58 protein-coding genes (1 of these 58 running past the window's edge) are annotated in these 57,671 nt (G+C 29.0%); 4 read left to right on the top strand and 54 right to left on the bottom strand.

What is annotated here, in order from left to right:
• From CSBG_RS07570 to CSBG_RS07445, 26 genes are all read right to left on the bottom strand, one after another.
• Nucleotides 1–230, bottom strand: partial view of a polyribonucleotide nucleotidyltransferase gene (locus tag CSBG_RS07570; protein ID WP_008678427.1) — the beginning only. The gene continues 1,885 nt to the left of window position 1, outside the view; only the first 230 of its 2,115 coding nucleotides appear in the window; it begins with the start codon at nucleotides 228–230; its stop codon lies beyond the left edge, outside the window.
• Between the two features lie 80 nt (nucleotides 231–310).
• Nucleotides 311–574 carry a 30S ribosomal protein S15 gene (rpsO, locus tag CSBG_RS07565; protein ID WP_008678426.1) on the bottom strand — a complete coding sequence of 88 codons (264 nt, stop codon included), beginning with the start codon at nucleotides 572–574 and terminating at the stop codon, nucleotides 311–313.
• Between the two features lie 128 nt (nucleotides 575–702).
• Nucleotides 703–1,626, bottom strand: coding sequence for a bifunctional riboflavin kinase/FAD synthetase (locus CSBG_RS07560; RefSeq protein ID WP_008678425.1), 924 nt, complete (start codon nucleotides 1,624–1,626; stop codon nucleotides 703–705).
• Nucleotides 1,627–1,637: 11 nt separating this feature from the next.
• Nucleotides 1,638–2,516, bottom strand: coding sequence for a tRNA pseudouridine(55) synthase TruB (gene truB, locus CSBG_RS07555; RefSeq protein ID WP_008678422.1), 879 nt, complete (start codon nucleotides 2,514–2,516; stop codon nucleotides 1,638–1,640).
• Nucleotides 2,516–3,493: a bifunctional oligoribonuclease/PAP phosphatase NrnA gene (locus CSBG_RS07550; protein WP_008678420.1), complete on the bottom strand. Its 978-nt coding sequence runs from the start codon at nucleotides 3,491–3,493 to the stop codon at nucleotides 2,516–2,518. The genes truB and CSBG_RS07550 overlap by 1 nt, the downstream gene beginning before the upstream one ends.
• Nucleotides 3,493–3,843 (bottom strand): 30S ribosome-binding factor RbfA, encoded by a 351-nt coding sequence (rbfA, locus tag CSBG_RS07545; protein WP_008678419.1) that lies wholly within the window; start codon nucleotides 3,841–3,843, stop codon nucleotides 3,493–3,495. The genes CSBG_RS07550 and rbfA overlap by 1 nt, the downstream gene beginning before the upstream one ends.
• A gap of 18 nt (nucleotides 3,844–3,861) precedes the next feature.
• On the bottom strand, nucleotides 3,862–5,907 hold the full coding sequence (gene infB / locus CSBG_RS07540; RefSeq protein WP_008678416.1) for a translation initiation factor IF-2: 2,046 nt from the start codon (nucleotides 5,905–5,907) through the stop codon (nucleotides 3,862–3,864).
• A 15-nt stretch (nucleotides 5,908–5,922) separates the two neighbouring features.
• Entirely contained in the window at nucleotides 5,923–6,237 is a 315-nt protein-coding gene (locus tag CSBG_RS07535; RefSeq protein WP_008678415.1) for a 50S ribosomal protein L7ae-like protein, read from the bottom strand.
• Entirely contained in the window at nucleotides 6,230–6,496 is a 267-nt protein-coding gene (locus CSBG_RS07530) for a YlxR family protein (protein ID WP_008678413.1), read from the bottom strand. The genes CSBG_RS07535 and CSBG_RS07530 overlap by 8 nt, the downstream gene beginning before the upstream one ends.
• A gap of 12 nt (nucleotides 6,497–6,508) precedes the next feature.
• A complete protein-coding gene (gene nusA / locus CSBG_RS07525) occupies nucleotides 6,509–7,591 on the bottom strand; it encodes a transcription termination factor NusA (protein ID WP_008678411.1) in 1,083 nt (360 codons plus the stop codon).
• Between the two features lie 16 nt (nucleotides 7,592–7,607).
• Entirely contained in the window at nucleotides 7,608–8,066 is a 459-nt protein-coding gene (gene rimP / locus CSBG_RS07520; RefSeq protein ID WP_008678410.1) for a ribosome maturation factor RimP, read from the bottom strand.
• Between the two features lie 265 nt (nucleotides 8,067–8,331).
• The gene (locus CSBG_RS07515) at nucleotides 8,332–12,660 is read right to left on the bottom strand and encodes a PolC-type DNA polymerase III (RefSeq protein ID WP_008678409.1); all 4,329 of its coding nucleotides are present in this window, start codon (nucleotides 12,658–12,660) and stop codon (nucleotides 8,332–8,334) included.
• 197 nt (nucleotides 12,661–12,857) lie between these two features.
• A complete protein-coding gene (gene ispG / locus CSBG_RS07510; protein WP_276508065.1) occupies nucleotides 12,858–13,946 on the bottom strand; it encodes a flavodoxin-dependent (E)-4-hydroxy-3-methylbut-2-enyl-diphosphate synthase in 1,089 nt (362 codons plus the stop codon).
• Nucleotides 13,921–14,940 (bottom strand): M50 family metallopeptidase, encoded by a 1,020-nt coding sequence (locus CSBG_RS07505; protein ID WP_008678406.1) that lies wholly within the window; start codon nucleotides 14,938–14,940, stop codon nucleotides 13,921–13,923. Before CSBG_RS07505 ends, ispG begins: the two co-directional genes overlap by 26 nt.
• Nucleotides 14,941–14,953: 13 nt before the next feature.
• A complete protein-coding gene (dxr, locus tag CSBG_RS07500; protein ID WP_008678404.1) occupies nucleotides 14,954–16,114 on the bottom strand; it encodes a 1-deoxy-D-xylulose-5-phosphate reductoisomerase in 1,161 nt (386 codons plus the stop codon).
• Nucleotides 16,115–16,137: 23 nt separating this feature from the next.
• Entirely contained in the window at nucleotides 16,138–17,094 is a 957-nt protein-coding gene (locus tag CSBG_RS07495; protein WP_008678403.1) for an AI-2E family transporter, read from the bottom strand.
• Between the two features lie 377 nt (nucleotides 17,095–17,471).
• The gene (locus CSBG_RS07490; protein WP_008678402.1) at nucleotides 17,472–18,266 is read right to left on the bottom strand and encodes a phosphatidate cytidylyltransferase; all 795 of its coding nucleotides are present in this window, start codon (nucleotides 18,264–18,266) and stop codon (nucleotides 17,472–17,474) included.
• Nucleotides 18,267–18,283: 17 nt separating this feature from the next.
• Nucleotides 18,284–19,045, bottom strand: coding sequence for an isoprenyl transferase (locus CSBG_RS07485; protein WP_008678401.1), 762 nt, complete (start codon nucleotides 19,043–19,045; stop codon nucleotides 18,284–18,286).
• 55 nt (nucleotides 19,046–19,100) lie between these two features.
• On the bottom strand, nucleotides 19,101–19,658 hold the full coding sequence (gene frr / locus CSBG_RS07480) for a ribosome recycling factor (RefSeq protein ID WP_008678400.1): 558 nt from the start codon (nucleotides 19,656–19,658) through the stop codon (nucleotides 19,101–19,103).
• A gap of 9 nt (nucleotides 19,659–19,667) precedes the next feature.
• Entirely contained in the window at nucleotides 19,668–20,384 is a 717-nt protein-coding gene (gene pyrH / locus CSBG_RS07475) for a UMP kinase (protein ID WP_008678399.1), read from the bottom strand.
• 69 nt (nucleotides 20,385–20,453) lie between these two features.
• Entirely contained in the window at nucleotides 20,454–21,365 is a 912-nt protein-coding gene (gene tsf / locus CSBG_RS07470) for a translation elongation factor Ts (protein ID WP_008678398.1), read from the bottom strand.
• Between the two features lie 84 nt (nucleotides 21,366–21,449).
• Nucleotides 21,450–22,151, bottom strand: a complete 702-nt coding sequence (rpsB, locus tag CSBG_RS07465; RefSeq protein ID WP_008678397.1) for a 30S ribosomal protein S2 — start codon at nucleotides 22,149–22,151, stop codon at nucleotides 21,450–21,452.
• 331 nt (nucleotides 22,152–22,482) lie between these two features.
• Complete coding sequence (gene codY, locus CSBG_RS07460) at nucleotides 22,483–23,259, bottom strand: GTP-sensing pleiotropic transcriptional regulator CodY (protein ID WP_008678396.1); 777 nt, start codon at nucleotides 23,257–23,259, stop codon at nucleotides 22,483–22,485.
• Nucleotides 23,260–23,459: 200 nt separating this feature from the next.
• On the bottom strand, nucleotides 23,460–25,550 hold the full coding sequence (gene topA / locus CSBG_RS07455; protein WP_008678395.1) for a type I DNA topoisomerase: 2,091 nt from the start codon (nucleotides 25,548–25,550) through the stop codon (nucleotides 23,460–23,462).
• Between the two features lie 46 nt (nucleotides 25,551–25,596).
• Nucleotides 25,597–26,634: a DNA-processing protein DprA gene (gene dprA / locus CSBG_RS07450; RefSeq protein ID WP_008678393.1), complete on the bottom strand. Its 1,038-nt coding sequence runs from the start codon at nucleotides 26,632–26,634 to the stop codon at nucleotides 25,597–25,599.
• A 15-nt stretch (nucleotides 26,635–26,649) separates the two neighbouring features.
• A complete protein-coding gene (locus CSBG_RS07445; protein ID WP_008678391.1) occupies nucleotides 26,650–28,173 on the bottom strand; it encodes a YifB family Mg chelatase-like AAA ATPase in 1,524 nt (507 codons plus the stop codon).
• A 148-nt stretch (nucleotides 28,174–28,321) separates the two neighbouring features.
• Between CSBG_RS07445 and CSBG_RS07440 the strand changes: the two genes are divergently transcribed.
• Nucleotides 28,322–28,693: a YraN family protein gene (locus CSBG_RS07440; RefSeq protein ID WP_008678390.1), complete on the top strand. Its 372-nt coding sequence runs from the start codon at nucleotides 28,322–28,324 to the stop codon at nucleotides 28,691–28,693.
• Between the two features lie 347 nt (nucleotides 28,694–29,040).
• Here the strand turns inward: CSBG_RS07440 and CSBG_RS07435 are convergent, their stop codons facing one another.
• The 19 genes from CSBG_RS07435 to pta form a co-directional block, all read right to left on the bottom strand.
• On the bottom strand, nucleotides 29,041–29,853 hold the full coding sequence (locus tag CSBG_RS07435) for a ribonuclease HII (protein WP_008678387.1): 813 nt from the start codon (nucleotides 29,851–29,853) through the stop codon (nucleotides 29,041–29,043).
• 4 nt (nucleotides 29,854–29,857) lie between these two features.
• A complete protein-coding gene (gene ylqF / locus CSBG_RS07430) occupies nucleotides 29,858–30,727 on the bottom strand; it encodes a ribosome biogenesis GTPase YlqF (RefSeq protein ID WP_008678386.1) in 870 nt (289 codons plus the stop codon).
• Nucleotides 30,728–30,874: 147 nt separating this feature from the next.
• Nucleotides 30,875–31,225, bottom strand: coding sequence for a 50S ribosomal protein L19 (gene rplS / locus CSBG_RS07425; protein ID WP_008678384.1), 351 nt, complete (start codon nucleotides 31,223–31,225; stop codon nucleotides 30,875–30,877).
• Between the two features lie 113 nt (nucleotides 31,226–31,338).
• A complete protein-coding gene (gene trmD, locus CSBG_RS07420) occupies nucleotides 31,339–32,052 on the bottom strand; it encodes a tRNA (guanosine(37)-N1)-methyltransferase TrmD (RefSeq protein WP_008678382.1) in 714 nt (237 codons plus the stop codon).
• On the bottom strand, nucleotides 32,042–32,539 hold the full coding sequence (gene rimM, locus CSBG_RS07415; RefSeq protein ID WP_008678380.1) for a ribosome maturation factor RimM: 498 nt from the start codon (nucleotides 32,537–32,539) through the stop codon (nucleotides 32,042–32,044). Before rimM ends, trmD begins: the two co-directional genes overlap by 11 nt.
• A gap of 219 nt (nucleotides 32,540–32,758) precedes the next feature.
• Nucleotides 32,759–32,998 carry a KH domain-containing protein gene (locus tag CSBG_RS07410; RefSeq protein WP_008678378.1) on the bottom strand — a complete coding sequence of 80 codons (240 nt, stop codon included), beginning with the start codon at nucleotides 32,996–32,998 and terminating at the stop codon, nucleotides 32,759–32,761.
• Nucleotides 32,999–33,042: 44 nt separating this feature from the next.
• Nucleotides 33,043–33,288: a 30S ribosomal protein S16 gene (gene rpsP / locus CSBG_RS07405; RefSeq protein WP_008678375.1), complete on the bottom strand. Its 246-nt coding sequence runs from the start codon at nucleotides 33,286–33,288 to the stop codon at nucleotides 33,043–33,045.
• A 33-nt stretch (nucleotides 33,289–33,321) separates the two neighbouring features.
• Nucleotides 33,322–34,674: a signal recognition particle protein gene (gene ffh, locus CSBG_RS07400; RefSeq protein ID WP_008678374.1), complete on the bottom strand. Its 1,353-nt coding sequence runs from the start codon at nucleotides 34,672–34,674 to the stop codon at nucleotides 33,322–33,324.
• A 19-nt stretch (nucleotides 34,675–34,693) separates the two neighbouring features.
• Nucleotides 34,694–35,023, bottom strand: a complete 330-nt coding sequence (locus CSBG_RS07395; protein ID WP_008678372.1) for a putative DNA-binding protein — start codon at nucleotides 35,021–35,023, stop codon at nucleotides 34,694–34,696.
• Nucleotides 35,024–35,246: 223 nt separating this feature from the next.
• Nucleotides 35,247–36,164, bottom strand: coding sequence for a signal recognition particle-docking protein FtsY (ftsY, locus tag CSBG_RS07390; protein ID WP_035285739.1), 918 nt, complete (start codon nucleotides 36,162–36,164; stop codon nucleotides 35,247–35,249).
• A gap of 16 nt (nucleotides 36,165–36,180) precedes the next feature.
• Nucleotides 36,181–39,744 (bottom strand): chromosome segregation protein SMC, encoded by a 3,564-nt coding sequence (smc, locus tag CSBG_RS07385; protein ID WP_008678369.1) that lies wholly within the window; start codon nucleotides 39,742–39,744, stop codon nucleotides 36,181–36,183.
• A 189-nt stretch (nucleotides 39,745–39,933) separates the two neighbouring features.
• Nucleotides 39,934–40,968, bottom strand: a complete 1,035-nt coding sequence (locus CSBG_RS07380) for a radical SAM protein (RefSeq protein WP_008678365.1) — start codon at nucleotides 40,966–40,968, stop codon at nucleotides 39,934–39,936.
• Nucleotides 40,961–41,659, bottom strand: a complete 699-nt coding sequence (gene rnc, locus CSBG_RS07375; protein ID WP_008678363.1) for a ribonuclease III — start codon at nucleotides 41,657–41,659, stop codon at nucleotides 40,961–40,963. The genes CSBG_RS07380 and rnc overlap by 8 nt, the downstream gene beginning before the upstream one ends.
• Nucleotides 41,660–41,791: 132 nt before the next feature.
• Nucleotides 41,792–42,022 (bottom strand): acyl carrier protein, encoded by a 231-nt coding sequence (gene acpP, locus CSBG_RS07370; RefSeq protein ID WP_008678360.1) that lies wholly within the window; start codon nucleotides 42,020–42,022, stop codon nucleotides 41,792–41,794.
• 76 nt (nucleotides 42,023–42,098) lie between these two features.
• The gene (plsX, locus tag CSBG_RS07365) at nucleotides 42,099–43,100 is read right to left on the bottom strand and encodes a phosphate acyltransferase PlsX (RefSeq protein ID WP_008678358.1); all 1,002 of its coding nucleotides are present in this window, start codon (nucleotides 43,098–43,100) and stop codon (nucleotides 42,099–42,101) included.
• 57 nt (nucleotides 43,101–43,157) lie between these two features.
• Nucleotides 43,158–43,343: a 50S ribosomal protein L32 gene (gene rpmF / locus CSBG_RS07360; RefSeq protein WP_008678357.1), complete on the bottom strand. Its 186-nt coding sequence runs from the start codon at nucleotides 43,341–43,343 to the stop codon at nucleotides 43,158–43,160.
• A 2-nt stretch (nucleotides 43,344–43,345) separates the two neighbouring features.
• Nucleotides 43,346–43,855: a DUF177 domain-containing protein gene (locus CSBG_RS07355; protein ID WP_008678355.1), complete on the bottom strand. Its 510-nt coding sequence runs from the start codon at nucleotides 43,853–43,855 to the stop codon at nucleotides 43,346–43,348.
• A 200-nt stretch (nucleotides 43,856–44,055) separates the two neighbouring features.
• On the bottom strand, nucleotides 44,056–45,252 hold the full coding sequence (locus CSBG_RS07350; RefSeq protein ID WP_008678353.1) for an acetate kinase: 1,197 nt from the start codon (nucleotides 45,250–45,252) through the stop codon (nucleotides 44,056–44,058).
• Nucleotides 45,253–45,267: 15 nt separating this feature from the next.
• Nucleotides 45,268–46,281 carry a phosphate acetyltransferase gene (pta, locus tag CSBG_RS07345; RefSeq protein WP_008678352.1) on the bottom strand — a complete coding sequence of 338 codons (1,014 nt, stop codon included), beginning with the start codon at nucleotides 46,279–46,281 and terminating at the stop codon, nucleotides 45,268–45,270.
• 209 nt (nucleotides 46,282–46,490) lie between these two features.
• Here pta and CSBG_RS07340 point away from each other — a divergent pair, with 209 nt between their 5' ends.
• Together CSBG_RS07340 and ylbJ are read left to right on the top strand one after the other, a co-directional pair.
• The gene (locus tag CSBG_RS07340; protein WP_008678350.1) at nucleotides 46,491–47,696 is read left to right on the top strand and encodes a nucleotidyltransferase; all 1,206 of its coding nucleotides are present in this window, start codon (nucleotides 46,491–46,493) and stop codon (nucleotides 47,694–47,696) included.
• A gap of 47 nt (nucleotides 47,697–47,743) precedes the next feature.
• Nucleotides 47,744–48,934: a sporulation integral membrane protein YlbJ gene (gene ylbJ / locus CSBG_RS07335; RefSeq protein ID WP_008678348.1), complete on the top strand. Its 1,191-nt coding sequence runs from the start codon at nucleotides 47,744–47,746 to the stop codon at nucleotides 48,932–48,934.
• Here the strand turns inward: ylbJ and CSBG_RS07330 are convergent.
• From CSBG_RS07330 to CSBG_RS07305, 6 genes are all read right to left on the bottom strand, one after another.
• Nucleotides 48,920–49,456, bottom strand: a complete 537-nt coding sequence (locus tag CSBG_RS07330; RefSeq protein WP_008678346.1) for a hypothetical protein — start codon at nucleotides 49,454–49,456, stop codon at nucleotides 48,920–48,922. The genes ylbJ and CSBG_RS07330 overlap by 15 nt on opposite strands.
• A 25-nt stretch (nucleotides 49,457–49,481) precedes the next feature.
• The gene (gene coaD, locus CSBG_RS07325; RefSeq protein ID WP_035285736.1) at nucleotides 49,482–49,955 is read right to left on the bottom strand and encodes a pantetheine-phosphate adenylyltransferase; all 474 of its coding nucleotides are present in this window, start codon (nucleotides 49,953–49,955) and stop codon (nucleotides 49,482–49,484) included.
• A gap of 17 nt (nucleotides 49,956–49,972) precedes the next feature.
• Nucleotides 49,973–50,527, bottom strand: a complete 555-nt coding sequence (rsmD, locus tag CSBG_RS07320) for a 16S rRNA (guanine(966)-N(2))-methyltransferase RsmD (protein WP_008678342.1) — start codon at nucleotides 50,525–50,527, stop codon at nucleotides 49,973–49,975.
• 63 nt (nucleotides 50,528–50,590) lie between these two features.
• Nucleotides 50,591–52,621 carry an ATP-dependent DNA helicase RecG gene (recG, locus tag CSBG_RS07315; RefSeq protein ID WP_008678341.1) on the bottom strand — a complete coding sequence of 677 codons (2,031 nt, stop codon included), beginning with the start codon at nucleotides 52,619–52,621 and terminating at the stop codon, nucleotides 50,591–50,593.
• Between the two features lie 85 nt (nucleotides 52,622–52,706).
• Entirely contained in the window at nucleotides 52,707–54,377 is a 1,671-nt protein-coding gene (locus tag CSBG_RS07310; RefSeq protein ID WP_008678339.1) for a DAK2 domain-containing protein, read from the bottom strand.
• 11 nt (nucleotides 54,378–54,388) lie between these two features.
• Nucleotides 54,389–54,736, bottom strand: a complete 348-nt coding sequence (locus CSBG_RS07305; RefSeq protein ID WP_008678337.1) for an Asp23/Gls24 family envelope stress response protein — start codon at nucleotides 54,734–54,736, stop codon at nucleotides 54,389–54,391.
• Between the two features lie 237 nt (nucleotides 54,737–54,973).
• On the opposite strand from CSBG_RS07305, the gene rpmB reads away from it, so the two are divergent.
• Nucleotides 54,974–55,165: a 50S ribosomal protein L28 gene (gene rpmB, locus CSBG_RS07300; protein ID WP_008678335.1), complete on the top strand. Its 192-nt coding sequence runs from the start codon at nucleotides 54,974–54,976 to the stop codon at nucleotides 55,163–55,165.
• Nucleotides 55,166–55,428: 263 nt separating this feature from the next.
• Here rpmB and CSBG_RS07295 read toward each other — a convergent pair whose 3' ends face one another.
• From CSBG_RS07295 to rsgA, 3 genes are read right to left on the bottom strand one after another with little or no spacing between them, the layout of a single operon-like run.
• Nucleotides 55,429–56,064 (bottom strand): thiamine diphosphokinase, encoded by a 636-nt coding sequence (locus CSBG_RS07295; protein WP_008678332.1) that lies wholly within the window; start codon nucleotides 56,062–56,064, stop codon nucleotides 55,429–55,431.
• A 1-nt stretch (nucleotide 56,065) separates the two neighbouring features.
• A complete protein-coding gene (rpe, locus tag CSBG_RS07290) occupies nucleotides 56,066–56,713 on the bottom strand; it encodes a ribulose-phosphate 3-epimerase (protein ID WP_008678331.1) in 648 nt (215 codons plus the stop codon).
• Entirely contained in the window at nucleotides 56,707–57,576 is an 870-nt protein-coding gene (gene rsgA / locus CSBG_RS07285; RefSeq protein WP_008678330.1) for a ribosome small subunit-dependent GTPase A, read from the bottom strand. Before rsgA ends, rpe begins: the two co-directional genes overlap by 7 nt.
• Nucleotides 57,577–57,671: the final 95 nt, after the last annotated feature.

The raw sequence follows: 57,671 nt of genomic DNA, 5'->3' as shown, positions 1-57,671 counted from the left end.
TTAATAAATCCACCCGGTATTTTTCCTACTGAGTATAATCTTTCTTCATATTCTACGCTTAGAGGAAAGAAATCTATACCCTCTCTTGGTTTTTCTGAAGCATTAACATTAGTTAAAATTACTGTGTCCCCATAGCTAATAAATGCTGCTAAATTTGATAACATACCAATCTTTCCAAATTCTAACTTAAGTTCTCTACCTGCTATAGTTGTTTTCATTACATTGTTCATTTTGTAACCTCCCTTCAGGCTTATATCTTATCATTCAAAATTGTTAAAATAATAGAGCGGCTTAAAAACCGCTCTAAAAACTATCTTCTTAAGCCTAATTTTTTGATTATAGCTCTGTATCTTTCGATATCTTGATCAGCTAAGTAATTTAAAAGACCTCTTCTTTGTCCAACCATCATTAAAAGACCTCTTCTTGAGTGGTGGTCTTTCTTGTGCATCTTTAAGTGACCAGTTAAAGAATTAATTCTTTCTGTTAATAAAGCGATTTGCACTTCTGGTGAACCAGTATCTCCTTCATGTCTTCCGTGTTCTTTGATTATTTCTTGCTTTCTTATTGCGTCCATTGTTCGCACCTCCGTAAAATTATCCCCTATATCCAGGAAATGAGCTAGCACCCTCATATCTTAGAATTAGGTTCTTCTTTGCTATTATAACAAATGATATAGATATTGTAAATTATAAATTTACATAATTATATTACTATCTCTCTATCTTTAGCAAAATTTTCGTCTTTTTTTATTTGTTTAACAAGCTCATCTAATGAATTAAACTTTATTTCTTCTCTTATTCTTTCAATGAAATAAACTTTAAGCTCTTGTCCATAGATAGTATCATCAAAATCTAGTATATATGTTTCTATAGTTAATTGTTGCCCATTTACTGTAGGATTATACCCAACAGATGTAATTCCTTTATAAGTTTTATTATTATATTCTACATTAGTATAATATACTCCCTTATCCGGAATTATAATTTTACTATCAAACTCTAAATTTGCAGTTGGAAATCCTATAGTTCTTCCTAACTTTTTGCCATGAATAACTTTCCCTTTAATTAAATATGGCTTAGATAACATTTTAGAAGCTTCCTTCACGTCTCCTTCTAAAATACTCTTTCTAATTCTAGTACTACTTATTACATCACCATTATAAGTATATGGCTCCATTACATATAATTTATATCCATATTTACCTTGAAGATCTTCTAATAGTTTTACATCCCCTAAATTTTTATATCCAAATCTAAAGTTAAATCCAACTATAATTCCTTTTACATTATAATCTACACAAAGTAATTTTATAAAATCTTCTGCAGAAACTGACATAAATTCTTTAGTAAAACTTCTAAGTACTACTATATCTACATTTTCTTCTTCTAAATACTTAAGCTTAGTTTCTAAATCCATAATTAATTTAGGTGCACTTTCCGGCTTTACTAATGTTTTAGGATGATTTTTATATGTAAAAACCATACTTTTTCCATTTTTCTCTTTAGCAACTTGGACAGTCTTTTTTACAAGGGATAAGTGGCCAGAATGAAGTCCGTCAAAACTTCCTAATGCTACATAGTTTTCACTGTCCTTATTATCCATAATAATATCATCTATTACTATCATATCCTGCTCCCCTAATTAATTAATAATTTTTCTATTTTAAAGCCTTGATGATCGCTTTTACCAAGTCCTATAAAAATTCCACTATCATCATAAACTCTATATAGTTTTCCTACTTCAATATTTTCTTTAGTAAGCCTCTTATCAAAAACTTTAACACCATTAATTAAAAGTTTTGAAAATCTACTTAAAACTATTAATTTTTCATAGGAATCTAAAGCATCTTCTATACTTATAATGTAATCTTTTATATTTTCAGAATTTATATCTTCTATATTAATAGACTCATCCTCAGTAAATTTAGATGTTTTACTTCTTTTTAGCTTTGTCATAGTAGCTCCAACATTTAAAGCTTCCCCTATATCATAACAAAGGCTTCTTATATATGTCCCCTTTGAACATGTAACTTTCATACTAATATATGGATTATTTATCCTTACATCTTCTATCTTATGTATACTTATAAGTCTACCTTCTCTTTCTACTTCTATGCCTTTTCTTGCTAATTCATAAAGTCTTACACCATTTTGTTTTAAAGCAGAATACATAGGTGGAACTTGAGAATATTCTTTTTCAAAAGAATAAATAGCTTTCAATATATCTTCATTTCCAATATTAGATGGATCTTTTTCTTCTATTATATCTCCCTCTAAATCATATGTAGTAGTTTTTATACCAAGCTTAAACTCTACTTCATAGACCTTGTCACTATTCATTATATAATCAATAATTTTTGTTCCTTTACCTATACATATAGGTAAAACACCACTTGCTTCTGGATCTAGTGTGCCAGTATGTCCAACCTTTCCAGTTCCTGCTGCTTTTTTTATTATTCTTACAGCATCAAAAGAAGTCATACCAGTATTCTTAAAAATATTAATTACGCCGTTCATTATAACAACTCTTTCTCTATTTCCTCTAGAATTTTGTTCTTTGCCTCGTCTAATTTTATCCCCTTTAAAGTTATCCCTGCCGCTTTTACGTGACCACCGCCACCTAGCTTTTCAGCTATATTTCTAACATCAAATTTATCTTTTGATCTTAAACTTGCCTTAGAACCATTTTCTATTTCCTTTATTAATAGTGCAACTTCTACACCTTTTATTTGTAATCCAAAAGCTATTATATCTGATGTGTCCCCTATTTCTATTCCAAGCTCATCCCCATAAGCCATAGGAATTTTAATTAACGCTACTTTTCGATCAAATAAAAGTTCCATATCATTTAATGCTTTACCTATTAATCTAATCTTTTCAAAACTCTTGTTATCAAAAAGATTTTGATGTATATAAGTGTTATTAACACCAATTTTCTTTAATCTGGCTGCAATATTATGAGTTCTAAAAGTTACATTAGAATGTCTAAAAGCACCTGTATCTGTAACTAATGATGTATAAAGACACGTTCCTATATCTCTTATATCATCATTTTCATCATTAAAATCAATTCCTAATAATTCTAACAATTCAAAAACTACTTCTGCTGTAGCTGCAGCTTCTATATCTACATAATTTAATTCTCCATATTTATCATTTGTAATATGATGATCTAAATTTACTATACTTCCTTTAAAATTATCTAAGTCTGCAGATATTCTTTCATAATTTCCACAATCCAATACTACAACTATTGAAGTATTATCAACTGGAGTTATTAAATTTCCTGTAGCTTCATTTGCACCTTTAAGAAATTGAAGATTTTCTGATATTATATCTTTTGAAATTAAATAAGCATCTTTTTTTAAGGTTCTTAATCCATTTAATAGTGCAAGTGCACTACCTACTGCATCACCATCAGGTGATACATGGTAGGTAATGCCAATTTTTTTACTATCTAAAATTACTTTAGATATGTCTTGTAATATATTCATTACTTTTCCTTAGCCTTTTCTATAAGCTCTTCTATTTTCATACTATAGCTTATAGAATCATCAAGTTCAAATAATATTTGAGGTGTATTTCTCAAATTTATTCTTTGGCCTATTTCTTTTCTTATATATCCGCTTGCACTTTTTAATGCTGCAAAGGTTTCATTTTTTTCATCTTCATTTTTACCAAAAATACTTACAAATACCTTTGCATATCTTAAATCCTTAGTTACTTTAACTGCTGTAATTGAAACCATAGCAGTCATCCTAGGATCTTTAATTTCATCTCTTATTATAACACTTATTTCTCTTCTAACTTCTTCGTTTATTCTGCCGCCTCTGTAATTAGCCATTTAAAATCACCTCTTTAATTAAAGCTGCTTTCTTTCAATTGCTTGCATACTAAATGACTCTATTACGTCACCTTCTTTAAGATCATTAAATTTTTCAACGCTTAAACCACATTCATAGCCAGTGTTAACTTCTTTAGCATCATCTTTAAATCTCTTAAGTGAAGCTAACGTTGATTCAAATATTACTATTCCATCTCTTATAACTCTAACTTCTGAGTTTCTTATTATTTTACCGTCTGTAACGTAACATCCAGCAATTGTTCCTATATTTGAAATCTTATAAACCATTCTTACTTCTGCTTTTCCATTTACTACTTCTTTATATTCTGGATCAAGCATTCCAATCATAGCTGATTTAACATCTTCTATTGCATCATAAATTATTCTATATGTTTTAATTTCAACGCCTTCTTTATCTGCTATAACTGTAGCATTTGAATCTGGTCTTACATTAAATCCTATAAGTAATGCATTTGAAGCTGTAGCAAGGGTAACATCTGTTTCAGTTATAGCACCAACTCCACCGTGAATTACTCTTACTTTAACATCTTCAGTTGAAAGTTTTTCTAGTGATTGCTTTATAGCTTGAACTGATCCTTGAACATCAGCCTTAACTATAATTCCAAGCTCTTTAACTGTTCCTTCTTGAATTTGGTTATATAAATCTTCAAGAGATACTCTATTTGCTGAATGGAAGCTTTCATCTTTAATTTTTTGCTTTCTTGTTTCAGCCATATTTCTTGCTGTCTTTTCATCTTTAACAACAGTAAATCTATCTCCTGCTGATGGAACTTCTGAAAGTCCTAAAATTTCTACTGGAATAGAAGGACCTGCTGCTTTTATACTCTTTCCTTTATCATCAAACATAGCTCTTATTCTACCATATGTAGAACCAACTAAAATTGAATCTCCTACATGTAATGTACCATTTTGAATAAGTAATGTTGCAACTGCACCTCTACCTTTATCAAGTTTAGCTTCTATAACAGTACCCTTAGCTTTTCTCTTTGGATCTGCTTTAAGCTCTCCCATTTCTGATGTTAATAAAACCATTTCTAATAATTGTTCTAAATTTTCACCTGTTTTTGCTGATACAGGAACACATATAGTATCTCCACCCCAGTCTTCAGCTACTAATTCATATTCAGTTAATTCTTGTTTAACTCTATCTATATTAGCTCCTGGTCTATCTATTTTATTTATAGCTACTATCATAGGAACTTCTGCTGCTTTACAGTGGCTAATAGCTTCTTTAGTTTGTGGCATTATACCATCATCTGCTGCAACAACTAATATAACTACATCTGTAACTTGAGCTCCTCTTGCTCTCATTGCTGTAAAGGCTTCATGTCCTGGTGTATCTAAAAATGTTAATTTTTCACCAGTTAAATTTACAGTATAAGCTCCAATATGTTGAGTTATACCACCAGCTTCATGTGCTGTAACATTTGCTTTTCTTATAGCATCTAATAATGAAGTCTTACCATGGTCAACGTGACCCATAACTGTAACTATAGGAGGTCTCTTAACTAGGTTTTCTTCTACAACTTCTTCTTCTTCAACTACTTCTAACTCTTCTTTTTCTTCTTTTTTAACAACTAAGCACTCATATTTTTCACATACTTTTTCAGCTGTTGCAAAATCTATTTCTTGATTTATTGCAGCCATTACCCCTGTAAAAATAAGTGTTTTTATAACATCTGCCGTTGGTTTTCCAAGCTTTTCTGCAAGTTCTTTAACAGTTATAGTTTCACCAATTTCAACTACTCCTGATCCACCTTCACCAACTGCTTCAACTGCTTCTTCTGATTTCTTTTTCTTTCTCTTTTTAGCTTGATTATTAACTTCTTCAGCTAATATTTCTTCATATTCATCAACTATCGTTTTATCTGATGCTGATCCAGTTTCTCCAATTAATTCTTTAATTAATTCTGCATCTTCATCTTCTATAACGCTCATATGATTTTTCACATCAACACTAAATTCATTCATTAATAATTCTATAAGTTCTTTTGAACTGATTTGCAGTTCTTTTGCCAATTCATATACTCTGATTTTTGACAATAAAATCACCCCCGGTTAAATTTTAACTTTTTCCTCTTCGTAAAGGGTATAAAGTTTTTTAGCCATATTTTCGTCTGTTATAGCTAGTATTTTTACTTCTTCTCTTCCAATTGAAGTTCCTAACTCTTCTTTCGAAAAGTCTTCTATAAATTTTATATCTTTTGCTATGCAATGATTTATAAACTTCTTTTTTGTACTACTTGAAGCATCATTAGACATTATGAATAAAAAAATAGATTTTCTATTTCTTTGTTCATCACATTTACTATACCCTTCAACTAAATTTCCTGATCTTTTAGTTAGGCCTAGAAAATTAAAAAATTTATTCATTTTCAATCTCTTCCCTTAATCTATTATATATAACTTCATCTATAGCTATATCTAAGTTTCTTGAAAGTCTTTTTGCTTTGAAAGCTTTTTCTAAGCATTCTTTATCTTTACAAATATATGCACCTCTACCTGATTTTTTACCAGTTAAGTCAACAGAAACTTCACCTTCTGGGCTTTTAACAACCCTTATAAGTTCTTTTTTGGGTTTCATCTCCATACATCCTGTGCACATTCTTAAAGGAATTTTCTTTACTTTCATAAAAATCCTCCCTTATTCTATAGTTTCTTCAACTGTTTCTTCTTTTAATGCATCTGATTGGGATTTGCTTTTTATATCTATTTTCCAATTTGTTAACTTTGCTGCAAGTCTAACATTTTGCCCTTCTTTTCCTATTGCAAGTGATAATTGATTATCGTCTACAACTACTTTTGCAGATTTTGTTTCTTCACAAGCAACAACTTCTAAAACTTTTGCAGGGCTTAATGATGCAGCTATAAATTCTTCTGGATTTTTGCTCCATTTTATTATATCTATTTTTTCACCTTTAAGTTCGTTAACTATATTTTGAACTCTTGTGCCTTTTGGTCCAACACAAGCTCCCATTGGATCTACATTTTCATCATTTGAGTAAACAGCAATTTTACTTCTTGAACCAGCTTCTCTTGAAATACTCTTTATTTCAACAACACCTTCATATATTTCAGGTACTTCTAATTCAAATAGTCTTTTCACTAATCCTGGATGAGTTCTTGAAACTAAAATTTGAGCTCCCTTTGATCCATTTTTAACTTCTACAACATATAGTTTTACTTTTTCATTAAATTTATATTCTTCTCTTGGAATTTGTTCATTTGGCCCAATAGATGTTTCGATTCTTCCAAGGTTTACAAATACATTACCTTTATCTTTTCTTAAAACAGTTCCTGTTATTATGTCATATTCTAATTCTTTGTATTCTGAATATACTATGTTTCTTTCAGCTTCTCTTATTCTTTGAGTTACTACACCTTTAGCAAGCTGAGCTGCTACTCTTCCAAAATTCTTTGGAGTAACTTCTAAATCAACTATATCATCAAGATCATATCTTGGACTAACTTCTTTAGCTTCTTCTAAACTTATCTCAGTTACATCATCATATACATCTTCAACTACTACTTTTTGAGCATATACATGGATTTCTCCTGTTTCTCTATTTATGCTTACTTTAACATTTTGTGCTGATGTTGTTGGACTAGCATAATTCTTTTTGTATGCTGCAACTAAAGCATCCTCTATAGTACTAAAAATTAAATCCTCGCTAATCCCCTTATCTTTAACTATTTCTTTAAGAGCACCTATAAACTCTTGGTTCATTTTAATATCCTCCTTATTATATTTCCCCTTCTAAATTGGCTGATTTTATTTTATCTTTTGGAATTGTAATTAAATCATCAGTTTCAACTATAACTGAGTCGTCACTTACTTCCTTTAATATGCCTTTTATATTTTTTCTTCCATTTAATGATTTAGTGAACCTAACCATTATTTCTTTTCCTATTTGCTTTTTAAAGTGATCATCTGTAAATAATGTTCTATTTAATCCTGGTGATGAAACTTCTAAAAAGTATGCTTCTTTAATTGGATCCTTTTCATCCATAACATCGCTTACTCTTCTAGATAAAGCTTCACAATCAGATAAAGCTATACCACCATCTTTATCAATATATATTCTTAAATAATACTCTCCATTTTCTTTTACATACTCAATGTGATAAATTTCATAATTCAGCTCTTCAGCTATAGGTCTTACTAATTGATCAATAGTTTCTAATAATGCATCAACTTTCATATTAACCCTCCTTTACTATATTCAGTTTTTAACTTTTAAAGCTTTACTAAATCTTAACTACTCTATAAAAAAAGCAACTATTTGTAGTTGCAATTAAATAGAAAGAGCGGGCATTTATAACTCCCACTCATACTTTCTAGCTATTAGTAAATTACTTCTTTAATTATCCTATCATAATTTCCTAATTAATACAAGGGGTAGTAATTAAATTATTACGCTTCTTATATTAATTACTTGCCCCATATATATTGTTTTTATACTTAATTTAAAATAAAGATAACTGATTTGTCTCTGACATTCCTTCAAGACATCCATGATTACTTAAAGTTTCTATTACAGTTTTTGAAACTTTTGATCTTACTCTTAAATCTTCCTTAGATATAAACTCTCCTTCTTTTCTTGCCTCCACTATACTTTTTGCTGCATTATCTCCAACACCTTGAAGTGCACTTATAGGAGGTCTTATACCATCTTCTTCAATTGTAAACCTTGTTGCTTCTGAGATATATAAATCTACTTTTAAGAATTTAAGTCCTCTTGCATAAAGTTCATAAGAAAGTTCCAAGACAGTAATTAATCCCTTATCCTTTGCTGTAACTTTATTTCCAAGTTCATAAAGCTCATCTAACTTTGCTTTTATTGCTCCTGGTCCCTTACAAATAAGATCTGCATCAAAATCATCTGCTCTTACAGTAAAATATGTTGCATAATAAGCTTCTGGATAATACACCTTAAAATATGCTATCCTTACAGCCATCATTACGTAAGCAACAGCATGCCCCTTAGGGAACATGTATTTTATTCTTTTACATGACTCTATATACCAATCTGGAACATTGTTTTCCTTCATAGTTTTTTCAAATTCCTCTGTTAATCCCTTACCCTTTCTAACACTTTCCATTATAGTAAATGCCATTTTAGGAGGTACTCCAGCATACATTAAATACACCATAATGTCATCTCTTGTAGATATACAATCTTTTAGTGTAGTATATCCTTCTTTTATAAAGTACTGTGCATTATTAAGCCATACATCTGTACCATGTGAAAGACCAGATATTCTTACTAAATCAGCGAAGCTTTTCGGCTGAGTATCTACAAGCATTCCTCTAACAAATTTTGTACCAAATTCAGGAAGTCCATAACTTCCAACTTCACATCCTAGTTCATCCTTAGTTACTCCTAATGCTTCTGGTGAAGTAAATAATGAAATAACCTTTTTATCATTTAAAGGTATAGTTTTTGGATCAACTCCTGTTAAATCTTGAAGCATTCTAATCATGGTAGGATCATCGTGCCCAAGTATATCAAGCTTAAGTAATCTTCCTGATATAGAGTGATAATCAAAATGGGTTGTAGTTACATCTGATGTTGGATCATCTGCTGGACGTTGTATTGGTGTGAAATTATAAATTTCATTATCACTTGGAACAACCATAATACCACCAGGATGCTGTCCTGTTGTTCTTTTTATCCCTGTACAACCAATAGTTAACCTTTCAATTTCAGCACTCGAAGCTCTAAGTCCTCTTTCATCTAAATATTTTCTTACATATCCATATGCTGTTTTTTCAGCAACGGTACCTATTGTTCCTGCTTTAAATACGTATCCTTTACCAAACAGGACTTCTGTATACTTATGAATTTCTCCTTGGTTGTCACCTGAGAAGTTAAGATCTATATCTGGTTCCTTATCCCCTTCAAATCCCAAAAAAGTTTCAAACGGTATATCATGACCATCTTTTATATATTTAGCTCCACATTTCGGACAATCCTTATCTTCTAAATCTGCTCCTGAGCTTACAGAACCATCTAAGAAAAATTCAGAGTTTTTACAATTAGGGCAAACATAGTGTGGTGGTAACCCATTAACTTCAGTTATATTTGACATTGTTGCAACAAAAGATGATCCAACAGATCCTCTCGATCCAACTAAGTATCCGTCTGCTAAGGATTTTGCAACTAGTTTTTGTGCAATTAGATAAAGAACAGCATAACCATTGTTTATAATTGAATTTAATTCCTTATCTAATCTTTTTTGAACTATTTCAGGTAGTGGATCTCCATAAATTGAGTGCACCTTTTCCATAGTCATTTCCCTTATTTCATCATCTGCACCTTCTATTTTAGGTGGATATGTTTCATCTGGTATTGGTTTTAAAACATCTATTGAATCTGCTATTTCTCCCGGATTAATTATTACAACTTCTTTAGCCCCATCTTGACCTAAATAAGAAAACTCTCTTAACATTTCTTCTGTAGTTTTTAAATATAGTGGTGGTTGATTTTCCGAATCTGAAAAACCTTGCCCCGCCATTATTATTTTTCTAAAAACTTCATCTTGAGGATCTAAAAAGTGAACATCTCCTGTTGCTACTACTGGTTTGTTAAGCTCTTTACCTAAATTATATATCTTAGTATTCAAACTTCTAAGCTCATCTTCATCTTTTACATTTCCCTTGTTTATAAGATACTCATTATTCCCTATAGGCTGAATTTCTAAATAATCATAAAATCCCATAATTTCTTTTAGTTCTTCATCTGATTTTCCATCTAAAACAGCTCTATATACCTCTCCCGCTTCACAAGCAGAACCAATAATAAGACCATCTCTCATTTCCATAAGCTTACTTTTTCTAACTCTTGGACTCTTATGAAAATTATCTATATGCGCTTCTGATACTAATTTATATAAATTCTTCATTCCAGCTTGAGTCTTTGCAAAAATTATTATATGATATGTCTTTTCCTTTTTAATATCCATTTTTTCAAGGAATTCTTTATTTAAATCATTAAGACTATTCATATTTAATTCTTCAATCATCTTCTTAATAGATATCAAGAAAATTTCTGCTGTTGCTTTTGCATCATCAACTGCTCTATGATGATTTTCAAGTGAAACTCCAAGATGCTTAGCTACCAAGTTTAATTTAACTCTTTTTAATTCAGGATATAAAAATCTTGCAAGAGGAACCGTATCTACTATAGTTGAATTGAATTCAAGGCCTAAGTCATTACAATTCTTTTTTATAAATCCAGTATCAAAAGCTGCATTATGTGCTACTACTGCACAACCATCTATAAACTCGATAAATTTAGGTAAAACAACTTCTATAGGGTCCGCATCTTGAACTATCTCATCTGTTATTCCTGTCAGTTCTGTTATCTTATAAGGAATTCTACATTTAGGATATACAAATTCACTAAATGTATCTATTACTTCTCTTCCCTTAATCTTCACAGCTCCTATTTCTATTATCTTATCATTTTTAGCTGAAAATCCTGTAGTTTCTATATCAAATACTATAAAAGTATCATCAAAACTTTGCCCCATATCATTTAATGCTATTGGTATTCCATCATTAACTAAATATCCTTCTACTCCATATAGCACTTTAATTTTATTTTTTTTAGCTGCAATTTGTGCATCTGGAAAAGCTTGAACAACACCATGATCTGTTATTGCAATAGCTTTATGTCCCCATTTTGCTGCTCTTTCTATTATCTTAGTGGCTGATACAACACCATCCATAGCACTCATAGTAGTATGACAATGAAGCTCAACTCTTTTTTCTTCCGATCCATCCATTCTTTCTATCTTACTCATTTTTAATATATCTCTGCCCATTATTACTACTTCTCTAGCATATGTATCATAGATAGCTTCTCCTCTTACTTTACAGTATAGGCCTTTCTTAACATTATCCAATACTTCTTCAGTTTCTTGTGGCTTTAAAAAGCATTTTACAGTTATTGAACTTGTATAATCTGTAATAAAGAAAGTTAATATGGTCTTACCTGTTTTAGTTTCAACTATATCTGTTTTGAAGACTTCTCCTATAACAGCAACAACTCCTGAAGTCTCATCTATTTCCTTAATCGAAATAGCTTCTTGACTTATACCTCTACCTAAGATGCTATTTTCACTTTTAGGTTCTCTTTTAAATTCTCTTTTTTCATATGGCTTCTTAGGCTTAGAACTTTGTTTTTCTTCGCTAGGCTTAGTTGTAGACTGTGCCGAAATATTTCTACCACTGAAAATTTCTTTTAAAACTTCTTTTTCTTTTTCAAGCTTTTTAGTATAGTCATTTTCTACTTCTAGACTACTATCATACTCCAAAGTTATCTTAGATTTTATTCCAAATATACTTTCTATCTTTAATGCTATTTGTTTTGGAATATCTTTTGTATTTAGATGCTCATTTATTTTATCATATCCACTAGCTATATTTATAGTATTACCATTAACAGTCTTTTTTCCTTTAGTCAATACAGATTTAGATAAAGGAGCTTTTTTCATTACATCTTCTGTAACCTCAATCCAATGCTTTTCTACTATTTCATTTAGTGTTAAATTTGATATATCTCTATAAAATAGAACTTCTATATTTATATCAATTCCTAATGTTTTTTTAATTGCTCTTTTAACTTCATCTTCTTCTTGATTATTTAAGCCATCTTTTCCACGCAATACTACTTTTAGAAGATTACTTTTCTTTAAAAACTGAAACTTTATTATATTTATTCCTTTATCTTCTAATGATTCATTTTTATTTATTTCTTTCTTTATAAGTTTTAAAGCATCTTCACTCAAATAAATAACACCTCCTAAACAATTTATAATGCATAGTTGATAATATGTGATTTAATTTTTTTATGTTTTTTGAAGTGTTTAGTAAAATATTTATTAATATTTGCCAAATAAAATTTAACGAAATAATTGACAATGTAAAATGTCAATTAAGCATTTTTTCAACTTAATTTTTCATTATTCATTGTCAATTATTCTAATTACATATTTTCTATTTCTTTCATTAACTCTTCAATTAAATCTTCTTCTTTTACTTTTTTCACTATTATACCTTTTTTAAAGATTAAGCCTTCTCCTCTGCCACCAGCAATTCCAATATCTGCTTCTCTTGCTTCCCCTGGTCCATTAACAGCACATCCCATTACAGCAACCTTAATATTTTTATTTATACTTTCTAATTTTTTTTCAACTTCTTGTGCTATTTTTATAAGATTTATTTGAGTTCTACCACAAGTAGGACAAGATATAAATTGTAAACCACTTTCTCTTAATTTTAAAGCTTTTAAAATTTCTTTTGCAACCTTTATTTCTTCAATTGGATCACTAGTTAGAGATACTCTAACAGTATCACCTATACCTTCTGCTAAAAGCGTACCAAGACCAATGCTTGATTTTATTGTTCCTCTAAAAGGTGTTCCAGATTCCGTTACTCCTAGATGAAGAGGATAATTACAACTTTCACTCATTAATCTATAAGCTTCTATCATCATTACAACATCAGATGATTTTATTGATATAACTATATCATAAAAATCTAATTCTTCTAGTATTTTAACATGTCTTAAAGCTGATTCTACTAAACCCTTAGCTGTTGGCTTTCCATCTCTTTCTAAAATATCCTTTTCTAAAGATCCTGAATTTACACCAATTCTAATTGGTAAGTTTTTAGCCTTTGCTGCTTCCGCAACTATTTTAACTTTTTCTATACTTCCAATATTACCTGGATTTATTCTTAGCGCCGATACACCATTTTCGATAGCTGCTAAAGCTAATTTATAATCAAAATGTATATCTGCAACTACAGGAATTGGTGAATCTTTGCATATTTCCTTTAAAGCTTCTGCTGCCTTCATATCAGGAACTGCACATCTTATTATTTCACAACCTGTTTTATATAAAGTATTTATTTGTTCTAATGTAGCTTCTACATCTCTAGTATCTGTATTTGTCATTGATTGAATAGATACAGGAGCATCTCCTCCTATATAACAACTTCCAACCTTAACTTTTCTTGTTTGCTTTCTTTCCATTTTCTTTTCTCTCCTAAATTTGTATAGGGAATAATATATCTTTTATTGTAACTATAATCATAAGCCCAAAAAGTAGCATTATTCCAACGTAGTTCATTGCCCCAACTACTTTATCTGGAACTTTTCTTCTTGTAATAAGCTCTATTAATAATATTACAGTCCATCCACCATCTAGTGCTGGGAATGGTAACATATTAAACACAGCTAAATTTATACTTATGAAAGCTATAAAGTACATAAGATTCCATATACCATTTTTTGCGGCTTCACTAGACATTCTAATAATAGATACCGGTCCCCCTACATCTGTTTTAAAATTAACTTCTCCCATAATCATCATTTTTAAACTTTTGTAAGTTTGACTAATTACTGATAGTGTCTCCTTGAAGCTTTGTTTAAAACTTTGCACAATACCTGGATTATCTATTCTTTCAAATCCAAAGCCTATCATGTATCTTTCCCTTCCATTTTCCTCTGTCAACTTAGGAGTAACAGTAACTTCCTTCTTCTCCCCATTTCTTTCAACTAAAAAGTTAATTGGATTATCTTTTGCAAGACTTATCCCTATAGTTAAATCATCTGCTGAAAATACTCTACTTCCATTAACCTTTAAAAATTTATCGCCTTCTTGTAACCCAGCTTCCACTGCTGGCATATTTTCAATTAAGCTATTTACCTTAGGTAAACTATATCCAAACTTATTTAAAAATACTGTAAATATAATTATAGCAAATAAGAAATTCATAGTTGCTCCTGCTATAATAACACTTATTCTTCTAAGAGGCGATTTCGAAGAAAAGCTTCTTTCATCTTGAACCTCTTCTTCTTCTCCCATCATTTTAACATATCCTCCAATAGGAAACAAACCTATTGAATATTTTGTTTCTTTTCCTTGAGTAGAAAGTATTTTAGGTCCCATTCCAATAGCAAATTCCTCAACCTTTATTCCATTAACCTTTGCCATAACAAAATGACCAAGTTCATGAACTATTATAAGTAAACTAAATCCTAATAACGCATAGATTATATCCAATATATTTCTCCTCCTAATTCCATCTTGCCCTTATATATTCTCTTACTTTCTTATCTAATTCAATTACATTTTCTAAAGTAACTTCCTTTGATTTTTCTTCTTTAAAGTATTCTAAAGCTTCTTCTATTATTTCTGCAACTTGTAAAAATTTTATCTTTTCTTCTAATAGTAACGCTACTGCTTCTTCATTAGCACCATTTAAAATACATGGAGCTAACCCACCCTCTCTTCCAACTTTATAAGCTAACTTTAAACACTTAAAAGTTTCTAAGTCAGGTTTTTCAAAAGTTAGTGCTCCAATTTCATAAAAATTAAGTCTTTCTGCTATAGCATGCTTTCTTTCTTTTTTATTAATTGCATATTGTATAGGTAGCTTCATATCGGTTGATCCTAACTGAGCAATAACGCTTGCATCATTATACTCTACCATGGAATGAATTATACTTTGAGGATGAACCACTACTTCTATGTTTTCATATGAACAATTAAATAAGAAATGTGCTTCAATAACTTCAAGTCCTTTATTCATAAGTGTTGCTGAATCTATAGATATTTTTTGACCCATATTCCATTTTGGATGTTTTAACGCATCCTTTACAGTAACATTTTTTAAATATTCATTATCCTTTCCTCTAAAAGGTCCTCCTGAGGCTGTTAAAATAATTTTATTTACATCTTTTTCAGTATACCCATTTAAAGCTTGGAATATAGCACTATGTTCTGAATCTACCGGCAGTATATCTACTCCCATTTCTTTTGCTTTTTTCATTACTAATTCGCCAGCTACAACTAAAGTTTCTTTGTTAGCTAATGCTATATCTTTTTTTGCTTCAATGGCTTTTATAGTTGGTCTTAGTCCAATCATACCTACTACTGATGTTAAAACCATATCTATTTCTTCTAAAGTAGCAATTTTTTCAAGGCCTTCTATTCCTGAATATACTTCTATGTTTAAATTCTTATCTAAGCAATAATCTTTAATAGCTTTTGAACTTTTTTCATCCATCATAGCTACATACTTAGGATTAAATTCATTTATTATTTCTTTAATCTTTTCAACAGATGAATTAGCACTTACACCTATAAGCTTAATTTCATTATTTGAATTTCTTATTACATCTAAAGTTTGAGTACCTATTGAGCCTGTAGCCCCTAAAATTGAAATGTTTTTCATACTTACCTCCTAGCATTCAGTATTTAACTACTGTAAATCATATCTTTTGCAATTATACTGTAAATTGGACCTGCAATTATACCTACAAATCCAAACATTTTTACCCCTACATAAATCGACACTATAACTATTAATGGATGAATTTCTAGCTTGCTACTTAGAAATTTAGCCTCTAATATTTCTCTAACAAAGCGTTCTAACAAATATAATGAAATTAATCCAATTACTAATAAGTACCTCTTCATTATAATATTGTATATTATAATTGGCATAAAAACAATTGTTGTTCCAACAAAAGGAAGTATATCTAAAATAGCACATAAACTTCCTAAAAAAATACTATTATGTATTCCAAGTATCTTAAATCCTAAAGTTATTATAAAAGCACTTAATATTATTAATCTTACCTCTATTTTAAAAACTTCTTTTAAATTTTTTATTTTCTCCATGAAGTTACTTATAATTTCTTGAGGAAATAAGTTTTTTAGTAAATCATAAATTTTATTCTTATCAACTAATATAAAGTAATCTATTATATTGGCTAAAAAATAAGAAACAAGACTATCACCCGTCACAATTGCACCTTGCATTATCATATTACTACTAAAGAATCCACTTAATGTTTGTAACATTTTGTTTAAATCAAAATTTAAAAGTATTTTCATATTTTTTATAAATGCATCTACCTCTGACATATTATTTCTATAAAATTTATAAAATAAACTTAAAATTGTATTTCCAAAATAAAATATTATAACAAATATAAAAATATTTATTATAAGTAAACTTAAAATTGCACATATAGATTTCGGTAAATTAGTTTTTATAAAAAATTTATATACCGGCTGAGTTATTAAAATCATTATAACAACAATAATAAATGGTTGAAAATAGTTTTTTATTAATAATGTAATTAATGAAATAATAATAAATGTAATTACTAAATTTATTATTTTATTGTAAGTATCGTATAATTTCATAATAATACTCCTTATTATCTCATATATAAGTTGTACTAGAAATTATAGTTAACCAAAATATGTCACTAATTGAAAGAATCAAGGTAAATCTAGTATTTAGTAACTTATATAAAAATTTAAATAATATATGTTTTTAATCCTCATATTTTACTTAGCTTAATATATTAGCTATTTAATATATTAATAGATTTAAATTTGTAGAACACTAATTGAAACATACATACTATGATTATATTAGTCTTAATGCTAATACATACCTTACTCTTTAGTAATATAAATTTATTTTAAACATAAAAAAGGTAGGGATAACAATTCCCTACCTTTTTCAATTGATAAATCATACATATTTCAAATATTTACTCTTATATTATTTTCGCCTAAATTCCTACGATAAAAGTTAGATAATAAAAAACTACAGCTGCATTAAATAATATCGAGTCAAATCTGTCTAAAATACCACCATGACCTGGTATTAAATTACTATAATCTTTAATTCCCACATATCTTTTTACAGATGATGCAACTAAATCACCAAATTGACCCATTATTCCGCATAATGCACCTATTAAAAAGAAATGAATTATTGAAACTTCTGGAATATATTTACCAATTATTAATCCATATATTCCACATCCAATAGTGCTTCCTAAGAATCCACCTACTGAACCAGCAACAGTCTTTTTCGGACTAACCTCCGGACAAATCTTTCTTTTTCCTAAATACTTACCTGAATAATATGCAGTTGTATCAGCAATCCAAGACCCCAAGAAAATTAACCAAACTAAATACTCGCCACCAATTTTACTATTTACTATAGGTATAAAGCTAAATAGCACGCCTACATATAAAAAACCTAATAAAGTTATTGAAACATCGATAAATGTATATTTCAAATTTATAATAGGTATAATTAGTAAAATTATAACTGCAAGAACTATAATATACATAATTTCTTCAAAGTTATTTCCTCTTAAATAAAAAATTGCTAAAAGTGCATATCCTACTATAGTCACTGGCTTGAACTTTTTTTCCTTTAATGCCTTATAAAACTCATATAAACCGCATACTGAAATAACTATTGTAAAAGCCTTAAGCCAAATTCCACCTAGTAAAATAAAGAGTATAAATGGAGCTATCATAGCTGCTCCTAAATATCTACTATTTAACTTCATTTTTCCACCTCAACTTATTATACTCCGCCATATCTCCTGTCTCTATGCTGATAATCATATATAGCTTTATGTAAATGTTCTTCTTTAAAATCTGGCCAACATACATTGGAGTACCAAAATTCTGAATAAGCACATTGCCATAATAAAAAATTACTAATTCTTTGTTCACCTGAAGGTCTTATAATTAAATCTGGATCTGGTGTATTATTAGTATATAAATACTTTTCAAATATTTCTTCATTAATATCATTTATATTTATATTTCCCTTTTTAGCATCTTCTGATACCATTTTAACTGCTCTTATTATCTCATCTCTACCACCATAATTGAAAGCTATATTTAGTACTATTCCTTTATTATCTTTAGTTATATTTATTGCTTCATTGACTTCCTTTTGAGCATCAATAGGTAACTTGTTAATATCACCTAAAACTTTAATCACAACGCCATTTCTATTTAATTCTGCTAATTCACTTCTTAAATATTCAACTAACAATTTCATAAGTGCAGAAACTTCATCATCTGGCCTTTTCCAATTTTCAGTTGAAAATGCATATAAAGTTAAGTATTTTATTCCTAATATATGAGCTTCTTTTATTACTCTTCTTATAGTTTCAACACCAGCTTTATGCCCCATAGTTCTTGGAAGCTTTCTTTGCTTAGCCCATCTTCCATTACCATCCATGATTATAGCTATATGTTTAGGTATATTTTCTTTATCTAAAACTATTTCTTCTTTATTTATTTTATTTTTATTAGTTTTAAAAATATCTAACATATTTATGTTCCCTCCACCATTACTAATATGGAAAAAAACCTGCTAAAGGCAGGTTTTAAATTGACATAATCTCTTTTTCTTTTGCCACAATTATTGTATCTACTTCTTTAACGAAAGAATCTATTATCTTTTGAACTTTTTCTTCTGAATTTTTAAGTTCATCTTCAGTTATTTCTCCATCTTTCTTTAACGCTTTAATCTTATCATTAGCTTCTCTTCTTATAGATCTTAAAGCAACTTTTGCTTCTTCACCTGTTTTCTTAACATTTTTAACAAGATTTCTTCTTGTTTCTTCTGTTAATTCCGGAACCACTAATCTGATTACGCTACCATCATTTGATGGGTTTATTCCTAAATCTGAAGTAAGTATAGCTTTTTCAATTTCTTTCATTAAACTTTTTTCCCAAGGTGAAATTACTAAAACTCTTGGTTCTGGTGCTGAAATATTAGCTACTTGATTTAATGGACATGGACTACCGTAATAATCAACTTGTATTCTGTCAAGCATTGTTGGGTTAGCTCTACCAGCTCTCATAGTTGAAAGATCAGATTTTAATACAGAAATAGTTTTTTTCATTTTTTCTTCTGCCTTTTGAATAATATCCTTAATCATAAAAACCTCCTATTTTTTAGATGAAACTAACGTTCCTATTTTCTCACCAGAAATAGCTTTCTTTATATTTCCTGGCTCCTCTAATCCAAATACTAAGATTGGAATATTGTTATCCATACATAATGAAGTTGCAGTTGAATCCATTACTTGTAAGCCTTTTTCAAGTACTTCTATATAAGTAAGTGTATCATATTTTTTAGCATCTGAATACTTATATGGATCTTTATCATATACTCCATCAACTTTTTTAGCTAAAAGTATAACATCTGCCTCAATTTCTGCTGCTCTTAAAGCTGCTGTAGTATCAGTTGAAAAATATGGATTTCCTGTTCCTGCTGCAAATATAACTACTCTACCTTTTTCTAAATGTCTCACTGCTCTTCTTCTTATAAATGGTTCAGCAATTTCTTTCATTTCTATAGCAGTTTGAACTCTTGTCATTACTCCATTTTGTTCAAGTGAATCTTGAAGCGCTAAAGCATTTATACATGTAGCAAGCATTCCCATATGATCTGCTTGTGATCTATCCATTCCTTCTCCGCTTCTTCCTCTCCAGATGTTTCCTCCACCTACTACTAATCCTACTTCTATTCCCATGTCTACTAAATCTTTAACTTCTAATGTAATTCTTTTTATTATATCAAAATCAAATCCAAATCCATTTACCCCTGCTAAAGCTTCTCCTGAAACCTTAAGAATTACTCTCTTATATTGACATTTATCCATTCTTAGTACCTCCATATATTATTTGGTTACTTCCTAAAAAAAGAGAACACATATGTGTCCTCCTTTGTATTACTTAGTCATCTTAGCTACTTCTTCTGCGAAGTTATCTTCTGCTTTTTCGATACCTTCTCCTCTTTCGAATCTTACGAACTTATTAATAGTTATAGGAGAACCAACTTCCTTTGATTTTTCTTGAAGGTATTTGCTTATGCTCTTATCGCCATCTTTAACCCATGCTTGATCTAAAAGACAAACTTCTTTATAGTATTTTTGAATTCTTCCCATTACCATTTTTTCAACTATGTTTTCTGGTTTTCCTTCATTTAAAGCTTGAACTCTGTAGATTTCTTTTTCTTTTTCTAAAGATTCTTGATCTACATCTTCTCTGCTTAAGAATGTTGGGTTAGCAGCAGCAACTTGCATACAAACGTCTTTTGCTACTTCTGTTAAAACAGCAGTATTATCAGCATCACATCCTAATTCAACAACAACACCGATTCTTCCACCACCGTGGATGTAACTTTCAACTACACCATTTGCTACAGCAAACTTGTTGAATCTTCTTACAGTCATGTTTTCACCTAACTTAGCTATTAAAGCAGTAAGTGCTTCTGAAACTGTATTTTCAGCATCATATTTTTCAGCAACAAACTCTTCTACAGTTGTAGCAGAAGTTGTAGATGCCATTTGAGCTAATCTATCTGCAAAAGTTACAAATTCTTCATTAGCAGCAACGAAGTCTGTTTCACAGTTTAATTCAACTATACCTGCTGATTTCTTATCTTCAGATATGTAAGTTTTTACTATACCTTCAGCAGCAACTCTTCCTGCTTTCTTAGCAGCAGCAGCAAGACCCTTTTCTCTTAATATTTCAATAGCTTTTTCCATATCTCCTTGAGCCTCTGTTAAAGCTTTTTTGCAGTCCATCATTCCTGCACCAGTTTTTTCTCTTAATTCTTTAACTGATTGAGCAGTTATCATAATGTAAATTCCTCCTAACTTAATGTAAACCTTATTATTTAGGTCAAAAGGTAAATGAGTTAACTCACCTACCCTTTAATTTTATTACTCAGCTAATTGTTCGCCTTGTCTTCCTTCGATTATACCATCAGCAATTTTAGCAGTTATTAATTTAACAGCTCTGATTGCATCATCGTTTCCTGGAATTACGTAATCAACTTCTTCTGGATCACAGTTAGTATCAACTATACCTACTACTGGTATTCCTAATATCTTGGCTTCTGAAATAGCATTCTTTTCTTTTCTTGGATCAACTACAAATATAGCACCTATGTTAGTAGAATCTAAGTTCTTAATTCCACCTAAGTTCTTTTCTAGCTTTTCCATTTCGCCTTTTAACTTTATAACTTCTTTCTTTGGTAAAACTTCAAATGTACCATCTTCTTCCATAGTCTTTAAAGTTTCTAATCTGTTAATTCTTGTTTTGATAGTTTTGAAGTTTGTTAACATACCACCTAACCATCTGTTATTAACGAAGTGCATGTTTGATCTTATTGCTTCTTCTTCGATAGCTTCTTGAGCTTGTTTCTTAGTTCCTACAAATAAGATATCTTTTCCTTCTGCTGCAACTTCTTTTATGAAGTTATAAGCTTCATCTACTTTTTTAACTGTCTTTTGAAGATCTATTATATATATTCCATTTCTTTCTGTGAATATATAAGGAGCCATCTTAGGGTTCCATCTTCTTGTTTGGTGTCCAAAGTGTACACCTGCTTCTAATAATTGTTTCATTGATATAACTGACATTTTGTTACCTCCTGGTTTTTTCCTCCATCACCTTCTTATAAAGTTTCCTTAAATAAGGCACCATCTTTATAAATCTGATAATGTGTGTATTTATTTACCTTAGTTAGTATAACATAAGCTAAATGTTGTAGCAACATTTTTTTCATCTAAAAATCAATAAATGTAAAATTAAATATCTTTTACATTATAAGAAAATTCAATTTATTTTTCTATTTTTTATTTTATGATTTTTCTTTCATTATTAAATATTTTTTATATACACTATTATGACTTTTTTATAAATTCTAAAAGCGCCAAATTACAGCAAGTAACTTGACGCTTTTAGTTTATGTTAATTTATCTTTTTTAATTCATCTAATAGCTTTTCATTTAATATTTTTATATGCGTTCCCTTCATTCCAAGAGATCTTGACTCTATTACCCCTGCACTTTCGAACTTTCTAAGTGCATTAACTATAACACTTCTTGTTATACCAACTTTATCAGCTATTTTTGATGCAACTAGTAATCCTTCGTTTCCTTCTAACTCACCAAAAATATGTTCCACAGCTTCAAGCTCTGAGTATGATAAAGTTCCTATGGCTAATTGTACAACCGCTTTCTTTCTTGCTTCATCTTCTATTTCTAATTGCTTTGATCTTAGTATTTCCATACCTACTATAGTTGCACTATATTCAGCTAAAACTAAATCTTCGTCTGTAAATTCTTCACCAAATCTTGCAAGAATTAAAGTACCAAGCCTTTCTCTATTTCCAATTATAGGAACTATTGTGCTAATCTTATCTTCCATAATACAATTTCCTTGATTTTCAAAAACACATAAACCTTTATTAGCTAAATTAGCAATACTTTCATGAACATTTAATAAATTATCATTATAATCTTTTGGAAATCTCTTTTCATCTATAACCTGATTTTTCATAACATCACATTCAAAACTTTTTGAAAATGAATATCCAAGAATCTTACCTTTTCTGCTTGCCACATAGACATTACATAATAGTACTTCACTTAATAAAGAACATATGTCTTCAAATGCTACAGGATCTGTACCGGATTTTTGCAGTATCTTATTCAACATTCTTGTCTTATTTAATAATGATGACATCCCATCTTCCTCCTATAAATAAAGCCTGTTAAATTTTTTGAAAATTTAAAATTGATTAAATTTTCTCAAAACATCTTAATTACTTATTTATACTAACATAGGGAGTACTTATTTTCAACAAATTTTTTACGCTTTTCGACATTACACTTGAAAAATTGCTTATTTTAATACTTTATCAAACTGTAATTGATTTCTATTTATTAATTCTCATTATTTTCTTTATTTAAGTTAACAGTCTTGTTACAATTCGAATCAGAACATTGTGCGTAACTTCCTTTTGTTTTGCTATATTTTAGAACCATATAAGCTCCACAATCTGGGCACTTCTCCTTTAACGGCTCGTTCCAACTAACAAAATCACATTGCGGATAATTAGCACAACCAAAGAACTTCTTACCTTTTTTACTTTTCTTAGCTAATAACTTTCCTCCACATTTTGGACAAGGAGCTTCTATTTCTTCAACAATAGGTTTTGCATTTTTACATTCAGGATATCCTGGGCAAGCTAAGAAATCTCCATATCTACCATGCTTTATTACCATCATGCGACCACATTTATCACATGGAACATCACTTACCTTATCTTCTATAACAACCTTTGATACTTCTTTCTCAGCCTTATCTATTGCAATTTTTAATGGCTCAAAAAATTCTCCAACTACTTTTCTCCAATCTTCTTGACCTTCTTCTATATGATCGAGATTTCTTTCCATTTCAGCTGTAAAATCAACATCTACTATTTGCTTAAAATATTCGCTAAGCATATTATTAACTATAAAGCCAAGTTCTGTTGGAAATAATGTTTTCTTTTCTCGCTTTATATAATCCCTACTTAATATTGTAGTTATTGTAGGAACATAAGTACTCGGTCTTCCAATCCCTTTTTCTTCTAGTAATTTTACAAATGATGCTTCGCTATAACGTGCTGGTGGCTGTGTGAAGTGTTGCTTTCCTTCTATATCGACTTTATTTAATTCATCATTTTCTTCTAACTTAGGTAATGAAACATCTTCACTATCTTCTTCAGTTAAATACTCATAAAGTTTCATAAACCCTTCGAACTTTATAGTAGATCCACTTGCCCTAAACTTATAATCTCCATTTTTAATTTCTATGTTATTAGTATTCAATTCACACGAAGCCATTTGACTTGCCATAAATCTATTCCAAATCAATGAATATAATTTATATTGCTCTGAAGTTAAAGAGTTCTTTGCAATTTCAGGAGTAATATCAATTATAGATGGTCTTATAGCCTCATGAGCATCTTGAATATTTTTCTTTCCCTTATATATTCTTGGAGAATTTGGTGCATAATCTTCTCCAAAATTCGAATTAATAAACTCTAAAGCCTTTCCTTGTGCTTCATCTGAAATTCTAACTGAATCAGTTCTCATATAAGTTATTAATCCAACTGTACCATATCCTTTAACTTCTACACCTTCATATAGTACTTGAGCTATAGACATAGTTCTTTTAGTCATAAAATTTAATTTTTTTGATGCTTCTTGTTGAAGTGTACTAGTTGTAAAAGGTGGTAATGGATTTTTTACCTTTGTTCCTTTTTTAACCTTAGTAACTATAAACTTATCTTTTTTTAAGTCCTTTATTATTTCATCACTTTCTTCTTTAGTATTTATTTCAATCTTCTTACCTTTATACTGTGATAATTTTATTGGAAACTTTTTTCTATCTTTAGTTGCTATGCAATCAACACTCCAATACTCTTTAGGCTCAAAGCGATTAATTTCTTCTTCTCTATCGCATATAAGTTTTAAGGCTGCTGATTGAACTCTTCCAGCACTTAATCCCCATTTTATATTTTTCCATAATATAGGGCTAATTTCGTAACCAACTAACCTATCTAATATTCTTCGCGCTTGTTGTGCATCCACTAAATTTATATTTATTTTTCTTGCTTCCTTTATAGATGATTTTACAGCTGTTTTAGTAATTTCGTTAAATACTATTCTACATTTTTCATCTTCTGAAATATTTAAAATATTAGCTAAATGCCATGATATTGCTTCACCTTCACGGTCAGGGTCAGTTGCAAGATATATTTTATCTGCTTTCTTAGCTGCCTTTTTAAGCTTACTTAAAAGTTCGCCTTTTCCTCTTATAGTTATATATTTTGGATTAAAATTATCTTCTATATCAACGCCTAATTTACTTTTTGGCAAATCTCTTACATGTCCCATAGATGCTTCTACTATATAATTCTTACCAAGATACTTTCCTATAGTCTTAGCCTTTGCAGGTGATTCTACTATTACAAGATTTTGTCCCATACATAAAAACTCCAGTAATTTTTATGGAGTTTACACCCCCTTAAATTTATAATGATTTTGCATAATAATTGCCTGGAAGGCAAATAATTTCATTTCTATTTTGCATTTCAAATAATAACTCAAATAATACCTTTCTGTCAACATTTACAGATTCTATTATATCATCTAAGTGCTTTGGTTCATTATCTATAACCTTTAAAAGATACTCCTTATATCCATTATTTTCATTTTTTTCTTTAATATCTTTTTTTATATTAAAAAAATCATATAAATCTTCCATTCCAGTAAATGGCTTCGCTCCATCTCTTATTAATTTATTACATCCTTCGCTATTACCATTTATCACTGGTCCCGGAACTGCCATTATTTCTTTACCTATACTTAAAGCATAATCTACAGTAATAAGAGTACCACTTTTTTTAGTTGCCTCTACTACTATTACTTTATCACTTATTCCACTTATTATTCTGTTTCTTCTTGGAAAATTATATGACATAGGTGGAGTTTTAGGTAAAAATTCTGAAATTAATAAACCTTCTCTTATAACTTTCTCATATAAGAATTTATTACATTTTGGATATACTATATCTATTCCACATCCCAATATTCCTATAGTCTTACCACTATATTCTAAGGCAACCTTTTGTGCTACCGAATCTATTCCAGCTGCTAATCCACTTACAACAGTTATATTATTTTCACTTAATTCTCTTCCCATAATTTTAGCTATTTCTATTCCATATTGAGTACATTTTCTAGCTCCTATTACAGCTGCTAAACTTCCCATTAGTAATTCTAAATTCCCCTTATAAAATAGTACGTAAGGTGGTTCTTCAATATGCTTTAAAGTTTCTGGATACTCCTTTGATTTAATTGTAATGTATCCTATTCCATTACTATTTATGTAATTATTAAAATCACTAATTTTCTCTTCAGAAATATCTTTATCCTTTATCTTTTGAAATTCTCTTATTTCATTTTTCTGATTCCTTATATTGCTTTCATTTTCGTATTTTTCTAACAGTAATAATTTCTTCTCGTTAGATATACTAGTTAAAATAAACCATAATTCGTCATTTTTCATAATAACCACCTTTATTTAAATTATTTCTCCATCCACATTTTTTCTATATCCCAAAGCCTCAAAGACGTGATGTTCATATATCTTATCTGAAGCTTCTAAATCTGCAATCGTCCTAGAAACTTTTATTATTTTATCATATCCTCTCATAGTTAAATTATATCTTTCATAGCATATCTTCAATAAATTTTTTGCACCTTCTGAAATTTTAAATAAATACTCAAAATCTCTTCCTCTCACCTCTGAATTATAGCTATATTCACTATTTTTATATCTATTTTTTTGTATTTCCCTCGCTTCTAATACCTTTATTTTCATCTTATCAGAACTTAAATTATCATTTTTTCTTGATATATCCTCATACTTTAATCTAGGTACGTAATTTAATAAATCAATTCTATCTAGAAGCGCTCTTGATAATCTATTTAAATATTTTCTTCTTTCATTTTCAGAGCATATACATCTATTTTCATCTACTCCTCCTAAGTAAAGTCCACATGGACAAGGATTAAAAGCTCCAACAAGCAAGAAATTAGAAGGTAATTTATATGTTCCATTAACTCTATTAATATTAATAACTTTTTCTTCTAATGGTTCTCTTAAGACTTCTAATACATCTCTTTTAAATTCTAATATTTCATCTAGAAAAAGTACTCCATTGTGTGCTAGAGTTATTTCCCCTGCCTTCACTTCTTTTCCACCACCAACCAAAGCTATTTTAGTTATTGTGTGATGCGGATTTCTAAAAGGTCTAATTACCCCATCTTCACCTGAAAATATACCAGATGCACTATATATCTTTGCAATTTCCATTTCTTCCTTATAAGTAAGAGGTGGTAATATCGATGGTAATGCCTTTGCAAGCATTGTCTTTCCTGAACCTGGAGATCCATAAAGCAATATATTATGTTTACCCGCAGCTGCTATCTCCATTGCTCTTTTAGATGTTTTTTGCCCAATTATATCTGAAAAATCTAAATATATTTTCTTAGACTTTTTAACTTTATCTACAAAACTAAATGGTAATAAATCTTCATTATTAATAAATGAAATAACTTCTTTCAAGTTTCTAAAAGGATAAAAATTACCTATATTAAATGATCTCAATTCATTTAAATTATTTAAAGGAAAAATAAAATTATTTTTCTTATTATTTTCACCTTCAAATATTATCGGAAGTATTCCCTTTATCTCTTTTAGATCTCCTCCTAAAGAAAGTTCACCAAAAACTATAAATTCTTTTAAATTTTTGTTAATTATTTGATTTGATTTCATAAGTATACCAAGAGCTATAGGTAAATCAAGTAATGAACCTATCTTTTTGATATCTGCTGGTGCTAAATTTATAGTAATTCTTCCTAGTGGAAACTCAAAACCACTATTAACTATAGCAGACCTTACTCTTTCCTTTGATTCTTTTATGGAAGCATCAGGAAGACCTACTATAGTAAAACTTGGCATTCCTTTATTAATATCTACTTCAACATTTATAAGTATTCCATCAAGTCCATTATGTGTTGCACTTATTATTTCAATTGACATAATTATCACCTCTTAAACATTATTGACATTATAATTTAATTATTAAACATTAATTTTTTATGATTTAATATATTATTTTTGTCAATATTATAAGGTGATAATAATTTTCTATAATTATTAACTTTATTTAAATTAATGGTGGTATTTTATGAGTAAATTTAATAAATGTATTGGCTTTTATGGTGAGGATTTAGCTTCATCTTATTTAAAATCAAAGGGATATTACATATTAAATAAGAATTTTAAAAATAAATATGGTGAAATAGATTTGATATGTAGACATGATGGTTTAATAATATTCGTGGAAGTAAAAAGTAGGTACAACTATAACTATGGCTTACCATGTGAAGCTGTTACCTACTCAAAACAAAGACAAATAATTAATTTATGTAAATTTTATTTACTTACAAGAAAGCTATTTGATTACAATTGTAGATTTGATGTTGTTGAAATTTACTTTAATAAAAATAATGAATCTTATATACTAAAACACACCAAAGATGCTTTTCGAGGCTATTAATAAAATAATTATATAAGGTTCTGCATCAAAATGAATTTTGATACTAACCAATAATGAGATATTAATTTATGTGATTTTCCATAGGAGAAATTTTATTAAAACATTAAAATATTTATTTTTATGCATATATAAATAATAGATAAAAATTTCTATTTAAATCTAAAGACTCCTTTTACTAAGTAAAATTAACAATTTAAAATCAAAGCATAAAAGAAGGTCGTGAAACGCGACCCCCTTTATAGAAAAGAAATTAACTTTTTCAAGGCAATAGAACTTACTGAAATTAAATAAATTAAATTTTACATTAAATAGATTTCTAAGACTGCCCTCTATATTATAAATTTGACTTAAAGTATATTTTTTAAAAATGATCTTCTATGTATTTTACATGCTCCAAATTCTTTTAAACCTTCAATATGTTTACTAGTACCATACCCTGCATTTTCCTCAAAAGCATAATGTGGATATTCCTTTGAATAATCCTTCATTAAATTATCTCTATATACCTTTGCTAATATTGATGCAGCAGCTATTGATGCTGATTTTGCATCACCTTTTATTACTGATTTATTTGGAATATTAATTCCCTTAATTAAATATCCATCTGATAAAACAAGCTCTGGTTTAATCTTCATAGATGTACAAGCTTCTAAGAATATATTATTATTACAATAAGCTATACCTTTTTCATCTATTTCATCATTTGAGCTTTCTGAAATAAAGTATGCTAAAGCTTTTTCTTTTATTATTTCTGCTAAAGCTTCTCTTTTCTTTTCTGATAATTTCTTGGAGTCATTTAACCAAAGTATAAGTTCATCTTCTATTACATTTAAATCCAATATAACTGCACAAGCTACAATAGGGCCTGCAAGCGGTCCTCTTCCAACTTCATCTACTCCAGCTATATATGTATGTTTTCCAAAGCCTTTATCAAAATTATACATTGATTTTACTCTTTGAACTTCTTTTTCTATCTTTTTCTTTTCTTTAAGTAATTTTTCACCTAGTGCTTTAACATTTTTTCGTTCATCTAAAGCTAGTTTATCAATTAAATATACAAGCTCTGCGTTATATCTTTCTTCAAGTATATTTATCTCATCTACATAATGTTTTATTTCTTTATAACTTAAAGATTTTATATCCTTATTTAATAAATCCATTAAATTACTCCTCTAGCTCTTCTATATCATTTGGACGCTCAAGTGAAATATTACCTATTTTTCCACCTCTAAACTCATCTAAAAGAATTACAGCTATTCTATTATAATCTATTTCTCCACCCTTAACTAAGCATCCTCTTTTTCTTGCTATGCTATTTAGTGTTTCTAATGGATCTTCATTTATTTCTTCAATTTTATATCTTTCCTTTAATTTGTCACCATAAAAACTTTGAAGTCTTTTTACTAAATTAAATGAAAGTTCTTCTATATCCATGATTTCATCTTTAATAGCACCTGTAAAAGCTAAATTAAGAGCTGTTTTTTCATCTTCAAACTTAGGCCATAAAACTCCAGGTGTATCTAGCATTTCTATATCCATCTTAGTTTTAATCCATTGTTTACTCTTTGTAACTCCAGGTCTATCCCCTGTTTTTGCTATATTATTTTTAGCCATCTTATTTATAAATGTAGATTTACCTACATTAGGTATCCCTACTACCATAACTCTCATTTGTATTTTCACTAAACCTTTAGCCTTTAATCTATCATGCTTTTCTTTTAATAATAAATCTAAAGTTGGTTTAATTTGATTTAATCCTTTTCCTGTTAAACAATTTACCTCTATAACTTTTACATTTTCTGAAGATAAATGGTTCATCCACATTTTTGTTACTTTTGATTCTGATAAATCACTTTTATTTAAAAGTATAACCCTTGGTTTTCCTTCACAAAGCTTATCTATATCAGGATTTGCTGAACTTCTTGGTATTCTAGCATCTCTAATTTCAATAACTGCATCTACCAGTTTTAAGTTTTCCTTTATTTCTCTTTGAGTTTTTTTCATATGTCCAGGAAACCAGTTAATTGTAGGCATATTAAAATTCCTCCTTATCTACTTACTATTTTGTATTATATCCATTTATATTTTCTTGTATATCAATAATGAAAAGTTTACTTTTTTTATAAATAAAAAGTAAAGAAAAAGGGACTTATAAAAGTCCCTTACTTAATCATTAGATAATTATCTAACGTTTAATTCTTTAACTTTAGCAGCCTTACCTACTCTATCTCTTAAGTAGAATAACTTAGCTCTTCTAACTTTACCTTTTCTTACAACTTCCATTTTATCAATGCTTGGAGAGTTAATTGGGAAAGTTCTTTCTACTCCAGTTCCGTAAGCAACTCTTCTTACAGTGAAAGTTTCTCTTAATCCACCGTTTTGCTTCTTAATAACTGTTCCTTCAAACATTTGTACTCTTTCTCTTGTACCTTCTTTAATTTTAACGTAAACTTTAACAGTATCCCCTACGTTGAAATTTGGAAGATCAGTTCTCATTTGTTCTGCTTCAATAGCTCTTATTATTTCGTTCATTGTGTAGTCCCTCCTTAAATTTATATTAGACGTTCTTAACAAACACTTGACAGAGGACCGCCCGTACTAACACAAAGCTTATTTTAACATAAGTTATGTTATATTTCAACAATTTATTTATACTTTTCTAGTATTTTTTTATCCTCTTTAGTGAGAGTTATTTTATTATATAAATCCACTCTTTTTCTTTTAGTTATTATTAGAGACTGAGCCCTTCTCCATTTCCTTATATTTTCATGATGTCCTGAAAGCAACACATCTGGAACTTTATCTCCCTCAAAGTCTTCTGGTCTTGTATATTGTGGATATTCTAATAATCCATCTGAAAAAGATTCATCTATATAACTTTCTTCTTTTCCTAAGACTCCGGTTTTTAATCTTAATATGGAATCAATCACTGGAATTGCTGCCATTTCACCACCAGTTAATATGAAATCTCCTAATGATATTTCTAAATCTATATATTTATAAACTCTTTCATCAATTCCCTCATAATGACCACATATAAATATAAGCTCATCTTCTTCTGCTAATTTCTGTGCCATCCCTTGATTAAAAGTTTTTCCTCTTGGTCCAAGAAAAATAACTTTTCCTTTATTATTTTTTTTACAATGCCTTATAGAATCCACTAATGGTTGAGGGGTCATTACCATTCCTGCCCCTCCACCATAAGGATAATCATCTACTTTTTTATGCTTATTCAATGTAAAATCTCTTATATTTATTGCATCTATTTCTACAAGATTTTTTTCTTTAGCCTTTCCTATTATACTGTGATTAAATATATCAAACATTTCAGGAAATAATGTAAGAATATTAATCTTCATCTTGCCATTCTCCTACTGGTTTTATTGTAATTTTTCTATTTTCTACATCTATATCTGTAACTATATCTAAAAGAACAGGTATTAATAACTCTTTAGGTTTTCTTATCCAATAAACATCATTATTTTTTGTTTGTATTACATCATAAACCTCCCCTAAAGATTTACCTTCTGTATCATAAACATTACATCCTATTATATCTGCAATATAATATGTATCTTCTTCTAATGGAACTGCATATTCTCTTGGAATTTCCATATATTTATTTTTATATTTTTCTGCTTCTTCTATAGAATCAATTCCTTCTATTTTAACTATCACTCTATCTTTTTGAAATTTACAACCTTGAATTTTTCTTTCTACTCCATCTATTAATACAAAGTCTAAATCATTATATCTTTTAGGATCATCAGTCAAAGCTATAACTTTTACTTCTCCCTTTAATCCATGAGTGTTTACTATTTTCCCAACTCTTAAAATATCCCTCATTTTAGCACCTCTTTTTATTAAATTATTTATTTTAATTTATCTATTTAGCTTAGTATTGTCCATATATACTAAAGTTAAAACACTAATTTAAATTTAGTATTTCTAATATTTCTAATATTTCTATAATCTTTAATAGATACATTAGAAATATTACAATAAATCTATAAACCTAAGTATTTAAATATAGTAATTGCATGTTTAAAAAGAGTTAGGATTACCCTAACTCTTTACATCAATAATTTCAACTACTACTTTTTTGTCTTCTTTCATTGCTGCTGCTTTTACAACAGTTCTAATAGCTTTTGCTATTCTTCCCTGTTTACCAATTACTTTTCCCATATCTGCAGGAGCAACCTTTAGTTCCAGAATAATTGATTGCTCTCCTTCGATTTCATTTACATGAACTTCATTTGGATTATCCACAAGGGATTTAGCTATAATTTCAATTAATTCCTTCATAAACACCTGTAATTATAGTAATTACAGAGTTCACCTCCTAAAAATTACTTATTTAATCCTGCTTGAGCAAAAAGTCTCTTAACTACATCTGTAGGTTGAGCTCCATTTTGTACCCATTTAGTAGCTTTTTCTTCATTGATTTTAACTTCAGCTGGTTCAGTTAAAGGATTGTAGTATCCTATTTCTTCGATGAATCTACCATCTCTTGGTGCTCTTGAATCAGCAACTACTATTCTATAGAAAGGAGCTTTCTTAGCACCCATTCTTCTTAATCTGATTTTTACTGCCATGTTGTTTCACCTCCTTTAAAAGTTTAGTTTATATTAACTCATAAAAGGTAATTTACCAAAGAATCCTTTTTTAGATTTCTTTTGAAATGACTTCATTTGTTTCATTTGCTTTCTCATCATATCAAAGCCCTTAATGAGTTTGTTTACTTCTTGTAATGATGTACCTGAACCTTTAGCAATTCTTTTCTTTCTTGAAGATGATCCAGCTATAAGCTTTGGATTTCTTCTTTCCTTTGGTGTCATTGAGTGAATTATAGCTTTTACTCTGCCTAATTGTTTTTCACCAGCATCAAAGTCTATATCTTTCACTTCCTTTGGAATCCCAGGCACCATTTCCATTATCTTGCTTAAAGATCCTAGTTTTTTCATTTGCTCCATTGCTGTTAAATAATCTTCATAAGTAAAATCATTTTCTAGCATTTTTGAGCTTAATTCTTGTGCTTCCTTATCGTCAAAGGCTTGCTGAGCTTTTTCTATTAATGAAAGGACATCTCCCATTCCTAATATTCTTGAAGACATTCTATCTGGATAGAAAACTTCAAAATCGCTCATTTTTTCACCCACACCAATAAACTTAATTGGTTTTTCTGTAACACTTCTAATTGATAAAGCTGCTCCACCTCTTGTGTCACCATCAAGCTTAGTTAATATAACACCAGACACATCTAATGAATTATTAAAGCTTTCAGCAACATTAACGGCATCTTGACCTGTCATTGAATCTACTACAAGTAATATTTCTTGAGGATTTACTTCTTCTTTAATAGATTTCAATTCTTCCATAAGATTTTCATCTATGTGTAGTCTACCTGCTGTATCTATTATTATTACATTATTTCCATTTTCCCTTGCATGAGCTATACCTGCTTTTGCAATATCAACAGGATTTACTTTATCACCCATTTGAAAAACTGGAATATCTATTTGCTTTCCAACTACCTCTAATTGTTTAATAGCTGCTGGTCTATATATATCACAAGCTACTAAAAGAGGTTTCTTATTTTGCTTTCTAAGTTGTAGTGCAAGTTTTCCACTCATTGTGGTTTTACCTGCGCCTTGTAAACCAACCATCATTATAACTGTTGGCCCTACGGAGTTAAAGTTTAATTTACTTTCACTACCTCCCATAAGATTAGTAAGTTCTTCGTTAACAATTTTTATAACTTGTTGAGCTGGAGTTAAGCTTTCTAAAACTTCATTTCCAACACACTTTTCACTGACGCTTGAAATAAACTTCTTAACTACTTTAAAGTTAACATCAGCTTCAAGTAACGCAAGTTTCACTTCTCTCATGGCTTCTTTTATATCTTTTTCAGTTAGCTTTCCTTTGCCCTTAAGCTTCTTAAAAGCTTCCTGCAACTTATCGGATAAACCTTCAAAAGCCACGTTAATCCCTCCTATGATCTTATAAATCTTCTAATATACTTTTATATTTATTATAATCATCTTCAGATATTGAGTATTTATTTTTTAAATCCTCTAGAAGACTTATAATTATTTTTTCTTGATTAAAACTTTTTTTAAGTAAATTAAGTTTACTTTCATAGGATAGAAATTGTTTATAGCATCTCTTTATTAAATCATGGATAGCCTGACGACTCGTGTTATTCAATTCAGCAATTTCAGCTAAGGATAAATCCTCATTATAGTAAAGCTCCATAATTTTATACTGTTTCTCTGTTAATAATGGACCATATAAATCCATTAATAATGAAATCTCAACCCTATCTTCCATTTCATCACCTTACCCACAAAAGAGATTTTAACAAAACAATTCTATACTGTCAAGTATTTTTACTTAACACCCAATAAAAATTTTGTTCAAAATTTTTAAATGTACAATTAATAATTATCAATTGACAATTATTGAAATAATTCAGCAAAGCTGAATTATAAAATTTATTTTATAGAAATTCAGATTCAACTGAATTTCTACATTAATTATCCATTATCAATTGTTAAAACAGTGCTTCTGCAAATCCTTCTGCATCGAATTCTTGAAGATCATCTATTCCTTCTCCTACACCTATATATCTAACTGGTATGTTTAAAGTGTTTTTAATAGAAATTACAACTCCACCTTTTGCTGTTCCATCTAGCTTAGTTAAGATAATTCCATCTATAGGACAAGCCTCCATAAATTGTTTTGCTTGAATCACTGCATTTTGACCTGTGGTTGCATCCAAAACTAAAAGTGTTTCTTTTGAAGCATCACTAAATTCTCTATCTATTATCCTACCTATTTTAGATAATTCGTCCATAAGATTTTTCTTATTGTGAAGTCTTCCAGCAGTATCACATATTAATAAATCTATATTTCTTGATTTAGCTGCACTTACAGCATCAAATACTACTGCTGCTGGATCAGAGCCTTCCATATGCTTTACTATGTCTACTCCTGCTCTTTCACTCCACACTTCTAATTGGTCTATAGCAGCTGCTCTAAATGTATCTGCTGCTGCAAGTAATACTTTTTTCCCTTCTTCTTTATTCTTTGCAGCAAGCTTTCCTATAGAAGTAGTCTTACCCACTCCATTAACACCTATTACAAGCAACACCTTCTTTTCAGAACTTAAATTCTCTTCCCTTTCCTCTGTTCCTTCAAGTAGTATATCTTTTATTACAGCTTTTAAAGCTGGATAAACTTCACTTGGATCATTAATTTTTTCTTTTCTAATTTTAGCTTTTAGTCTATCTATAATTTCTAATGTTGTGTCCATTCCTATATCAGACATAATTAGAATTTCTTCTAATTCCTCATATAAATCCTCATCTATAGTAATAGCTAGTTTTAATGTTTCATTAATTTTATCTGTTAGTGCATCCTTAGTCTTTGAAAGTCCTGATTTTAAATTATCAAATATTTTTCCAAATATGGCCATAGTTTACCTCCTAATTATCTTTACTTAAGTCAACAGAAACTACTTTTGAAACTCCTTTTTCTTCCATAGTTACTCCATACATAACATCACTTGCTTCCATAGTACCTTTTCTATGCGTAATAACTATAAATTGTATATTCTCAGAAAATTCCTTTAAAAACTCTGCATATCTATATACATTTGCATCATCTAAGGCAGCCTCAATTTCATCTAATATACAAAATGGTGTTGGCTTCATCTTTAAAATTGCAAATAAAAGTGCTATAGCAGAAAGAACTTTTTCTCCACCTGACATTAAATTTATATTTTGAAGCTTTTTGCCTGGTGGTTGAACATTTATTTCAATATTAGCTGTAAGTTCATCACCTTCACCTAAAATAAGCTCTGCATTTCCACCTTTAAATAAATCTTTGAATGTTTCATTAAAGTTTTTATTTAATATTTTGAAGTTTTCTCTAAATAATTCTTGCATCTTTGAAGTCATTTCATTAATAACAGTCATTAACTCATCTTTTGCTTTATTCAAATCCTCTTCTTGAGCAGACATAAACTCATACTTTTCACAGACTTCTTCATATTCTACAATTGCTGCTAAATTCACTGTTCCAAGTGCAGTAATTTTAGCTTTTAACTTAAATATATCATCCTTAACCTTTGAAAGATTTTCTATATCTAACGCAATTTCAACAGCTTCTGCTAAAGTTAAATTTAATTCCTCATTCAATCTTTTATAATGATTTTCTCTTTCACTTTCTATTTTAGCATATACTATTTCTCTTTTGCTTAATTCACCTTCTAGATTTCTTAATGTTTCTATTAATTCATTAGTTTCCCCATCTTTTATTTTTAACTTATCTTTTAAAGTTATTCTTCTTACTTCATCAGACTTAAATATATCTTCAAGCTCATTTAACCTCTTATTGATTTCATCTATTAAATTCACTTTTTCATCTATTTGATTTTTTAAATAGTTTATGTTTTTTTCCTTTTCAGTATTTTCAGCTTTAAGCTTTAATATTTTTTCTTCTTTTTCTTTTTCTTCTTTTTCTTTTCTTTTTATTTCTGATTCTTTTCCATAAACTACTTCATCTAATGTTGCTTTATTTATTTTTATTTGTATAACTTCATCTTTTATTTTATCAAAGTTTTCCTTCTTTTCAATCAATAAAGTTTGTAAGCTTTGTGACTCATTTTTATTGCTTGAATTATTTTCTTTTAATTTATCTAATAACTCTTCTTTTATCTTTATTTCTTCTCTTAATCTATTTAAAGTTTCTTTATTTAAAGATAATTCTTTCTTTGAAACCTCAAAAGAATTTTTAAGCTTTAAGCCCTCATTTTCTAATGCTTTAATTTCACTTTCAAATCTTGTTATGTCAATTGTCTTTTCATGAACTTCATCACTTTTATTTAGATTTTCTTCATCTATCACTTTTATTTCTTCTTTTATTTTATTTAAAGATTTCTGCTCTAAAGAATATCTTTCTTTGCTTTTTGATATATTTTCTTCTAGCTCTTGAAGTTCTCTTCTTCTTCCTAAAATACTTGAATTATTTTTCTTATATATGCTACCTCCAGTAAGAGCTCCTCCTGGACTGATCACTTCTCCATCTAAAGTAACTATTTTTAGTTTATAATTTCCAAGTTTAGATATTTTTAAGGCACTCTCCATATCCCTAGCTATTATTGTTTTACCTAAAGAATAGTCCATTATTTCGCTAAATTTGCTATCAAACTTAATTAAATCAGATGCTAATCCTAAGAATCCAGGAACATTTTTTATATTCTCAGAAACCATTAATCTATTACCTTTAATAATATTTAAAGGTAAAAATGTAGCTCTTCCTAAAGAATTTTTCTTTAGATAATCTATTAATAGCTTTGCAACATTTTCATCTTTTGTTATTATGTTTGAAATAGATCCACCTAGCGCTATTTCTATAGCAGTCTCATAATCTTTATTAACAGTAAATATCTCACCTAAGACCTTAGTACCTTTTCCGTAAGAAACCTGTCCATTTTCTATTCTTTCCATCAATCTCTTTACAGATAATTGATACCCTTCATAACTTTTTTCTAAGTCTTTTAATGTAGTTAACTTACCTTCTAAAATGCTAATATTTCTAGATACTTCTCTTATAAGACTTTCTTTTCTTGTTGCTGAACTGCTCAAACTAGAAAGTTTTTTCTTATTTTCTAGTATACTATTTTTTATTTCTTCTCTTATTTTTCTTGTTTCTTCAATATTTTTATTAAGACCTAAAATAGTGGCTAAGTTAATACTTATATTTCCTTCAATAGTCTTTAAAGTATTTTCTCCATTTGCTCCTAATTCTTCTTTATTTAAGATTTCTTTATTTAATAGAGATATATTATTATTTATTTCTGATGTCTTTCTTAAAAGTTCAAATTCTTCATCCTTAAAATGTTGAATCTTATTCTCTAATTCCTTAATTTCTCTATTTAAATCTTGTACTTCTTTTTCTAGTCTCTTAATATCATTTTCTCTTTGTAATTGTTCTTTTATCTTTTCTTCTAATTCCTTACCTAAAAGATTCTTTTCCTCTATAGAAATCTTCAAACTATTTTCTAAAGCTTCTACTTCTGATGAATCCCTCTTTATCACTTCCTCTAAATTTTTTATTCTTTCTTTAAATATTTCTATATTTTTTAGACTTTGATTTAATTCTTCTTTTTTAGTATAATATTCACTTTTTTCTGTATTATTTTTACTTTCTAATTCTTCTATCTTATTTTCTAATAGTAGAAGTTCTTCTTTGTCTTTATGTAATTTATTTCTTTTAGCTTCTATATCAATTTTTCTACCACTTATATCTTCACTTATTCCATTAATTTCTTCATCAATTCTTTTTATGTTATTAACTAAAACAGAAACTTCTTTAACTTTAAGCTCTTCTGCCAAAGTTTTATACATTAAAGCCTTTTCTCTCTCTATTTTTAATGGTTCTATTCTCTCTTCATAAGTTAATATTATGTCTCTTATTCTAACCAAATTATTTTCAGTATTAGATAGCTTTCTTTCTGCTTCTTCTTTTCTTGATTTAAATTTAACTATACCTGCAGCTTCTTCTAATAAAGCTCTCCTATCCTCTGCTTTACCACTTAATATAGCTTCTATTTTACCTTGTCCAATAAGCGAATATCCCTCTTTACCTATACCTGTATCCATAAACAAATTATTAATGTCTTTTAACCTACATTTTTGATTGTTTATTAAATACTCCGTTTCACCCGATCTAAATATTCTTCTTGTAACAGTTACCTCTGAATAATCCGTATCCAATGAATTGTCTGAGTTATCTAGTGTAAGTGAGACTTGAGCTAGTCCAACTGGTTTTCTATACTGAGTTCCTGCAAAGATTACATCCTCCATCTTTCCACCTCTAAGTGTTTTTACACTTTGTTCACCTAGAACCCATCTTACAGAATCAGATATATTACTTTTCCCACTACCATTTGGACCTACTACTGCTGTTACTCCTTTTTTAAACTTTAATTGGGTTTTATCTGCAAAAGATTTAAAACCTCTTATTTCTAGGGATTTTAAAAACATAGATACACTCCTTACCTATATCAATGATACTAATAAACTCATTGAAAACATGATAGCTAAAATTATAGTAATTACATATATCATTTTTTGTCTTGTTTGCTTCTTCATAATTACCACTCCTATTCTTATTTAAGTTTATAGTAAAGATAGTAAAATATCAATAATAAGGTAGGCAAAATCTTGCCTACCTTATATACTAACCTTTTCTATTCTTTTTAGTACGATAACATTAACATTTCCTCTGTCTATTTTATCTTTGGTAGCTACTAGTATTTTTCCTTTATGATTGTTTTTTAAGTTATTAAAATATACTTTCTTATTTGCATACAGCTTACTTAAATCCTTTGAGTTTATTTCAATAATTATATCTTCATTTTCATTTATAGCAGATCTTATTTTATCACAAATTAAACTTCCTTCTACCAATTCTCTAAATGATGGATGGAATGGTCCATCTATTATATCTTTTCCCCAAGTTATACTTTCAGTTGGCTGAAGTCCTATTCTAATTATATTAACATTTGCATCTTTATATAGCTTATATAACTCTTTAGATATGTCAACTGCTTCCTCTAAGGAATAAGGCTTGTATTGACCTCTTTCATACATATCAGCCATAGGTGTGTCTTTAATTACTAATGAAGGATATATCCTACATATATCCGGTTTCATTTTTATAGACTTCTTCACCGTTTCTATATCTTTTTCAAAAGTATCTCCTGGAAGTCCTGGCATTATTTGATGTCCTAATGTAATACCATATTCTTTTATAAGTTTAGAAGCTTTTTCTACCTCTTCTGCACTATGACCTCTTCCTGATAATCTTAGCACTTCATCATCTAAAGATTGTACTCCAAGCTCAATTATATCTACCTTATAATCTTTTAAATAATCTAATATGTATTTATTTATTGCATCAGGTCTTGTAGACATTCTAATTTTATCTATATACCCTTTTTCTTTATATTCTTTTGCAACCGCTAGCAATTCTTTTTGTTTATTTACATTTATCGCTGTAAAAGTTCCTCCAAAAAATGATATTTCAACAGTTGAATTTTTATGATCTATAGTCTTAAGGTATTCATCTACAGTTTCTCTTACATCTCTTTCCGTAACTTCTTCCTGAACAACTTTTGCTATTCTATCTTGATTACAAAATACACATTGATGCGGACAACCTTGATGAGATATAAATATTGGTATTATATAATGTCTTTTACTCATTTAATTCCTCCAAATTTCTTAAGGCCTCTTTAGCTGCATTTTGCTCTGATTCTTTTTTACTATATCCTTCACCTTTTCCAAGCTCTCTATCTTCTATTAAAACTGATGTAAAGAACTTCCTTCTGTGCGGAGGACCTTCATACTTAAGTAATTCATATATTATTGATACTTCACCCGATTTTTGCATTTCTTCTTGAAGCTTAGTTTTATAATCTAAAACAATATCATTATTTATTGCTTTATCTATTATTTCTTTGAAATGACCTATTATATAATCCTTAACAAATTCAAGCCCTTTATCCAGGTAAATTCCTGCAAGTAAAGCCTCTACTGCGTCAGCTATTATAGAAACCCTTTCTCTTCCTCCTGTTAACTCCTCACCCCTACTTATTCTAATAAAATATCCTAAATTTAATTTTTTACCAATTTCATAAAGTGAGTTTTCACAAACTATAAGACTCCTTATCTTTGTTAATTCACCTTCGCTCTTGTTTTTATAATTTAAGAAAAGATATTCAGTGATACATAACTGTAATATAGAATCTCCTAAAAATTCAAATCTTTCGTTATACTCTTGATCCTTGTGTTGATTTGCATAAGAGCTATGAGTTAATGCAGTTTTTAAAAGCTTAGGCTCATTAAATGTTAACCCTATACTATCCTCAACTTCTTTTATATTAAACTTCGCCATTCTGTACACCCCTTGAAGTTTATTCTTCAATTTGCTTTTTAAGACACTCTTTATTAATAGAGCAAATTCAAGAATAAACCAAATTCTACCGTAAATTTTAAATATAAAATCCCGCATTAAAGCGGGATTATATTATTCTTCAACATGATTCTTTAAATACTTAACTACATCTCCAACAGTTTTAAAGTTTTCTGCTTCTTCATCTGGGATTTCAGTATCTAACTCATCTTCTAAAGCCATCATAAGTTCAACTAAATCTAATGAATCTGCATTTAAATCGTCAACGAATGAAGAATCCATTGTTATATCATCTTCGTTAATGCTTAATTTTTCAGCTATTATTTCTTTAACTTTCTCAAACATTTAATTCACCTCCTACATATATCATTTAGATAATATTATATATTATTTATCTAGTCAATATACATATTGGAATAAATTATATATTATTTTGAAGTTCTTCTTTTATTTTTTCTAATACACCATTGTCATAAAAAGTTTTGGTTTGTCTTATAGCATTTTTAAATGCCTTGCCATCTGAACTTCCATGAGCTTTAATACAAATACCTTCCACGCCTAAAAATGGTGCTCCACCATATTCCTTATAGTCAAACTTCACTTTTAATGCTTTAAATACAGGACTTAAAAGTCCAGCACCTATTTTACTAATTATACTACCTGATAAAATTTCTTCTTTTATCATTTTTAATAATGTCGATGCCACTCCTTCATACATTTTTAATAATGTATTTCCTACAAAGCCATCACAAACTAAAACATTTACATCTCCTTTGGATGTATCTCTTGGTTCTACATTCCCAATAAAATTCAAGCTATTTTCTTCTTTCAATAGCTTATGAACAGTTTTAGTTAATTCATTACCTTTTTCTTCTTCTGCCCCTATATTAACTAGACCAATTGAAGGGTTATTACTTCCTAGTACCCCTTGATAATATACTTTACCCATCTTAGCAAACTGAACTAAGTAATTAGGCTTACAATCTACATTTGCTCCAGCATCTACTATCATGAAACTACCATTTTTCCCTGGCATAATTGGAGCAAGTGCTGGTCTTTCTACACCTTTTATTCTTCCAACTATAAGTGTACACCCTGCTAAAAATGCACCTGTACTACCTGCTGATATAATAGCATCGCATTCCTTTTCTTTAACAAGTCTTAATGCTTTGCATATGCTTGAATCCTTTTTCTTTTTTAAAGCCATTACAGGATGCTCATTTGTAGAAATAACTTCTCTTGCATCAACTATATTGATTAGCTTTTCATCATATTGGTATTTCTTTAGCTCTTCTTCTATTTGCTCTTTAGGACCTGTTATGTAGTATTCTATTCCTTCGTATTCCTTTAAAGCTTGAATAACGCCTTCTATTACAGCTTTAGGTGCATTATCTCCACCCATACCATCTATAGCTATTTTCATAATACCATTTCGCCCCTTTTCTTTATATATAAAGAAAAGAAAGTCATTAGACTTTCTTTATTCTTCTACTGAAGCAACTACTTCTTTACCTTTATAGAATCCACAGTTCTTGCAAACTCTGTGAGCTAACTTCATTTCGTGACATTGTGGACACTCAACTATTCCAGGTAAGCTCGCCTTGAAAGTTTGAGCTCTTCTTGAATTTCTCTTTGCTCTATATGTTTTTCTAGCTGGATTTCCCATTACTACACCTCCTTATTTCCAAACAACTCTTGTAACTTTGCCAGTCTTAAGTCTACATCATTTGTCTCACATTGACAAGAACCTTCATTAAGATTTTTACCGCATTGGTAGCAAAGTCCCTTACAGTCATCTGTGCAAAGTCTCTTAATAGGTAAGGTTGAAATAATAACATTTTCAACTATTTTAGCAATATCTAAAGTATCGCTATCTACAAAAATAATTTCTTCATTATCTTGAAGTTCCTTATTATTTGTAAACCTTTCTTCTATATCAATATCTATTGGATAGATAAAGGCCTCTAGGCACCTTGAACAATTTAATTTCAATTTTGTTTTTATTGAAGCTTTTAAAGTCAAAACATCTTCAACAGAGATTATATTTCCAACTAAATTTACAGCTTCTGCAGCTTCTATTTTTTCTCCATCAAAATAAAGTGGAGCTAATTCATATGTTACATTGATTTCTTTTTTTCTTTTCTTTGTTGAAATTAAGTCTGAAAATTGTATAATCATATGTATTTGCTCTAGACAATGTCCTCATATCCTTTAGGATACATTATACACATTATGTGTATAGCTTGAGCAAAGCTTCATTTCACTCCTTAGATAAATATTTGCCGAATAAACACAATTTATTATATAAAGTGCATGATTAAAAGTCAAGCAATTTATTCTAAATAACCCAACTAATAATTATGCACTCTAAAAATTAATTACTTAATTAGTTCAACAGTATCTCTTGCTATAACTAATTCTTCGTTAGTTGGTATAACAAAAGCTTTTACCTTACAACCATCTTTTGATATTTCTCTTACTTTACCTCTAACATTATTTCTCTCAGTATCTACTTCTACTCCTAAGAATTCTAATCCTTTTAGAATTGATTCTCTAGTCTCTGGTCCATTTTCTCCAACACCAGCTGTAAATACTATAGCATCAACGCCACCCATTATAGCAGCATATGATCCAATTGTAGCTCTTACTTTATATTCAAATATAGCAAGTGCTAGTTTAGCTCTATGAACGCCTTCTTTGAATGCAGCATCTTCAATATCTCTAAAGTCTGAACTAATTCCTGATATTCCAAGAACACCTGATTTCTTATTTAATAAATCATTAACTTCATCAATCGATAAACCTTCTTCTTTCATTAAGAAAGTAACTATAGCTGGATCTATATTTCCACTTCTTGTTCCCATAGCTACGCCTTCAAGTGGAGTGAATCCCATTGAAGTATCTATAGATACACCATTTTTAACAGCGCATAAACTTGCACCATTTCCTAAATGACATGTAACTATCTTTAAATCCTTTATATCTTTTCCCATAACTTCTGCTACTTTTTGAGAAACATATTTATGAGAAGTACCATGGAATCCATATTTTCTTATTCCATGTTTCTTATATAAATCATATGGAAGTGCATATAAATATGCTTCTTCTGGCATTGTACCATGGAAAGCAGTATCAAATACAGCTACCATTGGTGTATTTGGCATTAATTCTTCGCAAGCTTCTATACCTATCATATTAGCTGGATTATGAAGAGGAGCTAATTTGAAGCAATCCTTAATATAATTCTTGACTTCTTCATTTATAACCACTGAATTTTTATATTTTTCTCCTCCATGAACAACTCTATGTCCAACTGCTGTTATTTCATCCATTGATGAAATAACTCCATGCTCGCTATCTATTAAAGCATCTAAAACTAATTTTATAGCTATCTTATGATCATTCATAGGTTGTTTTACTATATATTTGTCTCTTCCTTCAACCTTTTGAGTTAAAACTGATCCTTCAATTCCTATTCTTTCTACTAAACCTTGAGCTAATGATTCTTCAGTAGCCATATCTATTAATTGATATTTTAGCGATGAACTACCACAATTGATTACTAATACTTTCATTTGTTTTACTCCTTCCTAATGGATAATTATTTTTGTAGCTTGTGCTTGAACAGCAGTTAATGCAACAACATTAACTATATCGTCAGAGCTACATCCCCTTGATAAATCATTTATTGGTTTTGCAAAACCTTGACACATAGGTCCAATAGCTTCTGCATTAGCAAATCTTTGAACTAATTTATATCCTATATTTCCACTTTGTAAGTCTGGGAATATTAATACATTAGCTTTACCAGCAACATTACTATTTGGAGCCTTTTGTGCTGCTACTTTACCAACTATAGCTGCATCTAATTGTAATTCTCCATCTATTAAAAGATCTGGTCTTAATTCCTTTGCAAGTTCTGTAGCTTTTCTAACTTTATCAACCATTTCATGATCTGCACTTCCCATTGTTGAGAATGAAAGCATTGCCACTCTTGGTTCTATCTTACAAAGATTTTTAGCTGTATCAGCTGTAGCTATTGCTATTGCTGCTAATTGTTCGTAATTTGGATTTGGATTAACTGCGCAATCAGAGAATAAAAGCATACCTTCTTCTCCATATGTTGATCCTGGCACCATCATTATAAAGAAACTTGAAACAACTGATACACCTGGAGCAGTTTTGATTATTTGTAACCCTGGTCTAAGTAAATCTCCTGTTGTATGTACGGCACCTGATACCATTCCATCAGCATCATCTAACTTAACCATCATAGTTCCAAAATATAATGGATCTTTTACTATTTTCTCTGCTTTTTCCAAAGTCATACCTTTGTTTTTTCTTAATTCATAAAACTCATTAATATAAGTTTGTAATCTCTCTGAATTATTCGGATCAACTATTTCTATTCCTTCTAAGTTTACTCCTAATTCTTTAGCTTTTTCATTAATTCTACTATTGTCTCCAACTAAAACTGGATAAGCTAAACCAAGTTCTTGTATTCTTTGAGCTGCTACTAAAGTTCTATCCTCATCACCTTCTGGAAGAACGATTCTTCTTTTATCAGCTTTAGCTGCATCCCATAATTTATTCATAAGTTCCATAATATTTACTCCTTTCAAAAAGACACGGACTCATCTTCACATACTAATATACTCCTAAATAACTATAATTTTCAACATAAAAATGTACGAAAGATTTAATTCTTTATATTGTAAATATTCAGAATATTATCTTTATATATAATCCATCTCTTTTAATATAAAATTATTATGCTATAATAATTTTATATTTCCCAATAAGGAGTGTATTTATGAATATAACAGGAATAATAACAGAATATAATCCCTTTCATAACGGTCATCTTTATCACTTAAATTCTGCTAAAAAAGAAACTAATTGTGATGGTGTCGTTTGTGTAATGAGTGGAAATTTTGTTCAAAGAGGTGAGCCTGCATTAATTGATAAATGGAAAAGAGCTGAAATGGCAATTTTAAATGGTGTTGACTTAGTTATTGAATTACCTACTTTTTACGCTTTATCTTCTGCTGAATTTTTTGCAAAGGGCTCTATATCTATTCTTGACTCAATTAGTGTAATTGATAATATTTTTTTTGGAAGTGAATGTGGCAATATAAGTTACTTAGAAAAAATTGCTAAAACATTAACACTTGAATCTTTTGATTTACAATCTAAAATTAAGGAAAATTTAAAATCTGGAATGACCTTTGCTAAAGCAAGGGAACTATCTTTAAAAGACATATTAAAAGATGATTCACTTGAAGAAGTCTTATCTAGTTCAAATAATATTTTAGGAATTGAATACATAAAATCTCTAATAAATTTAAATAGTTCAATTTTGCCAATTACCTTAAAAAGGGAAGGATCAAGATATAACGATAAATCATTAACTAGTACTTTTGCTTCTGCAACTAGCATTAGAGAAAACTTAAAAAAAGATTTATCTTTAGGCGAATTAGAAAAATATTTACCTAGCGCATCTTTAGATATTCTTTATTCATTAAAAGAAATTAATTATCCCTTTATATTTGAAAAAGAAATGTATCCATACATTAGGTACAAATTACTAACTAATTGTATAGACTTTAACAATCTTTTTGAAATAAAAGAAGGATTAGATAATAAATTCTTAAAGGAAATTTGTAATAGTGATTCCTATGAAGATTTAATCTTTAAAGTAAAAAGTAAAAGATATACCTATACAAAAATTTCTAGATTAATGGCTCAAATATACTTATCTTTAGATAAATATTCTCATGAAGAACTAATAAAACCAACAAACTTATATGCTAGAGTTCTTGGTTTTAATAATACAGGAAGAGCTATCTTAAAAGAAATGAAGAAAAAATCAAAAATACCAATTATAACAAAGGTCCCTAAAAATATAAATAATCCATTATTAGGTTTAGATATTCAAGCAACAAAGGCATATTCAATCTTAAATAACAAATTAAATCCCTTAAGTGATTATTTTCAATCACCTATAATAAAAGATTAATATTAAGAAGTCATAGGCATATAAATACTATATAGGAGGTTAATTTTATGTTTAGTATTTTTGTTTTATGGCTTTTTGTCTTTTTACTTATAGCATTATTATTAAAGCTTTTAAATGTAAGAAAAAATTACGTAATCTGCTTTGCAATTACCATCTTTATTATTGTATTTGTGGTAAATTTAGAAGCCAGTATGTCTGCCGCTATAAGTGGCGCAAAACTTGTTGTAACTGCAATATTACCAACGATTTTTCCCTTTAGCGTAATATGTAATTTACTAATTTATTATGATGGTATCGGACTTTATTCAAAAATACTAGGTCCATTACTTTGCAAACCATTAGGTCTTTCAAAAACTTGTTCTTTCCCATTAGCCGCAAGCTTTATATGCGGTTATCCTTTAGGAGCAAAATATTCTTCAGATATTTATGAACTTGGATATATACATAAAAGCGAGTATGAAAGGCTATTAAATATAGCTTCTAATGCAGGCCCTATTTTCATATTAGGATCAGTAGCAGCTTCTATGCTTTATAATGTAAAACTTGGATATATCTTATTAATTGCCAATTATCTTTCTATAATAATTGTAGGTTTTTTAACAAGGAAAAAATCTATAAATATCAGTTCATCTAATACTATGAATAGTTCTTATAAAGAAAATCCTTTTGGAACTAATTTAAAAAATTCCATAGAAGGAGCAATTACTACAACTATAAATGTAGGTGCTTTTGTAATAATATTTTCTGTAGTTATAAGCATAATAAAAAGCAACACTTATATAAGTACTGCTTTTGAAATCTTGGAAAACTTAGTTAAATTACCATCCGGAACTTTATACAACTTATTTTTAGGTAGTATTGAATTTACAAACGGATGTAAATTAATTTCTGCATCTAGTATATCCATGAGCCTAAAATTAAGCATGATGAGTTTTATTTTATCATTTTCAAGCTTATCAGTTATAGCTCAAGTAAGCTCTATAGTGAGCAAAAGTAATCCAAATATTAAAAAATACATTTTTTATAAATTTATTCAAGGAGTACTAAGTTTTATAATAACCTTTGTAGCAAGCAATATAATTTTGACTTCAATACCTACTTCAAACATAACTCCAAGTGAAAATTATACTATTTATACATTTTATAGACTTTTTATTCCTATATTAATATTGCTTAGTATAACACTATTAATATCAATGGTAGTAAAAAACTTTAAAAGAAGATTACATTCCTCTTAATTCAGAAATGTTTTCTTTAATTTTATCTCCTGTGCTACTTAATTTTTCATCTATATCTTTTGCTGCCATTTCAAAAGATTTTTGCATATTTTCAATTAGCATATTTCTTTTTTCTTCAATTTCTCTATCTAATTGAGCTAAAATTTCCGTTGAATATTCTCTTGAACCAATCCTAATTGCCTTAGCATCTCTTTGAGCTAGGGCAATTATTTCATTAGCTCTTATTTTTGATTCTTTAACTATATCATGATTTTCAACTTTCTGTTTCATCATTTCCATAATTTCACTTTTAGTCGATTCATATTGCTTTTGCGCATCCCCTAGTATTCTGTCTTTTTCAGTCATTACCCATTGTGCTTTTTTTAATTGATCTGGAAGATAATTTATTACTTGATCAATTACTTCTAAGAATTCCTTTTTATCTATTACACTTTTACCTGTTATAGGCACTTTGGGAGCTGTTTCTATTAACTCCTCTAAATACTCTAAAAGCTCTATAATATTAACTTCAATCTTATCCATCCCTCTTCCCCCTCGATAAAAATCTTTAAAATCTATCCATAACTTCTGTAATTAGTTCTTCTGGTACAAGACCTTTGATATTTCCACCAAACTTTGCTACTTGCTTTACTGAAGATGAACTTACATAAGAATATGCTGAAGAAGTCATCATGAATACCGTCTCTATATCTGGATCAAGTTTAGAATTCATAAGTGCCATTTGAAATTCATATTCAAAATCAGATACTGTTCTAAGACCTTTTAGTATAACTTTTGAATTATGAATTCTTGCAAAATCTACTAATAATCCTTCAAAACTTAAGACTTCTACATTATCTAAATCCTTAGTAACTTTTTTAATTAATTCCACTCTTTCTTCAATATCAAATAAACATTTTTTATCCATATTTACTAGCACAGCAACTATAAGCTTATCATAAATTTTAGCTCCCCTAGAGATTATATCTAAGTGGCCATTAGTAATAGGATCAAAACTTCCTGGATAAACTGCTATATTCATATCTTTCACCTTTTAAATTACTCCTCATATTTATAAAAGCATACTGTTGTATTACCGTACTTTCTGCTTTGCAATAACTTTATATCCTTATATCCATCGTATATTTCTTCTATAGAATCTATTTTAGTGACTATTATTCCATTTTCTTTTAGCATATTATTTTCTTTTATTATTTTAATTGCTTCTGGAATCATTTCCTTACAATAAGGCGGGTCTATAAATATAATATCAAAAATTTTCCCCTTTTTATTTAACATTTTCAAAGCATCATATGAATCCATATTTAATGGAGTACAAAAATCTTGAAATTTTAAATTCTCTATATTTTGTTTTAATAAAGGAAATGTTGTGTTGCTTTTATCAATTAAATAAACCTCTTTAGCTCCTCTACTTGCTGCTTCTAAACCAAGACTTCCTGTCCCTGCAAAAACATCTACAGCAACTGCATCTGGTATGTATCCTTGAATTATACTAAACATAGCTTCTTTTACTCTATCTAAAGTTGGTCTAGTTTCCATAGTTGCAGGAGGTATTAATTTTCTTCCTCTTGCTTTCCCTGCTATTATTCTCATTTAGTTTCCTCCTTAGGTACTATCATTTCAATTTTAACATAATATTTCTCTATATACAATTTTTTAATTAAAACAAATATATCGACTATATCTTTCAATTGAATTAGATATTTCATTACATAATTTTACATGTTCTATTTGCTCAGAGTTAATTAAATTATTAGCTTCGTATCTTGCACATTTCAGTATATCAATATCTTCATAAATATCCGCAAGCACAAGACCTATATCTCCACTTTGTCTAAGACCAAACATTTCTCCTGCACCTCTTAACTTAAGGTCTTGTTCTGATATATAAAAACCATCAGTTGATTCTGTCATTATTTTCATTCTCTTTCTTGTTTTTTCATTCTTAGCTTTTCCAATTAAAATACAATAAGATTCATATTGTCCTCTTCCAACTCTTCCTCTTAACTGATGAAGCTGTGCTAATCCAAATCTTTCTGAATTCTCTATAATCATCATGGATGCATTAGGAACATTTACTCCTACCTCAATAACAGTAGTTGAAATAATAACTTTAATTTTATCATCTTTAAATAAATTTATAAGCTCATCTTTTTCTTTAGGCTTCATTTTACCATGAAGTATTTCTACGCTTATATTTTTAAATACACCATCTTTTAATTCTTCATAAAGCTTTTCTACTGAATTTAATTCCATTTTTTCATTTTCTTCAATTAAAGGACAAACTATATAAACTTGCCTTCCTTTTCTTATTTCATCTAAGGCTAAATCATAAGCTAACATCCTATCATTTTCCGAATAAAATCTTGTATCTATTTTCTTTCTTCCTGGAGGTAGCTTATCGATTATTGAAACATCTAAATCAGAATACATATATAAAGCTAAAGTTCTAGGAATAGGTGTTGCCGTCATAACTAAAACATCCGGTCTTCTTCCCTTATTTATAAGCTTACTTCTTTGTTCAACACCAAACCTATGTTGTTCATCGGTAATAACAAGACCTAAATTAGTAAAATCTACATCTTCTTGTATTAATGCATGTGTTCCTATAACAATTAATGGCTCTCCAGTTGATATCCTTTCTTTTATCCTTCTTTTTTCTTTTAAACTAGTACTTCCTGTTAGTAATTCAACTTCTACGTTAAAATTTTTCAAAATCTTTAACGTCTCTTCATAATGTTGATTAGCAAGTATTTCTGTAGGAACCATTAAAGAAGCTTGAAATCCATTTTTTATAACATTAAACATAGCTATTATAGCAACTATGGTTTTTCCGCTACCAACATCCCCTTGAACCAGCCTATTCATAGAATACTTACTTTTTTGATCTCTTAAAATTTCTCTAACAACTTTTGTTTGTGCATCTGTCAAATTAAAAGGTAATGATTCTTTTAATGTAGTTAACTCTTCATGCCAATAAAATGAAATTCCATCATTGCTTCTCAATTTATTTTTAAGTAATAAAAGTTTCATCGAGTAAGTAAATAGTTCTTGGAATTTCAATCTTATAATTGCTTGATCTAAATCACCTTTTCCTTTTGGAAAATGTATTTCTCTAATAGCTTTATCAAGACCTATCATCTTATATTTATCTAAAATTTCCTTCGGTAAATTATCTGTTATTATTACTTCATCTAGTATTTGATTTATAAGTTTAGTAATTATCCTATCACTTAAATCGCCCTTTAATGGATATTTAGGTATAATTTCACTTTTTTTTGCATCTCTACATCCAACCATAGGATTTATTACTTCTAATAAATTTCCTACTCTTTTAAACTTACCAACTAAATCATAAAACTCATTTAATCTATAAGAATTTTTTATGTATCTTTGATTAAACCATTTTGCAATGACTATATGTCCTTTATAATCAAACTTTATTGCAGATATTATCTTCCCAGTTTTAGTTTTAACATCTCTATCGTATCCTATTACCCTGCAAGTTAGAATTTGTTTTTCTTCACCATCTATTTCATTAAAGGCAACATCACCTTTAATAAATTCATAATCTCTTGGAAAATATAAAAGTAAATCATAAATAGTAAATATCCCACATTTATTAAGCTTTTCAGTAAGCTTTGGTCCTACTCCTTTTAAAGAAGAAATCTCCATAAATATATTCATTTGCTCACCTCAAAATTTTAATTCACTAAATATTAAAGCACAAGTTTCCACTTATGTAAATAAAGTAGTAACTTGTGCTTTTTAATTATTCTACTGACATTAAGAAGTAATAAAGAGGTTGTGCTCCTCTATAGCATTGAACATCTAAATCTTCATATTTTTCTTCTATTTTTTCTGCAAACTTTTCTGCTTCTGCTTCAGTAACATCTGCACCATATAATATTGTTATAAGTTCACTTTCTTCATCTATCATCTCTGAAAGCACTTCTTCTGCAACATCGCAATATGATGAACCAACTTTCTTTATCTTACCTTCAATTAGACCAAGCATATTTCCTTCTTTTATTTCTATTCCATCCATTTCTGTATCTCTTACTGCATAAGTCACAGAACCTGTCTTAACCATTCTCATTGCTTCTTTAAGACTTTCTATATTTTCCTCAACTTCAACTTCTGGATTAAACATAGTTATACATGTTATTCCTTGAGGAATTGTAGTTGTTGGAATAACTTTAACATCTTTATCAGATATTTCAGCAGCTTGATTTGCTGACATTATTATATTTTTATTATTTGGTAAAACAAATATATGATCAGCATTTAATTTAGATATACATTCCATTATATCTTGAGTTGAAGGATTCATTGTTTGGCCACCTTCTATAACATAATCAACACCTAAATCTTTGAAAATATTTGTTATACCTTCTCCCATAGCAACTGCTACAAAAGCATACTTTTTCTTTTCTTGTTCTACTTCTTCAATAGCTGCTTCACCTTCAAAGTGATTTGAATCATTAACATTAGCTTCTTTATACTCTTCTTTACTTAAAAGTACTTCTCTATGTTCTTCTCTCATATTATCTATTTTTATTTTAGATAATTCTCCTAATTTAACAGCCTTTGCTAAAACAGCACCAGGGTCATTTGTATGAATATGTACTTTTATTACATCTTCATATCCAACTACAACTTGTGAGTCTCCCATTGGTATTATTTCATCTCTAAATTTATCAGCTTTACTAGCATCTGCAAGAATTATAAACTCAGTACAATATCCAAATTTTATATCTATATCTTCTGTACCTTGAGCTCCTTGCATTTTAGCTGAAGCTGGCTTTATATCTTTTATTTCTGCTTTTATATCATCTTTTAAAGCATCATACATACCTTTAAGAATAATGTATAATCCCATTCCACCTGAATCTACAACCTTTGCCTTCTTTAAAGCTGGTAATAAATCTGGAGTTTTATCTAACATTATTTTTGCTTCTGTTACTATAACTTCCATAAGATCTACTACATCTTTAACATCTGTATCAATAGCTGCTTCTGCAGCTGCTCTAATTACAGAAAGTATAGTTCCTTCTGTTGGTCTCATAACTGCTTTATAAGCAGCATTACTACCTTCTTTAAATGCTATTGCAAGTTCTACAGTGTCTACTTCAGTCTTTCCTTCTAAGCCCTTAGAAATACCTCTTAATATTTGTGAAAGAATTACTCCTGAATTTCCTCTTGCACCCATTAAAGCTCCTTTAGCAAGCTTTTTTGAAGTTTCTGCAATTGATTCAGAATTTAATCCCTCTATTTCTTTAACCGCAGCTTTAAATGTAGCTGACATGTTTGTTCCTGTATCTCCATCTGGAACAGGGAATACATTTAAAGCATTAACATATTCACTTTCCTCTAACAATCTATTGCTAGCATTAACAACCATGTTATAAAAATCATGGCCATTTATTTTCTGATATTTCATCTTTTTACCTCCTAGACTCTAACTGCTTGAACATTTACTGTAACAGATGAAACTTTTAATCCAGTAAAGTTTTCCACACTATAACGTACCTTTTGTATTATGTTATTTGCTATTACAGAAATCTTTGTTCCATACTCAACCATAACATATAATTCTATTACTAATTTATCTTCATTAAACTTTAGCTTAACACCCTTGCTTAAATTTTCTATTCTCATTAATTCCCATAAGCCTTCAGTGGCATTCTTAGAAACCATACCAACAACTCCATAGCACTCCATAGTTGAAAGACCAACAATTTTTGCAAGTACCTCTTCAGAGTAATGTATATTTCCAAGTTCGTTTGAATATCCTACCATATAGAATCCTCCTTATAAATATCCTTATACTATATTTTATATTACTTACATTTATTATTCAAGTAAATATTACATAGCTTAGTATATGGAGATATCCTTAGATATATAATTTTTTTTAATTTAAAAGTTTTTTCATTTTTTTCTCAATTTCTCTTGCTTTTTTGACACCTACTATGTTAAAATTTAATCTGTCCTATTGAAGAGAAATTATCTTCACAAATAAGGAGGTGTTTTCAAGTGGCAAGAAGATGCGAAGTTTGTAATAAAGGGGTTGTATCTGGAACTCAATACTCCCACTCACATCGTCAATCAAAGAGAACTTGGGCTCCTAACATAAAGAGAGTAAAGGCTTTAGTTAACGGAACACCAAAGACAGTTCATGTATGTACAAGATGCCTTAGATCTGGTAAGGTTCAAAGAGCAATATAAGTTCAAATAGAAAATGCAATTGAATTAACAATTGCATTTTTTATTTTATATTTTTTTAATTTTTAAAGAATCTCTTCCTTAATAGTCATACACTCTTCATATGTATTTTATTTTTTTCTTTTAAAAAATCTTATAAAATTTGAAATAAACCTTGGTAATTTTATAGCTATTATCTTCATAAATTCTCCCTCCAATAAAAAATCACTCATCTCTTTATATACATTGTATGCAAATAAATAAAATGAGTGATTACTTTTTTAAATTTAATCTTTTGTATAGAGAACCATTAAAATTCCACTATCAAATGTTATTTTTATATCATTACCTATAAATTCATTAGACGTTGTTAATCCATCGCCTAAACATAAATCATAATTTATAAGATCATATTTTGATCCACATATATTAAGATTTTTTACGCATTCGCAATAAGCATGAAAAGATATTGTGTCACCTTTATTTCCTTTTAATATCATACTTTTATCAGTTAAAAAAATTATATTATTATCATCAATTATTTTTAAAATTATAGACATTTTTAGAGCTTTTAACATAAGACCTAAATTACTTAAGGAGTGATCGTACCTTGTCCCTGTACCTCCTAGTAATACTATTTCTTTTGCTCCCTTTTCAACTGCTAAATTAAAAGCAATTTCCGTATCAGTAAAGTCTTTTTCCTTTTTATATTTAATTTTTTCACATCCTGAAACTTCCATAGCTTTTATTATATCTTTATCAGCTGAATCAAAATCACCTAATATGTAATTAGGAGATATATTATAATTGTATAGCACCTCACACCCTTTATCTGCACCTATTATTAAATTTGAATTTTTTATTTCATTTAACAATAGCTGTTTTGACGGTGCTTCCCCTCCTGATACTATTATGGCTTTCATTTTATTCTCCTCTTATTGCTTCAATATTTTCTTTAAGATTTCCATCTCCGAAAACAGCAGAACCAGCAACTAAAACATTAGCTCCAGCTTCAATTATAGCTTTAGCATTTGTTTTATCTACTCCTCCATCTACTTCTATTAATAAATCCTTATTTGAATCTAAGCTCATTTCCTTAACTTCTTTAATTTTATCCAAAGCATAAGGTATAAACTTTTGTCCTCCAAATCCAGGGTTAACTGACATAATTAGAACTAAATCTAATTTATTTATTATATTCTTCAAAACAAAAGTTGGAGTTCCAGGGTTTAGTGATACCCCCGCCCTTATGCCTTTTGATTTTATATATTCTATAGCTCTATCTATATGCTTTTCTGCTTCATAATGTATAGTTATTATATCTGCGCCAGCATTAACAAAATCATCTATATACCTTGATGGATTTTCTATCATTAAATGAACATCAAAAATCTTAGATGTTTTATTTCTTATTGATTTTATTACTGGTAATCCTATACTTATATTAGGCACAAAATTTCCATCCATAACATCTATATGGATAAAGTCCGCTCCTGCTTTATCTACATTAATAATTTCTTCACCTAATTTTGAAAAGTCTGCTGATAATATTGATGGTGATATTTTTACCATTTATGTTTTTCCCCCTCTAACAATTCTTCTAGTATTCTTATATAAAAATTATATCTAGTTTCGTTAATTTTATTTTCTTGTAATGCATTTTTCACTGCACATTCAGGCTCTTTATTATGAAGACATCCTCTAAACTTACAATTATGATTGTACTCCTCAAATTCAGGGAAACAATATCTAAGTTCTTCTTTGTTCATAAAGCTAATATCTATATTTGAAAAACCTGGGCTATCTACTAAATACCCATTTTCTATTTCAATAAGCTCACTATGTCTTGTAGTATGCTTTCCTCTACCTATTTTTTCTGATACAACTCCTGTTTCCATATGCGTTCTATTTATAAGAGTGTTTATAAGAGTTGATTTTCCTGCACCTGAAGGTCCACATAGTACTGTTTCATTATCACTCAATCTTTCTTTAAGCAACTCTATACCTAAACCTTTTTTAGCATTTATAAATAATACATCATAACCAATATCATTAATTTTTTTCTTAACTTCTTCTTTTTCTTCTTCACTTGCTAAATCTACTTTATTTAAACAAACTATTGCTTTAATGTTGTTATATTCACATAAAATTAAAAATCTATTTAAAAGATCAAAGTTAATGTCTGGATTCTTTATTGCAAATACTACAAAAGCTTGTGTAACATTTGCTACAGTAGGTCTTATCAATTCAGAAGATCTATCATGTATATCTTCTATTACTCCTTTTCCATTAGAAACATTTATATCTACGTTATCTCCAACCATAGGCTTCATATCCTTATGCCTAAACTTTCCTCTTGCCTTACATTCTATAACTCCTTCTTTAGTTTTAACATAGTAAAACCCACCAATTCCTTTTATTATTTTTCCTTCCATAATTCCTCCGAATAATTTAATCTTCATATTTATAATAAACAGATTTCACCAAAAAATGCAAATAAATTTTAAATAAAATAAAAAATCAGCTAAAA

This window comes from Clostridium sp. 7_2_43FAA, from assembly GCF_000158375.2.
Taxonomy (GTDB): domain Bacteria; phylum Bacillota; class Clostridia; order Clostridiales; family Clostridiaceae; genus Clostridium; species Clostridium tertium.
This window is presented reverse-complemented; position numbering and strand designations above follow the sequence as displayed.

What these genes read in the sequence shown, in the direction of transcription:
- CSBG_RS07355 (WP_008678355.1), bottom strand. Translation starts at nt 43,855, where the DNA reads ATGATTATACAATTTTCAGACTTAATTTCAACAAAGAAAAGAAAAAAA.
- rpe (WP_008678331.1), bottom strand. Translation starts at nt 56,713, where the DNA reads ATGGTAAAAATATCACCATCAATATTATCAGCAGACTTTTCAAAATTA.
- CSBG_RS07440 (WP_008678390.1), top strand. Translation starts at nt 28,322, where the DNA reads ATGAGTAAATTTAATAAATGTATTGGCTTTTATGGTGAGGATTTAGCT.
- topA (WP_008678395.1), bottom strand. Translation starts at nt 25,550, where the DNA reads ATGGGACAAAATCTTGTAATAGTAGAATCACCTGCAAAGGCTAAGACT.
- truB (WP_008678422.1), bottom strand. Translation starts at nt 2,516, where the DNA reads ATGAACGGCGTAATTAATATTTTTAAGAATACTGGTATGACTTCTTTT.
- rpsO (WP_008678426.1), bottom strand. Translation starts at nt 574, where the DNA reads ATGGACGCAATAAGAAAGCAAGAAATAATCAAAGAACACGGAAGACAT.
- CSBG_RS07485 (WP_008678401.1), bottom strand. Translation starts at nt 19,045, where the DNA reads ATGTTAGATATTTTTAAAACTAATAAAAATAAAATAAATAAAGAAGAA.
- coaD (WP_035285736.1), bottom strand. Translation starts at nt 49,955, where the DNA reads ATGAATATAGCAGTTTATCCAGGAAGTTTTGATCCTATTACTAATGGC.
- plsX (WP_008678358.1), bottom strand. Translation starts at nt 43,100, where the DNA reads ATGAAAATAGCTATAGATGGTATGGGTGGAGATAATGCACCTAAAGCT.
- CSBG_RS07295 (WP_008678332.1), bottom strand. Translation starts at nt 56,064, where the DNA reads ATGAAAGCCATAATAGTATCAGGAGGGGAAGCACCGTCAAAACAGCTA.
- rimP (WP_008678410.1), bottom strand. Translation starts at nt 8,066, where the DNA reads ATGAAAGTTGATGCATTATTAGAAACTATTGATCAATTAGTAAGACCT.
- CSBG_RS07435 (WP_008678387.1), bottom strand. Translation starts at nt 29,853, where the DNA reads ATGGATTTATTAAATAAGGATATAAAATCTTTAAGTTATAAAGAAATA.
- tsf (WP_008678398.1), bottom strand. Translation starts at nt 21,365, where the DNA reads ATGATAACTGCTCAATCAGTTAAAGAATTAAGAGAAAAAACTGGTGCA.
- CSBG_RS07490 (WP_008678402.1), bottom strand. Translation starts at nt 18,266, where the DNA reads ATGAAGTTAAATAGTAGATATTTAGGAGCAGCTATGATAGCTCCATTT.
- rimM (WP_008678380.1), bottom strand. Translation starts at nt 32,539, where the DNA reads ATGAGGGATATTTTAAGAGTTGGGAAAATAGTAAACACTCATGGATTA.
- acpP (WP_008678360.1), bottom strand. Translation starts at nt 42,022, where the DNA reads ATGTTTGAGAAAGTTAAAGAAATAATAGCTGAAAAATTAAGCATTAAC.
- CSBG_RS07560 (WP_008678425.1), bottom strand. Translation starts at nt 1,626, where the DNA reads ATGATAGTAATAGATGATATTATTATGGATAATAAGGACAGTGAAAAC.
- CSBG_RS07445 (WP_008678391.1), bottom strand. Translation starts at nt 28,173, where the DNA reads ATGTCAATTGAAATAATAAGTGCAACACATAATGGACTTGATGGAATA.
- rplS (WP_008678384.1), bottom strand. Translation starts at nt 31,225, where the DNA reads ATGAACGAAATAATAAGAGCTATTGAAGCAGAACAAATGAGAACTGAT.
- recG (WP_008678341.1), bottom strand. Translation starts at nt 52,621, where the DNA reads ATGAATATATTTATGGAGATTTCTTCTTTAAAAGGAGTAGGACCAAAG.
- nusA (WP_008678411.1), bottom strand. Translation starts at nt 7,591, where the DNA reads ATGAACCAAGAGTTTATAGGTGCTCTTAAAGAAATAGTTAAAGATAAG.
- ylbJ (WP_008678348.1), top strand. Translation starts at nt 47,744, where the DNA reads ATGTTTAGTATTTTTGTTTTATGGCTTTTTGTCTTTTTACTTATAGCA.
- CSBG_RS07530 (WP_008678413.1), bottom strand. Translation starts at nt 6,496, where the DNA reads ATGAAAGTAAAGAAAATTCCTTTAAGAATGTGCACAGGATGTATGGAG.
- rsmD (WP_008678342.1), bottom strand. Translation starts at nt 50,527, where the DNA reads ATGAGAATAATAGCAGGGAAAGCAAGAGGAAGAAAATTAATACCTCCT.
- CSBG_RS07305 (WP_008678337.1), bottom strand. Translation starts at nt 54,736, where the DNA reads ATGGTAGGATATTCAAACGAACTTGGAAATATACATTACTCTGAAGAG.
- smc (WP_008678369.1), bottom strand. Translation starts at nt 39,744, where the DNA reads ATGTTTTTAAAATCCCTAGAAATAAGAGGTTTTAAATCTTTTGCAGAT.
- dxr (WP_008678404.1), bottom strand. Translation starts at nt 16,114, where the DNA reads ATGAAAAACATTTCAATTTTAGGGGCTACAGGCTCAATAGGTACTCAA.
- CSBG_RS07550 (WP_008678420.1), bottom strand. Translation starts at nt 3,493, where the DNA reads ATGAATATATTACAAGACATATCTAAAGTAATTTTAGATAGTAAAAAA.
- dprA (WP_008678393.1), bottom strand. Translation starts at nt 26,634, where the DNA reads ATGAAAAATGACGAATTATGGTTTATTTTAACTAGTATATCTAACGAG.
- CSBG_RS07310 (WP_008678339.1), bottom strand. Translation starts at nt 54,377, where the DNA reads ATGAAATATCAGAAAATAAATGGCCATGATTTTTATAACATGGTTGTT.
- CSBG_RS07380 (WP_008678365.1), bottom strand. Translation starts at nt 40,968, where the DNA reads ATGAGTAAAAGACATTATATAATACCAATATTTATATCTCATCAAGGT.
- CSBG_RS07535 (WP_008678415.1), bottom strand. Translation starts at nt 6,237, where the DNA reads ATGAATAAATTTTTTAATTTTCTAGGCCTAACTAAAAGATCAGGAAAT.
- CSBG_RS07410 (WP_008678378.1), bottom strand. Translation starts at nt 32,998, where the DNA reads ATGAAGGAATTAATTGAAATTATAGCTAAATCCCTTGTGGATAATCCA.
- pta (WP_008678352.1), bottom strand. Translation starts at nt 46,281, where the DNA reads ATGGAACTTATGAATAAATTATGGGATGCAGCTAAAGCTGATAAAAGA.
- codY (WP_008678396.1), bottom strand. Translation starts at nt 23,259, where the DNA reads ATGTCATCATTATTAAATAAGACAAGAATGTTGAATAAGATACTGCAA.
- trmD (WP_008678382.1), bottom strand. Translation starts at nt 32,052, where the DNA reads ATGAAGATTAATATTCTTACATTATTTCCTGAAATGTTTGATATATTT.
- CSBG_RS07495 (WP_008678403.1), bottom strand. Translation starts at nt 17,094, where the DNA reads ATGAAATTATACGATACTTACAATAAAATAATAAATTTAGTAATTACA.
- rbfA (WP_008678419.1), bottom strand. Translation starts at nt 3,843, where the DNA reads ATGGCTAATTACAGAGGCGGCAGAATAAACGAAGAAGTTAGAAGAGAA.
- rnc (WP_008678363.1), bottom strand. Translation starts at nt 41,659, where the DNA reads ATGGCGAAGTTTAATATAAAAGAAGTTGAGGATAGTATAGGGTTAACA.
- CSBG_RS07350 (WP_008678353.1), bottom strand. Translation starts at nt 45,252, where the DNA reads ATGAAAGTATTAGTAATCAATTGTGGTAGTTCATCGCTAAAATATCAA.
- rpmF (WP_008678357.1), bottom strand. Translation starts at nt 43,343, where the DNA reads ATGGGAAATCCAGCTAGAAAAACATATAGAGCAAAGAGAAATTCAAGA.
- CSBG_RS07395 (WP_008678372.1), bottom strand. Translation starts at nt 35,023, where the DNA reads ATGGAAGATAGGGTTGAGATTTCATTATTAATGGATTTATATGGTCCA.
- frr (WP_008678400.1), bottom strand. Translation starts at nt 19,658, where the DNA reads ATGATTAAGGATATTATTCAAAAGGCAGAAGAAAAAATGAAAAAAACT.
- ylqF (WP_008678386.1), bottom strand. Translation starts at nt 30,727, where the DNA reads ATGCCTACAATTAACTGGTTTCCTGGACATATGAAAAAAACTCAAAGA.
- rpsP (WP_008678375.1), bottom strand. Translation starts at nt 33,288, where the DNA reads ATGGCAGTAAAAATCAGATTAAGAAGAATGGGTGCTAAGAAAGCTCCT.
- rsgA (WP_008678330.1), bottom strand. Translation starts at nt 57,576, where the DNA reads ATGGAAGGAAAAATAATAAAAGGAATTGGTGGGTTTTACTATGTTAAA.
- CSBG_RS07330 (WP_008678346.1), bottom strand. Translation starts at nt 49,456, where the DNA reads ATGGATAAGATTGAAGTTAATATTATAGAGCTTTTAGAGTATTTAGAG.
- rpsB (WP_008678397.1), bottom strand. Translation starts at nt 22,151, where the DNA reads ATGTCAGTTATATCAATGAAACAATTATTAGAAGCAGGTGTACACTTT.
- CSBG_RS07340 (WP_008678350.1), top strand. Translation starts at nt 46,491, where the DNA reads ATGAATATAACAGGAATAATAACAGAATATAATCCCTTTCATAACGGT.
- pyrH (WP_008678399.1), bottom strand. Translation starts at nt 20,384, where the DNA reads ATGGATAAATGTCAATATAAGAGAGTAATTCTTAAGGTTTCAGGAGAA.